The organism is Acidimicrobiales bacterium (assembly GCA_022452035.1).
Classification (GTDB): domain Bacteria; phylum Actinomycetota; class Acidimicrobiia; order Acidimicrobiales; family MedAcidi-G1; genus UBA9410.
On record JAKURV010000009.1, the window covers coordinates 14,496 to 71,086 of the forward strand.

At 65.9% G+C, this 56,591-nt stretch carries 57 protein-coding genes, 2 tRNA genes and 1 other RNA gene (1 of these 60 only partly in view); 38 read left to right on the forward strand and 22 right to left on the reverse strand.

Annotated elements, in window-relative coordinates:
- Positions 1-489, reverse strand: a 489-nt coding sequence (locus MK181_04625; GenBank protein ID MCH2419083.1) for an exodeoxyribonuclease VII large subunit, incomplete at its 3' end; no start/stop codon positions are given.
- 223 nt (positions 490-712) lie between these two features.
- Between MK181_04625 and MK181_04630 the strand changes: the two genes are divergently transcribed.
- The 7 genes from MK181_04630 to MK181_04660 all read left to right on the forward strand — a co-directional run bounded on the left by MK181_04630 (position 713) and on the right by MK181_04660 (position 9,447).
- Positions 713-2,593 carry an AMP-binding protein gene (locus MK181_04630; GenBank protein ID MCH2419084.1) on the forward strand — a complete coding sequence of 627 codons (1,881 nt, stop codon included), beginning with the start codon at positions 713-715 and terminating at the stop codon, positions 2,591-2,593.
- Positions 2,590-3,564, forward strand: coding sequence for a branched-chain amino acid ABC transporter permease (locus tag MK181_04635; protein MCH2419085.1), 975 nt, complete (start codon positions 2,590-2,592; stop codon positions 3,562-3,564). The genes MK181_04630 and MK181_04635 overlap by 4 nt, the downstream gene beginning before the upstream one ends.
- Entirely contained in the window at positions 3,561-4,814 is a 1,254-nt protein-coding gene (locus MK181_04640; protein MCH2419086.1) for a branched-chain amino acid ABC transporter permease, read from the forward strand. Before MK181_04635 ends, MK181_04640 begins: the two co-directional genes overlap by 4 nt.
- Positions 4,815-4,890: 76 nt before the next feature.
- Positions 4,891-7,248, forward strand: coding sequence for an ABC transporter substrate-binding protein (locus tag MK181_04645; GenBank protein ID MCH2419087.1), 2,358 nt, complete (start codon positions 4,891-4,893; stop codon positions 7,246-7,248).
- A 104-nt stretch (positions 7,249-7,352) separates the two neighbouring features.
- Positions 7,353-8,147, forward strand: coding sequence for an ABC transporter ATP-binding protein (locus tag MK181_04650; protein ID MCH2419088.1), 795 nt, complete (start codon positions 7,353-7,355; stop codon positions 8,145-8,147).
- Positions 8,144-8,950 carry an ABC transporter ATP-binding protein gene (locus MK181_04655; protein MCH2419089.1) on the forward strand — a complete coding sequence of 269 codons (807 nt, stop codon included), beginning with the start codon at positions 8,144-8,146 and terminating at the stop codon, positions 8,948-8,950. The genes MK181_04650 and MK181_04655 overlap by 4 nt, the downstream gene beginning before the upstream one ends.
- Entirely contained in the window at positions 8,947-9,447 is a 501-nt protein-coding gene (locus MK181_04660; GenBank protein MCH2419090.1) for a MarR family transcriptional regulator, read from the forward strand. Before MK181_04655 ends, MK181_04660 begins: the two co-directional genes overlap by 4 nt.
- Positions 9,448-9,487: 40 nt before the next feature.
- Here MK181_04660 and MK181_04665 read toward each other — a convergent pair whose 3' ends face one another.
- Entirely contained in the window at positions 9,488-11,935 is a 2,448-nt protein-coding gene (locus MK181_04665) for an FAD-dependent oxidoreductase (protein MCH2419091.1), read from the reverse strand.
- A 152-nt stretch (positions 11,936-12,087) separates the two neighbouring features.
- Between MK181_04665 and MK181_04670 the strand changes: the two genes are divergently transcribed.
- From MK181_04670 to MK181_04705, 8 genes are all read left to right on the forward strand, one after another.
- Positions 12,088-13,458 carry an aminotransferase class III-fold pyridoxal phosphate-dependent enzyme gene (locus MK181_04670; GenBank protein MCH2419092.1) on the forward strand — a complete coding sequence of 457 codons (1,371 nt, stop codon included), beginning with the start codon at positions 12,088-12,090 and terminating at the stop codon, positions 13,456-13,458.
- An 84-nt stretch (positions 13,459-13,542) separates the two neighbouring features.
- A complete protein-coding gene (locus tag MK181_04675) occupies positions 13,543-14,349 on the forward strand; it encodes an ABC transporter ATP-binding protein (GenBank protein MCH2419093.1) in 807 nt (268 codons plus the stop codon).
- Positions 14,346-15,203 (forward strand): ABC transporter permease subunit, encoded by an 858-nt coding sequence (locus tag MK181_04680; protein MCH2419094.1) that lies wholly within the window; start codon positions 14,346-14,348, stop codon positions 15,201-15,203. The genes MK181_04675 and MK181_04680 overlap by 4 nt, the downstream gene beginning before the upstream one ends.
- 11 nt (positions 15,204-15,214) lie before the next feature.
- Positions 15,215-16,114 (forward strand): phosphate acetyltransferase, encoded by a 900-nt coding sequence (gene eutD / locus MK181_04685; GenBank protein ID MCH2419095.1) that lies wholly within the window; start codon positions 15,215-15,217, stop codon positions 16,112-16,114.
- 13 nt (positions 16,115-16,127) lie between these two features.
- A complete protein-coding gene (locus MK181_04690; protein ID MCH2419096.1) occupies positions 16,128-16,925 on the forward strand; it encodes an EamA family transporter in 798 nt (265 codons plus the stop codon).
- An 88-nt stretch (positions 16,926-17,013) separates the two neighbouring features.
- Entirely contained in the window at positions 17,014-17,589 is a 576-nt protein-coding gene (locus MK181_04695; protein MCH2419097.1) for a WHG domain-containing protein, read from the forward strand.
- Between the two features lie 40 nt (positions 17,590-17,629).
- Positions 17,630-19,177 (forward strand): 4Fe-4S dicluster domain-containing protein, encoded by a 1,548-nt coding sequence (locus MK181_04700; protein ID MCH2419098.1) that lies wholly within the window; start codon positions 17,630-17,632, stop codon positions 19,175-19,177.
- 21 nt (positions 19,178-19,198) lie between these two features.
- Positions 19,199-22,027 (forward strand): molybdopterin-dependent oxidoreductase, encoded by a 2,829-nt coding sequence (locus MK181_04705; protein MCH2419099.1) that lies wholly within the window; start codon positions 19,199-19,201, stop codon positions 22,025-22,027.
- A 35-nt stretch (positions 22,028-22,062) separates the two neighbouring features.
- Here MK181_04705 and MK181_04710 read toward each other — a convergent pair whose 3' ends face one another.
- Positions 22,063-22,773, reverse strand: a complete 711-nt coding sequence (locus tag MK181_04710; protein MCH2419100.1) for a TetR family transcriptional regulator — start codon at positions 22,771-22,773, stop codon at positions 22,063-22,065.
- A gap of 88 nt (positions 22,774-22,861) precedes the next feature.
- Between MK181_04710 and MK181_04715 the strand changes: the two genes are divergently transcribed.
- The 3 genes from MK181_04715 to MK181_04725 are packed head-to-tail and all read left to right on the forward strand — an operon-like array spanning position 22,862 to position 26,359.
- The gene (locus MK181_04715; protein MCH2419101.1) at positions 22,862-24,142 is read left to right on the forward strand and encodes an amidohydrolase; all 1,281 of its coding nucleotides are present in this window, start codon (positions 22,862-22,864) and stop codon (positions 24,140-24,142) included.
- A 25-nt stretch (positions 24,143-24,167) separates the two neighbouring features.
- Positions 24,168-25,463, forward strand: a complete 1,296-nt coding sequence (locus MK181_04720; protein MCH2419102.1) for an amidohydrolase — start codon at positions 24,168-24,170, stop codon at positions 25,461-25,463.
- Positions 25,460-26,359, forward strand: a complete 900-nt coding sequence (locus tag MK181_04725) for an SDR family NAD(P)-dependent oxidoreductase (protein ID MCH2419103.1) — start codon at positions 25,460-25,462, stop codon at positions 26,357-26,359. Before MK181_04720 ends, MK181_04725 begins: the two co-directional genes overlap by 4 nt.
- 10 nt (positions 26,360-26,369) lie before the next feature.
- Here the strand turns inward: MK181_04725 and MK181_04730 are convergent, their stop codons facing one another.
- Genes MK181_04730 through MK181_04745 form a run of 4 tightly spaced genes read right to left on the reverse strand, consistent with a single transcriptional unit; the run spans position 26,370 to position 28,809 of the window.
- Positions 26,370-27,200, reverse strand: a complete 831-nt coding sequence (locus MK181_04730) for an SDR family oxidoreductase (GenBank protein ID MCH2419104.1) — start codon at positions 27,198-27,200, stop codon at positions 26,370-26,372.
- Positions 27,197-27,451, reverse strand: coding sequence for a hypothetical protein (locus MK181_04735; protein MCH2419105.1), 255 nt, complete (start codon positions 27,449-27,451; stop codon positions 27,197-27,199). Before MK181_04735 ends, MK181_04730 begins: the two co-directional genes overlap by 4 nt.
- A 33-nt stretch (positions 27,452-27,484) precedes the next feature.
- A complete protein-coding gene (locus tag MK181_04740) occupies positions 27,485-27,760 on the reverse strand; it encodes a hypothetical protein (GenBank protein MCH2419106.1) in 276 nt (91 codons plus the stop codon).
- 8 nt (positions 27,761-27,768) lie between these two features.
- Complete coding sequence (locus tag MK181_04745) at positions 27,769-28,809, reverse strand: hypothetical protein (protein ID MCH2419107.1); 1,041 nt, start codon at positions 28,807-28,809, stop codon at positions 27,769-27,771.
- Positions 28,810-28,869: 60 nt separating this feature from the next.
- Here MK181_04745 and MK181_04750 point away from each other — a divergent pair, with 60 nt between their 5' ends.
- A complete protein-coding gene (locus MK181_04750) occupies positions 28,870-29,466 on the forward strand; it encodes a WHG domain-containing protein (protein ID MCH2419108.1) in 597 nt (198 codons plus the stop codon).
- Between the two features lie 53 nt (positions 29,467-29,519).
- On the opposite strand, the gene MK181_04755 is transcribed toward MK181_04750, so the two are convergent.
- The 3 genes from MK181_04755 to ffs form a co-directional block, all read right to left on the reverse strand.
- Positions 29,520-29,609, reverse strand: a tRNA-Ser gene (locus MK181_04755).
- Between the two features lie 48 nt (positions 29,610-29,657).
- Positions 29,658-30,140 carry a nucleoside deaminase gene (locus MK181_04760; protein ID MCH2419109.1) on the reverse strand — a complete coding sequence of 161 codons (483 nt, stop codon included), beginning with the start codon at positions 30,138-30,140 and terminating at the stop codon, positions 29,658-29,660.
- 46 nt (positions 30,141-30,186) lie between these two features.
- Positions 30,187-30,285, reverse strand: an RNA gene (gene ffs, locus MK181_04765) — signal recognition particle sRNA small type.
- A 138-nt stretch (positions 30,286-30,423) separates the two neighbouring features.
- Here ffs and MK181_04770 point away from each other — a divergent pair.
- The 5 genes from MK181_04770 (at position 30,424) to MK181_04790 (ending at position 34,563) form a co-directional block, all read left to right on the forward strand.
- Positions 30,424-30,510: transfer RNA gene (locus tag MK181_04770), tRNA-Ser, on the forward strand.
- A 58-nt stretch (positions 30,511-30,568) separates the two neighbouring features.
- Positions 30,569-32,323 carry a DNA polymerase III subunit gamma/tau gene (gene dnaX, locus MK181_04775; protein ID MCH2419110.1) on the forward strand — a complete coding sequence of 585 codons (1,755 nt, stop codon included), beginning with the start codon at positions 30,569-30,571 and terminating at the stop codon, positions 32,321-32,323.
- Between the two features lie 20 nt (positions 32,324-32,343).
- Entirely contained in the window at positions 32,344-32,946 is a 603-nt protein-coding gene (gene recR / locus MK181_04780; protein MCH2419111.1) for a recombination mediator RecR, read from the forward strand.
- A gap of 305 nt (positions 32,947-33,251) precedes the next feature.
- Positions 33,252-33,653 (forward strand): methylmalonyl-CoA epimerase, encoded by a 402-nt coding sequence (mce, locus tag MK181_04785; protein ID MCH2419112.1) that lies wholly within the window; start codon positions 33,252-33,254, stop codon positions 33,651-33,653.
- A gap of 19 nt (positions 33,654-33,672) precedes the next feature.
- Positions 33,673-34,563 (forward strand): flap endonuclease, encoded by an 891-nt coding sequence (locus tag MK181_04790; GenBank protein ID MCH2419113.1) that lies wholly within the window; start codon positions 33,673-33,675, stop codon positions 34,561-34,563.
- Between the two features lie 26 nt (positions 34,564-34,589).
- On the opposite strand, the gene MK181_04795 is transcribed toward MK181_04790, so the two are convergent.
- The gene (locus MK181_04795; protein ID MCH2419114.1) at positions 34,590-35,156 is read right to left on the reverse strand and encodes a TIGR00730 family Rossman fold protein; all 567 of its coding nucleotides are present in this window, start codon (positions 35,154-35,156) and stop codon (positions 34,590-34,592) included.
- Positions 35,157-35,222: 66 nt separating this feature from the next.
- Here MK181_04795 and MK181_04800 point away from each other — a divergent pair, with 66 nt between their 5' ends.
- On the forward strand, positions 35,223-36,779 hold the full coding sequence (locus MK181_04800) for an acyl-CoA carboxylase subunit beta (GenBank protein ID MCH2419115.1): 1,557 nt from the start codon (positions 35,223-35,225) through the stop codon (positions 36,777-36,779).
- A 17-nt stretch (positions 36,780-36,796) separates the two neighbouring features.
- Positions 36,797-36,973: a hypothetical protein gene (locus MK181_04805; protein MCH2419116.1), complete on the forward strand. Its 177-nt coding sequence runs from the start codon at positions 36,797-36,799 to the stop codon at positions 36,971-36,973.
- A gap of 19 nt (positions 36,974-36,992) precedes the next feature.
- Here the strand turns inward: MK181_04805 and aat are convergent, their stop codons facing one another.
- Both aat and MK181_04815 read right to left on the reverse strand, forming a co-directional pair.
- Complete coding sequence (aat, locus tag MK181_04810; protein MCH2419117.1) at positions 36,993-37,667, reverse strand: leucyl/phenylalanyl-tRNA--protein transferase; 675 nt, start codon at positions 37,665-37,667, stop codon at positions 36,993-36,995.
- A 30-nt stretch (positions 37,668-37,697) separates the two neighbouring features.
- Positions 37,698-38,492: a peptidylprolyl isomerase gene (locus MK181_04815; GenBank protein ID MCH2419118.1), complete on the reverse strand. Its 795-nt coding sequence runs from the start codon at positions 38,490-38,492 to the stop codon at positions 37,698-37,700.
- 165 nt (positions 38,493-38,657) lie between these two features.
- Between MK181_04815 and MK181_04820 the strand changes: the two genes are divergently transcribed.
- The 4 genes from MK181_04820 to MK181_04835 all read left to right on the forward strand — a co-directional run bounded on the left by MK181_04820 (position 38,658) and on the right by MK181_04835 (position 42,756).
- Complete coding sequence (locus MK181_04820; GenBank protein MCH2419119.1) at positions 38,658-39,875, forward strand: aspartate kinase; 1,218 nt, start codon at positions 38,658-38,660, stop codon at positions 39,873-39,875.
- 40 nt (positions 39,876-39,915) lie between these two features.
- Positions 39,916-40,929, forward strand: coding sequence for a hypothetical protein (locus tag MK181_04825; GenBank protein ID MCH2419120.1), 1,014 nt, complete (start codon positions 39,916-39,918; stop codon positions 40,927-40,929).
- On the forward strand, positions 40,929-41,654 hold the full coding sequence (locus MK181_04830) for a hypothetical protein (GenBank protein ID MCH2419121.1): 726 nt from the start codon (positions 40,929-40,931) through the stop codon (positions 41,652-41,654). Before MK181_04825 ends, MK181_04830 begins: the two co-directional genes overlap by 1 nt.
- 76 nt (positions 41,655-41,730) lie before the next feature.
- Positions 41,731-42,756 (forward strand): aspartate-semialdehyde dehydrogenase, encoded by a 1,026-nt coding sequence (locus MK181_04835; GenBank protein MCH2419122.1) that lies wholly within the window; start codon positions 41,731-41,733, stop codon positions 42,754-42,756.
- A gap of 22 nt (positions 42,757-42,778) precedes the next feature.
- On the opposite strand, the gene MK181_04840 is transcribed toward MK181_04835, so the two are convergent.
- Positions 42,779-43,030, reverse strand: coding sequence for a pyrophosphohydrolase (locus MK181_04840; GenBank protein MCH2419123.1), 252 nt, complete (start codon positions 43,028-43,030; stop codon positions 42,779-42,781).
- Positions 43,031-43,121: 91 nt separating this feature from the next.
- On the opposite strand from MK181_04840, the gene MK181_04845 reads away from it, so the two are divergent.
- A complete protein-coding gene (locus MK181_04845; protein MCH2419124.1) occupies positions 43,122-43,427 on the forward strand; it encodes a hypothetical protein in 306 nt (101 codons plus the stop codon).
- 44 nt (positions 43,428-43,471) lie between these two features.
- On the opposite strand, the gene MK181_04850 is transcribed toward MK181_04845, so the two are convergent.
- Together MK181_04850 and MK181_04855 are read right to left on the reverse strand one after the other, a co-directional pair.
- Complete coding sequence (locus MK181_04850; GenBank protein MCH2419125.1) at positions 43,472-43,996, reverse strand: hypothetical protein; 525 nt, start codon at positions 43,994-43,996, stop codon at positions 43,472-43,474.
- Positions 43,993-44,910, reverse strand: coding sequence for a DMT family transporter (locus MK181_04855; GenBank protein MCH2419126.1), 918 nt, complete (start codon positions 44,908-44,910; stop codon positions 43,993-43,995). Before MK181_04855 ends, MK181_04850 begins: the two co-directional genes overlap by 4 nt.
- Positions 44,911-44,975: 65 nt before the next feature.
- Between MK181_04855 and MK181_04860 the strand changes: the two genes are divergently transcribed.
- A complete protein-coding gene (locus MK181_04860) occupies positions 44,976-46,442 on the forward strand; it encodes a sulfatase-like hydrolase/transferase (GenBank protein ID MCH2419127.1) in 1,467 nt (488 codons plus the stop codon).
- A gap of 50 nt (positions 46,443-46,492) precedes the next feature.
- Here MK181_04860 and MK181_04865 read toward each other — a convergent pair whose 3' ends face one another.
- Entirely contained in the window at positions 46,493-47,764 is a 1,272-nt protein-coding gene (locus tag MK181_04865) for an MFS transporter (GenBank protein ID MCH2419128.1), read from the reverse strand.
- 178 nt (positions 47,765-47,942) lie between these two features.
- Between MK181_04865 and MK181_04870 the strand changes: the two genes are divergently transcribed.
- Positions 47,943-48,488 (forward strand): DUF2061 domain-containing protein, encoded by a 546-nt coding sequence (locus tag MK181_04870; protein ID MCH2419129.1) that lies wholly within the window; start codon positions 47,943-47,945, stop codon positions 48,486-48,488.
- 51 nt (positions 48,489-48,539) lie between these two features.
- On the opposite strand, the gene MK181_04875 is transcribed toward MK181_04870, so the two are convergent.
- Complete coding sequence (locus MK181_04875) at positions 48,540-49,274, reverse strand: siderophore-interacting protein (protein ID MCH2419130.1); 735 nt, start codon at positions 49,272-49,274, stop codon at positions 48,540-48,542.
- A 652-nt stretch (positions 49,275-49,926) separates the two neighbouring features.
- Here MK181_04875 and MK181_04880 point away from each other — a divergent pair.
- The 3 genes from MK181_04880 to MK181_04890 are packed head-to-tail and all read left to right on the forward strand — an operon-like array spanning position 49,927 to position 52,646.
- Complete coding sequence (locus MK181_04880; GenBank protein ID MCH2419131.1) at positions 49,927-50,550, forward strand: hypothetical protein; 624 nt, start codon at positions 49,927-49,929, stop codon at positions 50,548-50,550.
- 18 nt (positions 50,551-50,568) lie between these two features.
- Complete coding sequence (locus tag MK181_04885) at positions 50,569-51,957, forward strand: FAD-dependent oxidoreductase (GenBank protein MCH2419132.1); 1,389 nt, start codon at positions 50,569-50,571, stop codon at positions 51,955-51,957.
- A 38-nt stretch (positions 51,958-51,995) separates the two neighbouring features.
- Positions 51,996-52,646 carry a class I SAM-dependent methyltransferase gene (locus MK181_04890; GenBank protein ID MCH2419133.1) on the forward strand — a complete coding sequence of 217 codons (651 nt, stop codon included), beginning with the start codon at positions 51,996-51,998 and terminating at the stop codon, positions 52,644-52,646.
- A gap of 18 nt (positions 52,647-52,664) precedes the next feature.
- Here MK181_04890 and MK181_04895 read toward each other — a convergent pair whose 3' ends face one another.
- Positions 52,665-52,859: a hypothetical protein gene (locus tag MK181_04895; protein MCH2419134.1), complete on the reverse strand. Its 195-nt coding sequence runs from the start codon at positions 52,857-52,859 to the stop codon at positions 52,665-52,667.
- A gap of 207 nt (positions 52,860-53,066) precedes the next feature.
- Here MK181_04895 and MK181_04900 point away from each other — a divergent pair, with 207 nt between their 5' ends.
- Positions 53,067-53,837: a class I SAM-dependent methyltransferase gene (locus MK181_04900; GenBank protein MCH2419135.1), complete on the forward strand. Its 771-nt coding sequence runs from the start codon at positions 53,067-53,069 to the stop codon at positions 53,835-53,837.
- A 9-nt stretch (positions 53,838-53,846) separates the two neighbouring features.
- Here the strand turns inward: MK181_04900 and MK181_04905 are convergent, their stop codons facing one another.
- The 3 genes from MK181_04905 to MK181_04915 all read right to left on the reverse strand — a co-directional run bounded on the left by MK181_04905 (position 53,847) and on the right by MK181_04915 (position 55,950).
- A complete protein-coding gene (locus tag MK181_04905) occupies positions 53,847-54,380 on the reverse strand; it encodes a nitroreductase family deazaflavin-dependent oxidoreductase (GenBank protein MCH2419136.1) in 534 nt (177 codons plus the stop codon).
- Positions 54,381-54,499: 119 nt separating this feature from the next.
- Positions 54,500-55,429: a nucleoside hydrolase gene (locus MK181_04910; GenBank protein ID MCH2419137.1), complete on the reverse strand. Its 930-nt coding sequence runs from the start codon at positions 55,427-55,429 to the stop codon at positions 54,500-54,502.
- Positions 55,426-55,950 (reverse strand): hypothetical protein, encoded by a 525-nt coding sequence (locus tag MK181_04915; protein ID MCH2419138.1) that lies wholly within the window; start codon positions 55,948-55,950, stop codon positions 55,426-55,428. Before MK181_04915 ends, MK181_04910 begins: the two co-directional genes overlap by 4 nt.
- A gap of 134 nt (positions 55,951-56,084) precedes the next feature.
- Here MK181_04915 and MK181_04920 point away from each other — a divergent pair, with 134 nt between their 5' ends.
- Positions 56,085-56,591, forward strand: the 5' portion of a protein-coding gene (locus MK181_04920; GenBank protein MCH2419139.1) for an LLM class F420-dependent oxidoreductase. Its footprint extends 462 nt past the window's final position; the window shows 507 of its 969 coding nt (coding positions 1-507); it begins with the start codon at positions 56,085-56,087; the stop codon falls past the right edge of the window.

Below are 56,591 nucleotides of genomic sequence, written 5' to 3' on the forward strand. Positions count from 1 at the left end.
GGGAATGGGGTTCGCCCGGTTAGCAGTGAGGAGGCCCTCTTTGGCCAGTTGGCGAAGGATCCGATCCCGCTCGGCGGCCAGACGTCCCAAAGTGAACGTCGGGTCGACCCCGTTCATGATCAGCTGGAGGCGGCCGTTGGGTGGGTAGAAGTCCAGCCGGGCCCGGATCCGGAGTTGGAGGTCGTCGACCAGGGAAAGGCCGCCGGCCTCGGCCAGGGTCCGGTCAACTGCGGCCCGGGAATTCTTGAACAGTGCCACGCTGAGCTTTGCCGATACGGCCTCCCCGGGTATCTCTGACGGCTCGACGAGGTCGAAGTAGGCGTGGCCCGACCGAGCCTCGTGGTAGTTGGAGACCTGTCCTTCCACCCAGAGGTCCTCGGGGAACAGTTCGTTCAGCCCGTCCTTCATCAGGGCACCAAGGGCGCCTACGGTCAGGATGGGCAGGTCTCCAGCCGGGGGGTCGACCAGGCGAGACGATGAGGGGTCCACGTCGGCGACCCTACTGAGGGACGGGGACGGCTTGCCGATCCCGGAGAGGCCCTACAGCATCACGGAGTTGTTACAGCGCTGGCTGGTTAAGAAGCTGCGGCTGGGGGTACCGTTCGACCCGCAAACCCAGCGCTTTCACGTTCCGATCACCCAACCACTGACTCTCTCAATTTGGACGTCCTAGGTTTGCACGGCTCGCAGTCGACGATGGAGTGGACAAGCCATGGTGCTGACCGATGGTGAACCCGTGGTCGTCGAAGAGTCACCAAGAGCTGTCACGATCGCCAACCAGATCCGGACAATGTCCCTGCTCCGCCCACAAAAGGTGGCGATGCGGGAGAAGGACTTTGGCATCTGGCAGGAGTACACGTGGGAGAAGACCTGGGATCTCGTCCACACGGCGGCCCATGGCCTGCTGGCCCTCGGTGTCGATGTCGGCGACCGGGTCTCGATCCAGTCAGAGAACCGGCCCGAGTGGCTGATCCTGGACTTCGCCACGGTGGCTGTGCGCGGCATCACCGTCGGCTTCTACCCCACCAATCCCACGGCTGAGGTCGAGTACCTGTTGACCGACTGCGGGTCGGTACTCCACCTGGCTGAGGACCAGGAACAGGTCGACCGGGTGCTCGAGATCGATAGTTCGAAGATCGCCGGTGTCCGAAAGATCCTCTACTGCGAACCCCGCGGTGTGCGGCAATACGACGACGAGCGGCTCCTGTCCTGGGACGACTTCCTGGCCATCGGACGGGAGCATCGGTTGGCCCATGAGCATGCCGTCGAGGACCTCATGGACCAGGCACATGTCGATGACGTGATGACGCTCGTCTACACGTCGGGAACGACAGGCCCGCCGAAGGGAGCGATGCTCACCCACGCCAACGTGGCCTACTGCATGTCGTACTTCGACGACGCTGGCCTTCGGGGCGGACGTGCGCCGGGTAACGACGACGTCCAGGTCTGCTACCTACCGCTGTGCCACGTGGCCGAGCGCATCTTCTCCACGTTCCACGCAGCCCACATCGGCCTGACCCTCAACTTCGCTGAGTCCATCGACACCGTCCAGGAAAACCTCCGAGAGGTCCAGCCCACCCTGTTCTTCGCCGTGCCCCGGATCTGGGAGAAACTCCACGCAGGGGTCACGATCAAGGGCGCAGACGCCAGCGCGTTCAAGCGCCTGTGGCTGAGGTTCGGGCTCTTCCTCGCCGGGGTGATCGGTCGGGCCAAGGTGGACAACGGCGGCCTGCACACCTTCTGGAGCCGGTTGTTGGCCGCTATCGGCTACCCGCTGGTGTTCCGGGCCCTGAAGGAAAGGCTCGGTCTACGACGCTGCTGGTACGCAGGATCCGGTGCGGCCCCCATCGCCCCGGAGATCCTGGAGTTCTTCATGGGGATCGGCGTGCCGGTCTACGAACTTTACGGAATGACTGAGAACTCGGCCATCGCCACAGCGAACTTCCCGGGACACCTGAAGTTGGGAACGGTCGGAGAGCCCGTTGGCAAGAACCGACCGGAGTTCGGCTTTCGTATCGACGAGGAAACAGGCGAGATCCAGGTCAAGCACCCGGGAGTGTTCGCCGGCTACTGGAACAAGCCCGAGCAGACGGCAGAGACCTTTACCGATGACGGCTGGCTCATGACTGGCGACGTTGGCGAGTGGGTGGACGGCACCCATGTTCGGCTCGTGGACCGGATCAAGCACATCATCATCACCTCGGGAGGCAAGAACATCTCGCCCTCGGAGATCGAAAACAGCCTCAAGACGTCGCCCTACGTCAAGGAGGCCATGGTCATTGGGGACCGACGCAAGTTCCTGTCAGCGCTTATCGGCATCGAACTGGACACCGTCGGCGATTGGGCCCTGCGGAAAAACATCCCCTACACCACGTATCGCGACCTATCCGAAAAGCCCGAGGTCCTAGAGCTCATCCAGGGTGTCGTCAAGGAAACCAACGAGAAGTTCGCCCGGGTCGAGGAGATCAAGCGGTTCCGGATGATTCCCAAGGAACTGGACCACGAGGACGGAGAGCTCACAGCCACCCAGAAGATCAAGAGGTCTTCTATGGAGGAAGCGTTCAACGAGCTCATCGAAGAGATTTACGCGTGAGCGGCCTCCCGCTGGTGCTGGCTGCCAACGCTTTGGACACCTTTGTCCAGACGCTCTTCAAGGCTCTCGCGCTTGGGTCGCTCTACGCGCTTCTGGCGCTCGGCTTCGTCCTCATCTACAAGGCCACCCAGACGGTCAACTTCGCTCAGGGTGCGCTAGCACTTGCTGGAACCTGGTTCCTGTCGATCATCTTCATGGACTGGGAAGTTCCCGGTCGCTGGATTGGCGGACCAGGCTGGGTCCACTGGTTCATCGCACTTTTGTTGGCTGCAACTGCCACGGCGGTACTTGGCCTGGTCATCGAGCGTCTGACTATTCGCCCGATGATTGGCGAACCCATCTTCTCGATGGCCGTCATCACCCTCGGGTTGGAAGTCGTGATTCGAGTTGTCGCCTTCGACGCTGTCAACACCACCCCGCGGGTACTTGGTATCCCATGGGGGACGGAGACGTTCAAAATCGGCGGCGCCATGGTCGCCTGGTCCTATATCGCAGCCATTGGAATGGCCGGTGTCGCCTTTCTCGGTACCTGGCGGTTCTTCAAGACCCGGACCGGTGTGGCCATGAGGGCCACCGCCTTCGATCAGGAAGCTGCGCTTGCCCAGGGCATCAACGTTGGTCGGATCTTCGCCATCGCCTGGGCGGTTGGAGCCGCCTTGGCTGCCATCTCTGGGATCTTCGCCTCGATGCCTCCCTGGGGCCCGGCTGGCTTGGCCAGTCGGGACGGTGCCTTCTTTGCTTTTCGTGCACTGCCAGCGGTGATTCTCGGCGGCCTTGACTCAGTTGTCGGGGCACTGGTCGGTGGCCTAATCATCGGATTTGCCGAAGTCTTTGCTGGCCAGTACCTCGCGAGTTATACGGGTGTCATCGGCACGGGCTACCAACAGGTGGTGCCCTACGTGGTCATGCTCGTTGGTCTTTTGGTGAGGCCCTACGGCATGTTCGGAACAGCAGAGGTTCGCCGGGTATGAGGGGTCGACCGAACCTTTACACGTCCTACGAGGCCGAGTCGCAACTCATGCCTACGCGCACCAAGAAAGTCATTCTCGGCCTGTTTCTGGTCGTGGCCGTGCTGATGCCGTTCGACTTGCCGGTAATTGACCAACTCCCGGTCGTTCGTTTCCTAGGTGACAACGTGTGGCTGCGCCTCGTCAATAGGGCACTCTGCTTCACGATCGCTGCACTCGGCTTGAACATTCTGATGGGTCTGGGTGGCCAGATTTCGTTGGGCCACACGTTCTTTGGCGGTGTTGGCGCCTACACGGCAGTGCTGATGGGGGGAAAGGCGTCTTCGAATCTGTGGGGTTGGGGCCTTCCCATGTGGCTGTGGCTTCCGGCTGCCGGAGTCGTTGCCGCGGTAGTCGGTATCGCGGTCGCTCCCGCAGCGGTTCGGGTCCGTGGCCTGTACCTCGGCATCGTCACCCTTGGCCTCGTTTTCATCGGGCTTCACCTCTCGCGGGTGTTTCCAGAGATCGCGGGTCCCGGCGCACTGGGCCGCAAGTGGCCTCGGATGGAACTCCGACTCTGGAAGGAGGATGAACCATTCCTCGACTTTTCTCGAGATGGGCATTGGCTGTGGTTCGATATCAACAAGAACCAGAAGACCTACCTGTTCCTTCTGGTCATCGTCATTGTCATGGCTTGGATGGCCGCCAACATTGCTCGCACTAGAACCGGTAGGGCGCTCCAGGCCATTCGCGATCGTGACGTCGCCGCTGAGATCATGGGTGTCCCCGAATACCGCTACAAGACCACCGCGTTCGCGATCTCGTCCTTCTACGCCGGGATCGGCGGGTCCCTGTTCGCCTCGCTCTCCGTGCAACTACCCCCGGAACAATGGAGTCTCATCGGTGCGGTCACGTTCATCGCAGCGCTGCTCATCGGAGGAATGGGACGCGTGTCAGGAGTCTTGATGGGCTCATTCTTCGTCGTGACATCTCACCGTTTCGTTGAGGAGATCGTGGACTGGATGAAGCACCAGGCCGAGGAGGGAGGCGTGTTCTCAGGTTTCTTCGATTTCCTGATCAGCACGGGGCAGGGCGACGGAGGCTTCGTATCCGTGATGGAGACCGCCCTGGGCTACCCGTTGCCAGTGAGCGCCCTTGATGAGATCATCTACGGCCTCCTAATCATCTTCTTTTTGCTGTTCGAGCCGCTAGGCCTGTACGGCATCTGGATCAAGATTCGCAACTACTGGAAGGGATGGCCGTTTAGCTACTGAACCGCCGTCCTCCTAAATAGATCTCGGGGCCCAACATGGGCTCAACGGGAACCAACAAGATGAGGGGAAACTCAACATGAAGCGTTTGACAAGGGTGTTGGCTTTGTTGCTGACCCTGACGATGATCGCCGCGGCCTGCGGCAGCGACGACGACGGGGATACTGCTCCGGCGACGACGGCTGCTCCGGCGACGACGGCTGCTCCGGCGACGACGGCTGCTCCGGCGACGACGGCTGCTCCAACGACAGAGGCTCCGGCGGAGTCCTTGTCGGAGTTGAACGTGGCCTATTTCCTGGAGTGGCCGACGGCCAACCAGGTGGCCCAGGTCGAAGAGACCTATGACGATGCCCTGGGCATGACGGTGAATTGGTTGCCGTTTGGTTCCGGGGGCGACATGGCGCTGGCCATGGAGTCCGGTGACATTGACATCGCCTATTCACAGGGCCTGACGCCGTTCGCGAACTTCGTGACATCGGGGTCCGAGCTGGAGATCGTCGGCGTGGCGGTGAGTTACGCGGATGCTGACAACTGTGTGGCCCACCCCGACTACGGGGTGACGGCGGACAACGCGGCTGAGACGTTGGCCGGCCAGAAGGTTTATGCCCCGGTCGGCAACGTGACGCACTACAAGCTCCTCAAGATGTTGGGGCATCTGGGTGTGGCGTTGGACAGCTTTGAGCATGTGCCGTCTGATGGTGGCGCTGCTGCAGTCGCCGCTTTTGAAAGCGGTGACGTGGCCATGGCTTGTGCATTCGGTGGCGGTGTGCTGACGATGCTGGCCGCCGGCGGGAACCTGGTTATGACCGGTTCGGAGCAGGAGGCCATCGGTATCCGGGTGTTCGACATCATCTCGATCCCGACCCAGTTCGGTGTCGACCACGGAGACGTTGTTGAGACGTTCCTACAGGTCACCGAGGAGGCCAACGCGGCCTACGCGAGTCACCGTGGGCCTCTTGAGGACACGATCGCTGAGGCGGCGGGTATGACGGTGGAGGGTTCGAACGCTCTGCTGGACATGTTCTCGTTCCCGGACCGGGCGACCCAGTTGTCTGATGCGTGGCTGGGTGGAACCGTCCAGGACGTGATGAAGCAGCAGATGGACTTCTTCGTCGAGCAGGGAGAGATCCCCAAGGCTCTGGACTCCTACGACGCCTTCGTCAACACCACGTTCCTCGAGGCAATCGACGACGTCGAGGTCGTAGTCGTTCCTACCGCCTACGACTATGGGGTCACAGATGACACCATCCGGATCGGCGCTATTGCCGACCTCACTGGCATCTTCGCCCCGCTGGTCATCCAGATCATCGATGCCCAGACCTCGTACTGGAACATGGTCAACGACCACGGCGGCATCGACGGCAAGCAGGTCGACTTCGTCGTAATGGACAACGCCTACGACGTGCCGACCCACCTCGAACGCTACGAGGCGATGAAGGATGAAGACTCTGGTGTCGTATTCCTCAGCCAGTCAACCGGTTCGCCGCACACCGCAGCGATCGCCGAGGATCTGGTTGCGGACGGCCTGGGAGCCATCCCGTTGTCTTGGTACTCCGGTTGGCCTGATCCGGCATTCGGCAAGAACGTTTTCGAGTCGTACACCAACTACTGCTACGAGTCGATGAACGGTGTGGACTGGCTGGCCAGCAACGTTGTTGAGGGCGACGCCAAACTCGCCGTCATCTCCTACCCGGGTGAGTACGGGCAGGACGGTGCGACCGGTGCCAAGATGGCCGCAGAGGCCCTGGGCATTGAAGTCGTCTATGACGGAGAGGGAGCAGCCATCCCCGGTGCCGATCAGACGCCGGTTATTGCTGGCCTGGTCGAGTCAGGCGCCAACCTGGTATGGGCAACCGTGGGTCCGAGCGTGTTCGCCGAGATCTTCGGTGGTGCCGCCGCTCAGGGCTTCATGCCGATCTGGTCGGGTAACTCGCCGACCTACAACTACATGCTGCTGGCCACGCCGCTGGCACCGGCGCTTGACGCGGTCTACTACCAGTCGAGCTATGTGCTGGCGTGGAACACCGGTGACGCACCAGGCATGAAGCACATGGTGGCGGAGCTCCAGGCCCGAATCCCGGACAAGCCTCTCTCGGATGTCTACGCGGTGGGCTGGACCGAGGCCATGGCTACGCACCAGATCCTCGAGACCGCAGCCAAGAACAAGGACATGACCCGTGCCGGTGTTATTGCGGCGGCCAACGAGACGGTCGTGGACTATCAGGGCCTTGCTCCCAACCAGGGCTACGGCGGCGCGGTGAACGACTTCATCGTGAGGGAGTCGTACATCTTCGACATCCAGGCTGACCTGTTCGATGTCGCAGCCACGGTTGCTGGTGGCGGAAGCACAGGTTCGGTATTGCTGGCCGACGGCCCGATCATGTCGGACCTGGCCCGCGATCACGTCTATGAGACTGCCTGCTTCTCTGCTGGCTGATCATCTGACGAAGAACCGAAATTGATGGAACGAGGGGGCGGCCGGCTCGCCGGTCGCCCCCTCCGCCCGTCGCGCCGGGGCCAATCGGTCATTAGGGGTCGTTGATGCTTGAAGTGGCCAACCTAGAAGTGGTCTACAACGAGGTCATCCTCGTCCTGCGCGGCCTGTCCATTGAGGTGCCTGATGGGCAGATTGTCGCTCTCCTAGGGGCGAACGGTGCTGGCAAGACAACGACAACACGTGCCATCACCGGGCTGTTGGACGTCCATGAGGGCAAGATCACCAAGGGGACCGTCACCCTTGCTGGTGAGCGCATCGACGACCTAGAGCCGTCGCAAATTGTGCGGTCGGGTATCACCCAGGTTATGGAGGGCCGTCGGGTATTCGCCGAACTCACCGTTGACGAGAACCTGGTCACAGGTGGGATCACCAACACCGATCGGACTTCGATCACCGAAGCCCACGATCGGGTCATGACGATGTTTCCGGTTTTGGCCGACCGACGGACTGCTATAGCCGGCTATTTGTCGGGCGGTGAGCAGCAGATGCTCGCTATCGGACGAGCGCTGATGTCGAACCCGAAATTGCTCATTCTTGACGAGCCGTCCCTGGGCTTGGCCCCCAAACTGGTGGCCCAAATCCGCGACACCATCGTCGAGATCAACCGGTCAGGGACCAGCGTCCTGCTCATTGAGCAGAACGCCAACATGGCCCTGTCCATCGCCGACTACGGCTACATCATGGAGACCGGCAAGATCGTCATGGACGGCGAGGCTGCCAAGCTCCTCAAGGACGAGGACGTCCAAGAGTTCTACCTAGGTCTCCATGGCGATGGGGGCGACCGAAAGTCATTCCGCGAGGTGAAGCACTACAAGCGGCGGAAGCGGTGGCTTTCATGAACGGTCCCCAGCAGAACGAACCACTGCTTGAGGTGGACGGCATCAGCCTGTGGTTCAAGGGCGTCAAGGCCGTCACCGACGTGTCCTTTCAGGTCGGGACCGAAGAGTTGTACGCCATCATCGGTCCCAACGGGGCCGGTAAGACTTCGATCTTCAACAGCATCAGCCAGGTGTACCACCCGCAGGAGGGCGACATCCGGTGGAAGGGCGAGTCCATCATGGGCAGTCGCCCAGACCGGGTAGCCGAACGGGGCATTGCCCGTACGTTCCAAAACATCGAACTCTTTCCGCATATGACGGTGCTGGAGAACCTGCTGCTGGGTCGCCACATCCGCATGAAGCGGTCCTGGTTGGCCGGTGCCCTGTGGTTCGGGCCAGCCAAGCGTGAGGAGATGGAGAACCGGCGGGTCGTAGAGGACATCATCGACTTCTTGGAGATCGAACAGTGGCGGAAGCACCCGGTGGCGCTGCTTCCCTACGGCTTCCAGAAGCGCGTGGAACTGGGCCGGGCCCTGGCCATGGAGCCGGAACTGCTCCTGCTGGACGAGCCAGTGGCCGGCATGAACCTGGAGGAGACCGAGGACATGGCCCGGTTCATCCTCGACATCCGGGAGGAACTCGGCATCTCGGTCGTCCTGGTGGAGCACGACATGGGCCTGGTCATGGATATCGCCGACCGGGTGCTGGTGCTGGACTTCGGACAAAAGATCGCCGAGGGCGTGCCGGCCGACGTGCAGCGAGACCCGGCGGTGATCGCCGCCTACCTGGGTGACGAGGCGGGCCTGGCCACTACCGACCCATGATCGACGGGCCGCGGTCCGACCCGTTCCTGAAGCAGGCCACCGACCGGGTGGCCGGGTCGGATCCGGGCGTCGACCTCGATCTCTTCCGCCTGTCGTTCGCCCTGACCCGGGCGGCCAACCGGTTTACCCGACACGTGGAGTCGGCGGTCCACCGGCCGCGCAACCTGTCCACGGCGGGGTTCCGAATCCTGTTCACCGTCTGGGCCTGTGGTCCGCTGGCCGCCCACCGGATCGCCGTGCTGGCCGGCCTGTCCCGAGCCTCGGTGTCCAGCGTGGTCAACACGTTGGAACGCGACGGCCACGTGGTGCGCTCCAGAGAGCATGACGACCGCCGGCTGGTGACCGTGTCGCTGACCCCGACCGGCGAGGACGCGGTGCGCGATGCCTACGGGGGCCAACACGAGGTAGAACGCGACCTCTACGCAACCCTCGGGGCAGGAGACCGAGAGGTCCTGGCTCGCCTTCTGGAGTCCCTGCTCGACACCCCACTGGACTGACCGGTCCGGGTGAACGGGACGGTTCCCGTGCCGGGATCGCCTAGAGACGGACCTGCAGGCTGTCCGGGTCATAGAACGGTCGGTAGGAGGCCGTCGCCGGAACCAGTACGCCGTTCACCGACACCTCGAAAGTCCCCTCGATGACGGCGGCCCTAGGGGTGTCCGGCTCGCAGCCCACATAGGCCATACCCAAGGCCCCGCCCACCGTGTGGCCGTACATGCCCGAGGTGATACGGCCCACCAGAGCGCCGTCCCGGAACACCGGCTCGTCGTGGTAGAGCAACGGTCCGGGGTCGTCGAGGCGGAACTGGACCAACCTCCGCGTTATCCCCGTCTCCTTCTGGGCTAACAGGGCTTCCCGACCGAGGAAACCACCGGGCTTGTCGAAGGCCACTCCCCATGAGAGGCCGGCCTCCAGTGGGGTGTCCTCCTCGGCGATGTCGTCGCCCCAGTGGCGGTAGGCCTTCTCCATCCGCAGGGAGTTCATGGCGTGGTAGCCGGCCGGGGTAAGGCCGGCCGAGGCGCCGGACTCCCAGAGGGCGTCGAAGGCGCCGACAGCGAACTCGGTAGGTACGTACAGCTCCCAGCCCAGTTCGCCCATGTAGGTCCGGCGTACGGCGATAGCCCGGGCGTAGGCCAGGTCGATCTCTTGCAGGGTGCCGAACGGGAAGGCCTTGTTAGACAGGTCAGCGTCGGTCAGCGGCGCCACTATGTCGCGGGCCCGGGGACCGAACACGCCCAGCACGGCGTAGCCGGAGGTTACGTCTGTGACCGTCATGCGGGCGTCGTCTGGGGTATTGCGGGCGATCCAGTCGGCGTCCTTGACCTGGGTGGTGTAGGCGGTGACCACCAGGAATCTTTCCTCGTCCAGGCGGTTGACGGTGAGGTCGGCTTCGATCCCGCCCCGATCGTTCAGCCACGTGGTGTACACCGACGTGCCCGGTTCGACGTCGATGTCGGCCGACGAGATCCGGTCCAGCACGGCGCGAGCGTCGGGACCCTGGACGAGCAACTTGGCCAGCGAGGTCTGGTCGAACAGGGCCGCACCCTCCCGGCAGGCCCGGTGCTCGGCCGCCGAGTGCTCGAACCAGTTCTGGCGCCCGTAGGTGTACTCGTAGACCGGCTCCACGCCCTCAGGGGCGTACCAGTTCGGCCGTTCCCAGCCGCCGTTCTCACCGTGGCAGGCCCCAAGGTCCACAAGGCGGTCATGGACCGGGGAGCGGCGAACGCCACGGGCCGTCTCGACCTGGCGGAACGGCCAGTGCATGGCGTACAGCAGACCGAGGGCCTCAACCGACCGGTCGTGGAGGTACCGGCGGTTGGTTTGGAAGGGCTGCATGCGGCGGATGTCGACGTCCCACAGGTCCATGGGGGGCCGTCCGTTGACGATCCACTCGGCGAGCACCTTGCCGGCTCCTCCGGCCGACTGCATGCCGATGGAGTTGAAGCCGGTGGCTACCCAGTGGTTCCGCAGCTCCGGGGTCTCGCCCAGTAGGTACCGGTCGTCGGGGGTGAATGACTCGGGACCGTTGAAAAACAGGCGGATGCCCACGTCGACCAGGGCCGGGATGCGCTTGCACGCCGCCTCCCACACCGGGGCCAGGTGCTCCCAGTCCTCGTCGAGCTGCATAAACGGCCGGTCGGTGGGGATGCCATCCATACCGAACGGCTTGGCCACCGGCTCGAAGGCGCCGACCATCAAGCGGCCAGCCTCCTCCTTGACATAAATACAGTTGTCGGTGTCGCGCAACACCGGCAGGCCTGACGGCAGGTTCGGGATCGGTTCAGTGACCAGGTAGAAGTGCTCGCAGGCGTGCAGCGGGATGTTGACACCGATGTCGCGGCCCAGCTGGTGTGACCACATGCCGGCCGCCGTGACGACGTGTTCGGCGTCGATCGGGCCCTGGTCGGTGTCCACGCCGATAGCTCGGCCGTCGGCGGTGCGGATGCGCCCCACCGATACGCCCTCAAGGATCCGGACGCCCTTCTCCTTGGCCACGGCGGCCAAGGCCATGGTGGTGTCGACCGGCGAGGCTTGGCCATCGCCGGGCAGCCACACGCCACCGACGATCCCCTCGGGGTTGAGCAGCGGGTAGCGCCCGCAGAGGTCCTCGGCGGTTATCACGTCCACGTCCACGTCGAAGGCGTTAGCCATGCCGGCGCCCCGGACGAGTTCCTCCATTCGTTCCGGGTTGTCGGCCACGCTGAGCGATCCGACCTTCCGGAAACCGGTGGGGTGACCCATCTCATGCTCAAGGGCGTCGTAAAGCTCAGCCGAGTAGGCGGCCAAACGGGTCATGTTGTGAGTGGCCCGGAGGCAGCCAACGAGGCCAGCCGCGTGCCAGGTGGTGCCGCTGGTCAGCGTGTTGCGCTCCAGCAGGACCACGTCGTCCCAGCCCAGTTCGGCAAGGTGGTAGGCCACGCTGGCGCCGACTATGCCACCACCGATGATGACGACCTGGGCCCGATCGGGGACTTGCTTGGCCATAGACGGCGACTCTTTCGTATTGTCGACGGTGGTTCCGACGGGACCTTGCCGTTAGATCGAATCGCTAATAGGTTACGAACTCTAACTCCGGCGAGGCCGACGGTCGACATCAAGTTCGCAGGAGTGTACGACCCGAAACCCCGGGAGATCCCATGAGCACCCATCGGGAACTGGCCAGGAAGCACCTCGTACCCCACTTCACCCCGAAGGCGGCATGGCACAGCGACAGCCTGCCCGTCATCGAACGCGGTGAGGGCTGCTACCTCTACGACGTCGACGGCAACGAGTACCTGGACGGCTTAGCCGGCCTGTTCTGCGTCAACATCGGCCACGGGCGCCCAGACCTATCGGCTGCCGCAGCCAAGCAGATGGACAAGCTGGCCTACTCCACCAACTGGGGCTTCGCGCACCCGCCATCCATCGAAGCGGCGACCATGATCGCCGGCTTCGCTCCCGGGGATCTGAGCGAGACCTTTTTCGTGAGCTCAGGGTCCGAGGCCGTGGAGTCAGCCATCAAATTCGCCCGTAATTACCATCTGGCCCGGGGAGACGAGGACCGGTACAAGGTCATCTCCCGCAACTGGGCCTATCACGGCACCACCCTGGGGGCGCTCTCGGTGACCGGCATTCCCAAGTTTCGGGATCCCTACCTGCCGATGCTGTCGGACGGCACCCGCCACGTGCCCAATACCCGGCAGTGCACCTCACCGGCCGGCACCCCGGTCGCCGAGTTGTCCTGTGTGCAGGCCATCGAAGAGACCATCCTGGCCGAGGGCCCAGAGACGGTTTCGATGGTTATCGCCGAGCCGATCCAGAACGGTGGTGGCGCCCTGGTCCCGCCCGACGGGTACTGGCAGGAACTCCGCCGCATCTGCGACCGTTACGGCGTGCTGCTGGTGGCCGACGAGGTCATCTGCTCGTTCGGCCGGTTCGGTCACTGGTTCGCCAGCGAGCGCAACGGTGTGGTGCCCGACATGATTACCTTCGCCAAAGGCGTCACGTCGGCCTACCAGCCCTTGGGTGGCGTGGTCATCCGGGGCCCGCTGGTCGACGAGGTCTTCGACTCCTCCATTGGCTCGTATGTGCACGGTTCCACCTTCGGGGGCCATCCGGTGGCCACCGCAGTGGCTGTTGCCAACATGACCGCTATGCGCGACGAGGGAGTGATGCAGCACGTTCTGGACACCGAGGGCTACTTCACAGACCAGCTCCAGGCCATGGGCGAAGCCCATGCCTGCGTCCGGGAGGTCCGGGGTACCGGCTTCTTCTACGCCGTCGACCTGTGCGCCGACTCGGGCTCCGACCGGGACCTCAGCACGACCCAGGAGGCCGGTCTACGGGGTGGCACCCTGGGTGGCATGGTCCGCGAGGAGCGCATGACGGTGCGTCCCGACGACCGTGGTTATACCGGCCTGACCATCTCACCGCCCCTGGTCGCCGACCGGACGGTGATCGACGACCTGGTGGCCCGGGTCGACCGGGTGGCCGACCGGATCGACGCCTGGCTGGCCGGGAACGACTGACCGGACTTCGGGCAACCGGCCGACCGGCCTGCCCTACGATCTGCGAGGCTCCGCCCAGCGCGGTGGGGCAAGGGGAGTGACCAGATGAAGGATCTCTCGGTCGATGGGCTGGGCATGGTCTACGAGCTGCCGAAGGGCGGTTCGGTCGAGGCCCTGCACAACGTCTCTTTCGACCTCAAGGCAGGACGGCTCCTGACGCTGCTCGGGCCCTCGGGGTGCGGGAAGACCACGCTGCTCAACATCATCGCCGGCTTTCTGGCGCCGACCTCCGGCTTGGTCACCCTAGGAGGGGACCCCATCACCGGTCCCGGACAGGAACGGGGCATGGTGTTCCAGCAGGGCGCCCTGTTCGAGTGGCAGACGGTCTCCCAGAACGTGGCCTTCGGACCCCGGATGAACCGGAAGAAGCGCTCGGAGACCGAGACCCTGGTCCGTGACCTGCTTTCCACCGTCGGGCTCCAGGGCTTTGGCGACAAGGCGGTTTATGAGCTGTCGGGCGGGATGCAGCAGCGCGTCGCCCTAGCCCGCTGCCTTGCCAACGACCCTGAGGTCATCCTCATGGACGAGCCACTCGGTGCCCTTGACGCCCTCACTCGGGAGAAGATGCAGGGGCTCATCCTCAAACTCTGGCAGGAGACCGGCAAGACGATCATTCTGGTCACTCACAGTGTGGAAGAGGCCCTCTACCTGGGGGACCGCCTGTTCGTGATGGCCCCCCGGCCGGGTCGGATCGAGCGGGAGTACGAACTGCCCTTCGCCAAGGAGGGCCTGGACGTAGACCCACGCGAGATGAAGGCCTCTCCCGAGTTCATCGCCAAGCGGGAGGAACTGCTGTCCCTCATCTGGGAGATGGAGGAGCAGATCATGGGCCACGAGGGGGCGGTGTCATGACCGCCTTGGCCCGCTTCCGACCTGCTGGCCGCAACAGGAGTGCCGGTGCCCGCAAGACGGTGACCTTCGGGGACGCCTCGGAGGTCAAAGGCTCGCCATCGTGGAGCATCGCATCGTTGATCTTCCTGTTCCTGGTCTGGTGGTGGATCAAGCGGGGACCGGACCCCATGGTCAACGACCGCACCTTCCCGTCGCTCCGACAGAGTTGGGATGCCTTCTTCGAGCTCGTGGACATCGGCTACCGGCGGGTCGGGTTGTGGGACCACACCTGGGCCAGCCTGTGGCGGGTGCTCAAGGGCCTCATCTACGGAGTGGTGGTGGGTGTGCCCGTGGGCTTCGCCATGGGACTTTCCAACCGGCTCCGGGGCATCTTCGACCCCATCGTGGAACTCCTCCGCCCCGTGCCCCCCCTGGCTCTTCTACCGCTGTTCATCGTGTGGTTCGGCATCGGCGAGGGCTCGAAGGTCAACCTCCTGTTCTTCGCCGCGGTGTGGATCATGATCATCGCGGCGAGGGCCGGCGTGCTGGGCGTACAGGGCTCCAAGGTCCACGCTGCCTACTCGTTGGGGGCCAACAGGTGGCAGATCCTGCGCTACGTGATCCTCCCCAACGCCCTACCCGACATCTTCACTGGGATGCGGGTGGCCCTCGGCGTGTGCTGGGGGACCCTGGTGGCCGCAGAACTCACCGGAACTACCACCGGCCTGGGAGCCATGATCTTTGCCGCCTCGAAGTTCTTCCGGATGGACATCGTTGTGGTGTCGATCATCATCATCGGGGTCATCGGCGTGACCATGGACCTCATCATGCGGCTTCTGGAACGACGTCTCATCCCCTGGCGAGGCAAGGGCTGACGCCCTCCCGGATGATCCGTCCCACCCCGATCGTTGCCGGCTGGTACGCCCAGGCGGTCGCCGATCCGGCTCGGGTGGTCCTGGCCGATGCCGGAGATCCGCGGGCCGACGAGGCGACGGCCCGCCTGGTCAACGAGGGCCTAGCCGTGCCAGTTCCCCCGACAGTGGACCCCGCCGACGCCCGTCAGGACGAGGCCATAGCCCGGGCTATCGAGGCGGGCCTGGATCCCGACGACCCGGTGGTGGCGGCCGCCGTGCTGGTCCGGTCCGGGGTAGCCGACGCCGCGGTGGCCGGGGCGACTCGGCCCACGGCCGACGTGGTCCGTGCCGGCCTGCGGGTGATCGGGATGGCAACGGACGCCGACGTGGTGTCCAGTTGCTTCCTCCTGGTCCTGCCCGACGGCCGTCCGTTGGCCTACGGAGACTGCGGCGTAGTGCCCGACCCGGATGCAGCCCAACTGGCCTCTATCGCATCGGCCACTGCCGCAACGTTCACCGCGCTGGTTAACGAAGAACCACGGGTGGCCCTGTTGTCGTTTTCAACCCGGGGGAGTGCCGAACACCCGAGGATCGACAAGGTCCGGGAGGCTACGGCACTGGTCGCCGACCGGTGGCCCGGCCTGGCCGTAGACGGTGAGCTCCAGTTCGACGCAGCATGGGTGCCTGAGGTGGCAGCGGCCAAGGCTCCGGGGTCGCCGGTAGCCGGATCGGCCAACGTGTTCGTGTTCCCCGACCTGGACAGCGGCAACATTGCCTACAAGGTCACTGAGAGGTTGGGCGGAGCCCGGGCCTTCGGGCCACTGCTCCAGGGCCTCGACGGGGTCATTCACGACCTGTCACGAGGCTGTTCGGCCGACGACGTCGTAGACGTAGCGGTGATCGCCGGGTTGCAGGCCCGCGCCACGGCCTGACCGACGCCACCCCATGCCGGCTACCGCCGTCCTCCTGGTCCTCGTCTCGACCGTCCTCCACGCGGGCTGGAACACCCGCCTCCACCGGTCGGCCGACCCGGAGACGACCGTGGCCCTGTCCTATCTCCTGGTGGGCATCGTCCTGCTTCCGGCAGTCTGGTTCGATCCACCATCCGAGGTTCCGGGCTGGGTGGTGGCCTCCGCGGCGGCCCAAGGGGGGTACATGGCCCTGCTGGGGACCGCCTACCGAACGGGCAGCCTGAGTGTCGCCTACCCAATTTCCCGGGGTACCGCCCCCCTGCTGGTCGGCCTCGGCGGGTGGCTGCTGCTGGACGAGACGCCAACAGCGGCCACGGCCGCCGGGCTGGTGGTATTGGTGGGAGGGCTCCTGGTCCTGGCCGGGTTGGGCAACCAGCTCCAGGAGAGACGTGCCGTGGTGCTGGCCGCGATCACCGGCCTGTGCACGGTGGCCTACTCGCTCATTGACGCCCGGTCAGTGGACCTGACGGGATCACTGGGCTACCTGTCGATGGTCATGATCCTCAGTTCAGGAGCCGTGCTCCTGGGGCGACGGCCGGGGTGGGCCCGGATGCGGTCCATGCTGGGCGATTCGGCGGTCGTAGGCGCCGGCCAGGGAGGGGCGTATGCCCTCGTCCTGTTGGCCTTTCAGCAGGCCCAGGCCGGGCAGGTGACCGGGCTACGCCAGGTCTCCGTGGTGCTCGGAGTGTTGCTGGCCCGGGAGGCCCTCGGCCCCCGGGCGCTCTGGGGTTCTTTGCTGGTGACCGCCGGAGCCGTCCTAGTCATCTGGTAGGCGACTTAATGGTCGAGTCAGGGTTGGCTCACGAAAACAGAACCGCTCCTAACTGGAAGGTAAGAGCATCTAACAGTAGGATCAGGGGGTGAGCCGAGGGACCCTGGACACGCAGCAGGTGGTGGAGAGCGCGGCGGCTCTGGCCGACGCCGAGGGGCTGGACGCCGTGACCCTCACCCGGGTGGCCGAGCACCTGGGCGTGCGCCAGCCGGCCCTGTACCGCCACGTCGACAACTTCGACGCTCTGATCCGAGCTCTCGGCCTCCGGGGTCGCGGAATCCTTGCCGACCGCCTGGGGGCGGCTGCCGTGGGAATGGCCGGGGACGATGCCGTGCGGGCCATGGGCGCGGCGTGGCGGTCCATGGTGGCCGACCATCCAGGCCTCTACGCGGCGACCGACCGCTATCCGTGCGCCACAGACCCGGAACTGGAGGAAGCGGTGGAGCGGGTGGTCGAGGTGCTGGGTCAGGCCCTAACCGCCTACGGGTTGAGCGACGTCGACCGCGTCCACGCCGCCCGTTCCATGCGGAGCGTGTTCCACGGCTTCGCCCACCTCGAGTCGGGTGACGGGCACCCCTACGCCCTCGACCTGGACGACAGCTTCAACCACCTGGTCGACCTGCTGTGTGCCGGCATCCGGCAGATGGCGACCGTGCCCGTCTGATCCGACCGCACGTTCCGACGACTCGACGAGTGCTTTTGCCATGACCCGCCTCGGCTTCGTCCTGGACTCCGGGAGTTGCATCGGCTGCCACGCCTGCACGGTGGCCTGCAAGAGCGAGCACGATATTCCGCTGGGTGTCAACCGCACGTGGCTCAAGTACGTGGAGACCGGAACCCATCCGAAGACCGAACGCCACTTTTCGGTTATGCGGTGCAACCACTGTGACGACGCCCCGTGCATGACCATCTGCCCGACCTCGGCACTCTTTCGCTCCGACAACGGCGTTGTCGACTTCGACGACGACAACTGCATCGGCTGCAAGGCGTGCATGAACGCCTGCCCCTACGACGCCATCTACCTCAACCCACAGACGAACACCGCCCACAAGTGCAATTTCTGCAACCACCGACTGGAGGACGGCCTGGAGCCGTCGTGCGTCGTGGTGTGCCCCACCCAGGCCATCAGAGTCGGCGACCTAGACGATCCGTCGTCGGAGATCTCCCGCCTCCACGCTGCCGGCGGGATGGTCCGCTCACCGGAGCAGAACACTCGGCCCAAGGTTGTCTACACGGGTTCCACGTCGGCTTCGCTGGACCCTCTGGCCTCAGCCATCGCCGGTGACGGAATGATCTGGGCCGACACAACGCCCGCCCACTCCACACCCACGCCGGTCGCGTTGACCGCCGCCCCCGTACGGGACGACGGACAGGACATGGCCCGCACCACCTACACCACCCAGCATCCGCCGGTCTGGGGATCAATGGTGTCGGGGTACCTGGTCACCAAAGCCATCGCCGCCGGCGTGATGCTGGTGGCCGCCCTTCTGGTCCTCCTCGGGCACGGGGACGACCGAACGGCCGTCGGCGTGGTTCCTCCCGTGGTGGCCGGTGCGTTCCTGGCCCTCACCGGGGTGCTGCTGGTCGGTGACCTCAAGCAACCGAAGCGATTCGTCTACCTCCTTACCCGAGGCAACCGAACATCCTGGCTGGTCAAGGGGGCCTGGGTCCTTGCTGCCTTCGCGGCCTGCCTGGCTGCCTGGTGGATCGCCGGCCTGGCCGGCGCCGGGAGCGCGCTCGCGGCGCTAGTGGTTCCGACCGTCCTACTGGCCCTGGGAACGGCCGGGTACACGGCGTTCCTGTTCGGCCAGTGCGAGGGCCGGGACCTGTGGCAGGAACCGCTTCTACTGCCGGTGCTGGTGAGCCAGGCCGTCATGGCCGGTGGGGCCGTCTATTCGCTGCTCGACCTGTTCCTGGACGTTCCGTCCCACGGGGCTGTCAAGTGGGCCTTCCTGGCCGGCCTGGTGGCCAACGCCGGACTCGTGGCCGCCGAACTGACCGGCGGGCACTCCCGCCACGTGACCATGGCCCTAGCCGAGTTACGGCGGGGCGGCCAGCGGAAGCGTTACCGCGAGTTCGCTTTCTGCACGGTTTTTTCGCTGGTGTTCCTTGGCTTGGACGTCATATTCGGCGAGATCGTCTTCGACTGGTCCGGTCCGGTCCAGCCGCTCGTCCCCCTGGCCGCCCTATACGGCCTGTTCGCCTACGAAGACGCCTACGTGCGGGCCGGCCAGTCGGTCCCGCTCTCCTAGGCCACGATCCGGAGCACGACGATGACCACTGACGGAACCACCGCCGGGCTCTCCAGCTATCCGCCCGAGGAGACCTGGGACCACGTGGAGTCCCTGGACGCCGCCGCTTGGCCCACGAAGGTCCGGCGGGCCCATCGCCTCGTTCCCACCACCTGCTTCAACTGCGAGGCCAACTGCGGCCTGCTGGCCTGGGTGGACAAGGAGACGGGCCGGATCACCAAGTTCGAGGGAAACCCGGTTCACCCGGCCAGTCGGGGCCGGAACTGCGCCAAAGGCCCGGCCACCATCAACCAGGTCGAGGACCCCGAGCGGATCTTGTACCCGATGAAGCGGGTCGGCGAGCGAGGAGAGGGCCTCTGGGAGCGCATCAGTTGGGACCAGGCACTCGACGACATCGGTAGTCGGATCGGCCGGGCGTTCCGCGAGAACCGCCACCACGAGGTCATGTACCACGTCGGTCGGATGGGCGACGACAGCTACATGGAACGGGTGCTTCACTCGTGGGGAATCGACGGCCACAACAGCCACACCAACATCTGCTCTAGCGGTGCCCGGGTGGGCTACGCCTCCTGGATGGGCTTCGACCGACCGTCGGCCGACTTTGCCAACGCCAAGGTGATCTTCCTCATTTCATCGCACCTAGAGGCCGGCCACTACTTCAACCCCCACGCCCAGCGGATCATCGAGGGGCAGCAGAACGGAGCGACCGTCATCTGCGTCGACCCGCGCCTGTCCAACACGGCCTCCAAGGCCGACCACTGGTTTTCAGCGTGGCCGGGCACCGAGGCCTTCCTGCTGCTGGCCATCGCCCGCCTACTGGTCGAGAACGACACCTGGGACCAGGCCTTCTTCGAGCGTTGGGTCAACTGGGAGACCTTCCTTCGGGAGGCCCGACCCGACCTGGACCCGGTGTTTAACAACGTGGGCCCAGCCCTGCTGGACCACTACGCCGACTACACGCCGGCCGCCGCGGCCCGGATGTGCGGTATCGACGAGGACCGCATCCGGACCGTGGCCGACATCATCGGCGACGGCCTAGGGGCCTTCGCATCACACACCTGGCGGGCTTCGTCGGCGGGCAACGAGGGTGGCTGGATGGTGGCCCGGTGCCTCCAATTCCTGAATGTGCTGACCGGCTCGGTGGGCACCGAGGGTGGGACCAACGCCAACGGCTGGAACAAGTTCATACCCGTTACCCCGGCCCACCCCGAACCCCAGGGTCGGTGGAACGAGCTCCAGTGGCCCATCGAGTACCCGCTCTCCCACCATGAGCTGTCGATCCTGCTGCCCCACTTCCTGAAAGCCGGGCGGGCCACGCTGGACACCTACTTCACCCGCGTCTACAACCCGCTGTGGACCAACCCCGACGGTTTCACCTGGATGGAGGTGCTTCGGGACCCGGAGAAGATCGGCTGCCATGTGGCGCTGACGCCGACCTGGAACGAATCGGCGTGGTTCGCCGACTACGTGCTCCCCATGGGGCATGCCTCGGAGCGCCACGACGTATCCAGTTTTGAGACCCACAACGGTCGGTGGATCGGGTTCCGCCAGCCGGTCGCCCGGCGCCACCGCGAGTTGGACGGCGAGGTGTTCGAGCGCACCTACGAGGCCAACCCGGGCGAGGTGTGGGAGGAACAGGAGTTCTGGATCGACCTGTCGTGGCGCATCGATCCGGACGGCTCGCTGGGCATCCGGTCCCAGTTCGAGAGCTGGGAGAACCCGGGAACCCCGCTGACCCTCGACGAGTACTACACGATGCTCTTCGAGAGGTCGGTTCCCGGCCTTCCTGAGGCAGCCGAGGCCGAGGGCCTCGCGCCTTTGGAGTACATGCGGCGCAAGGGGTCATTCGCCCTTCCCGGAGACCAGGTAAAGGTGTACGAACGGGACGTACCGGAGGTCGACCTGGTCGGCGCCGACCGCGACGAAGACGGGGTGTGGCGTCGGCCGGGCACGGCCGGCTCCTACGAGTCGCTGGACGACATCGCCGGCCACATGCCGTTCATCGGCGACGGCTCGCCGGCCGTGGACATTAACGGTCAGGCCAAGCTCGGCTTCCCGACGCCGTCCAAGAAGCTGGAGCTCTTCTCGGAGACAATTCGCGACTGGGGGTGGCCCGAGTACGCGCTCCCGGCCTTCATCCGGAGTCAGGTCCACTGGGAGGACCTGGACCTGACGGCCGGTGAGCGGATCCTCGTGCCGACGTTCCGGATCCCAACCCTGATCCACACCCGATCGTCCAACAGCCAGTGGCTGAACGAGATCAGCCACCGCCATCCGCTGTGGTTGCATCCGTCAGACGCCGAACAGCTGAACATTGAAGAGAACGGCCTAGTCCGCATCACGACCCGGATCGGCCACTTCGTCATCTCGGCGTGGCGTACGGAGGGGATCCGTCCCGGCGTGGTTGCGGCCAGCCACCACATGGGCCGTTGGCGGTTAGAAGAGGAGGCGGCCCGCTCCTGGGGGACGGGTAAGGCCTCCATCGATCGGGACGACGACGGCCGGTGGCGGCTCCGCCGGGAGCACGGTCAGGCGTCCTATGGGAGCGACGACCCGGACACCGGGCTGATCTGGTGGACCGACACCGGCGTGCACCAGAACCTGACCTTCCCCGTACAGCCCGATCCGATCAGCGGTATGCACTGCTGGCTTCAGCGGGTCACGGTGGCCCCGGCAGAGGCCGGCGATGCCTACGGCGACGTCGTGGTCGACACCGAGGCCTCGCACCGCGTCTTCGAGGAATGGCTTGCTAAGACCCGGTCCGGTCCTGGACCCGGTGGGCTGCGTCGACCCCTGTGGATGGCCCGGCCGGTCAAGCCGAAAGCCACCGCCTTCGGCTACGACAGCTGACCGTCGGCGCCGACCAGGTTCCCGTGTCGGCCGGATTACAGGTAGGCGTTGGCCGTCAGGTCGGCAGGAACGATTGAGTCGACCACGGCTCGCAGCGTGGCTTCGAAGAGCGACGGTAGGTCGCTACTAGTGGCCAGGGCCTCACGGGTTGCCGGGTCTAGGTCCGGGTCGTCGAGGTCGGCCAGCACCGAGGTGCGGCGGTGGTCGGCTGGGACGAGGTCGTCCAGCATGGTGGTCACGATGAAGCCGCCCACGCACGCCGTGATGGCCCGCAGGGCGTCGCGGGCCGCCTCGCCCACAACCCCGGACTCTTGCAACTCGCGTGCCATTGCCAACTCCAGATGCTGGGCGTGGAGCGACGCAGCCCCGTGGGCGCTGGCTAACCGGGTGATCTCCCGGTGGGTGATGGCGCTCTCCCAGATGAGGCGGGCCACAGCCAGGACACGGTCGCGCGCCGTGTCGCCCTCCACAGGGGCCTCGGCCAGCCGGGCACCGTGGCGGCGGACCAGAGCGGTGATCAGCTCGGCGCGGTTCCCGACGTGCCAGTAGATGGTGGTTGTGGCCACGTCCAGCTCGTTGGCCAGGCTCCGCATGGTCAGGGCGTCGGCCCCGTCAGCCTCGACCATGGTGATGGCCCGGTCCAGGATCTCTGGGGCTCCGATGCCAGTCCGGCGTCCGGAGTGCCGGGGACCCTCGCCGGTCGGTTCGGGTAGCGACATTTCCAGTGCCTCGGGGTTGTGTTCCATGCGCGATCTCTGCGACAGTGTACAAGATCGAGTAGAACACTGTCCAAGAGGCAATCGCTGCCCGAGGACCGAGAAACCGGAGGAAACCATGGACCGCCAGGTCAGCACCGGCGACGAGCCGTACATCGTTGTCTCGTCCGACACCCACGCCGGGCTGCAGTGTGAGGAATACCGGCCGTACCTGGACTCCGCCCTCCACGAGGAGTTCGACGGCTACGTGGCCGAGCGCCACAAGCACCGCCAAATCGCCGAGGAAGTAAACGCCGAGTTTCTTGCCGAGTGGGAGGGCGAGAACGAATGGGGCCTGCAGGGCGCCTACGACCCGGAGGTCCGCGACCCGGTACTGGACGCCGACGGCGTGGCCGGTGAGATCATCTTCGCCGACGGCGACGCTGTCACCGGCCAGGAGTCCCCACCCTTCGGCGCAGGCCTGGCCGCCGGCATGATCACCGACCCCCGGCTGGCCTTCGGGGGGGCCCGAGCACACAATCGCTGGTTGGAGGAGTTCTGCGCCACCGAACCGGTGCGCCGTGCCGGGGTGGCGCTGGTGCCGGCTACCCATGACGTGGATCTGGCTGTGGCCGAAGTCGAGTCCTTGGCCGGCCGGCCGGGCATCAAGGGCGTAATGGTCCCGACCATGTGGCACGGCTTCCCGGCCTACGGGTCCGACCACTACGACCGCTTCTGGGCGGCGTGCGCCGACGCCGGACTGGTCGTGCACACCCACTCGGGCGAAGCCGACTTCCGAAGCTATGGCGAGAACGTGGCCATGTACATCAGCGAGGTGCCGTTCTGGACCCACCGGATCCTCTGGCAGCTCCTCTTCTCCGGGAAGTTCGACAAGTACCCGAACCTCCGCTACGCGGTGGTCGAGTGCGGTTCCTACTGGGTGGGGGACCTCCTCTGGAAGGCCGACGTCAACTTCGGGGCCAGTTGGAAGGTCAAGAAGATGGGCTCCCGGATGAAGGGGCTCATCACTCGCCTCCCGTCGGAGTACTTCGGGACGAACGTGTTCATCGGTGCCTCCACCATGTCGGTCGAGGAGATCCGGCGCAGGCACACAAACGGCATCGACGCCCTGATGTGGGGTACGGACTACCCGCACCCCGAGGGATCGTGGCCCCACACTCGGGAACGTCTGGAGAACGACTTCCGGGACGTCTCCATCGAGGACGCCCGGCTACTGCTGGGCCTCAACGCAATCGACTGCTACGGGCTGGACGAGGCGGGCCTGCGCCAGGTTGCCGACCGGGTCGGACCGACCCCGGAGCAGCTAGGCCAGGACCCCGGCCTGCGTACCGCCGAAGGAGCCACCCGCACCGCTCGGTGGTGGCTCGACGAGTACGGCTGCGAGATGCAGTACGCCTGACCGGACCGACCAGGGAGACCACGCCATGAGCGAACGACACGTCGTCATCTCGGCCGACAGCCACTGCGGAGCCGACCTCTGGGACTACAAGGGGTACCTGGAGTCCAGGTACCACGAGGAGTTCGACGACTGGGCCCGGTCCGTCGAGGCAGCCCAGGCCCGCATCGCTGAACAGTTCAAAGACTCTCCCCGGTCCACGTTGAACGTGGGTGTGGACGGGGACCCTGCCGAGGACGGCGACCGGAACTGGTCAAGCGAACGGAGGTTGCGGGAGCAGGAGGCCGACGGGGTGGTGGCCACCGTGCTATTCCCCAACACACAGCCGCCATTTGCCCCGGCGGCGGCCAGCCAGTTCGAGGCTCCGCCTTACAACGACGACATGGAGCACAGGTGGGCCGGCCTGCGGGCCCACAACCGCTGGCTGCTGGACCTCGTCTCTGAGGCCCCGGAACGGAGGGCCGGCATCGTCCAGATCTTCCTAGGCGACGTGGAGGGCTCGGTGGCCGAGATTGAGTGGGCGGCCGAGAACGGACTCCGAGGTGGGATCCTTGTTCCCGGCGCCCCGCCCGACTCGCCGTTCGACCCGCTCTACTCCAAGGCCTATCGGCCGATTTGGGAAGCAGCGGCGGCCAACGACATGCCGCTGAACCACCATTCGGGTGGGGCGACGCCGAGCTTCGGCAGCCACTTCCCGGCCTCGCTGGCCATCTTCCTGCTGGAAGTCTCCTGGTGGAGCCACCGGGGGCTCTGGCACCTGATGTTCTCCGGGGTTTTCGAACGCCACCCAAACCTGCAGTGGGTCAACACCGAGACAGGGACGGCTTGGGTGCCCGACACGCTTGAGAAGTTGGACTCCTTCTACGACCGGATGAAGTACTCCACCTACGGGTCGGAGTCCATCTTTGGGGGCATGGCGGTGGCGGAGATGTCGCTGCGACCGTCGGAGTACTGGCAGCGGCAGTGTCATGTGGGAGCCAGCTTCCTACGTCCCACCGAGACCGAGATCGTGCGTCAGATCGGCATTGACAACGTGATGTGGGGCTCGGACTACCCGCACATCGAAGGCTCCCACCCCCACACCGACAAGCATCTGCGCTTGACGTTCGGGCAGATGACCGAGGACGAGGCCACCAAGTTGCTGACCACTAACGTGGCGAAGCTCTACAAGTTCGACGTCGAGAAGCTGCGGCCCCTGGCCGAGTTGCACTGCCCGACCAAGGCCCACGTGGCCAGCGGCATCTCCTACTCGGAGATCCCCGAGAAGGCCAAGGGCTGTCCGGGCATGGCCCCGCAGAACCAGACCCAGGAAGTGGTCGCTTGAGCGGGCCCCCACCGCTGGAGGTCGCCGGCTCGGTCGCCGTCGTCACCGGTGGGGCCAACGGCATTGGGCGGGGGGTCGTCCGGGCCCTGCTGGAAGCCGACGCCACGGTGGTCGTGGCCGACGTCGAGCAGGACGTGATGGACACCACGGTGGCCGCCCTGTCGGCGTCCCACCCGGGGCGGGTGTCGGGGATCCTGACCGACGTGTCCGATGACGCCTCGGTCGAGGCGTTGGCCGACCAGGTATTCGCCGTGCACGGCCAGTGCAACCTGTTGTTCAACAACGCTGGCGTCGGGTCGGGTGGCGGCGGCCGTGTCTGGATGCACGAGCCCAACGACTGGCGCTGGTGCTACGGCGTCAACGTGTTCGGGGTGGCCCACGGCATCATGGCCTTTGTGCCCCGGATGCTGGAGTCGGGCGAGCCGGGGCACATCGTGAACACCTCGTCGGGTGACGGGGGCTTCGCTCCGGTACCGACGGCGGCCCTCTACGCCTCTAGCAAAGCCGCAGTGAGTTGCATGACCGAGTCGCTGGACCACCACCTCCGTCAGGATTCCGGGGTCATGGGGGCATCGGTCTTCTACCCGTCGGGCGGGCTCATGGACACCGGCCTGTTCACCTCTCAGAGGAACCGGCCGCTGGAGTTGGAGCGGGTCCGGGGGAGCACCGGTCGGGCAAGCATGACGTTCACCGAGATGAAGGACCGCCTGGAGAAGGCCGGTCGGACCGTGAAGGTTGCCGACCTAGACGAGCTCGGCCGCTTTGTCGTGGAGTGCGTGGCCCGGCGCCAGTACGTGATCGGCCGAGAGCTAGAACGGACGGTCGAGCTGCTCCACACCCGAGCCGACGCCATCGGCCGCTTCGAGATGCCCCCACCCCACGACATGGGCCTCTGACCGCTATCGGTTAGCGGGCGTGCGCGCCCTCCAACGAGACAGCCAGCCCCTCGTTGTTGGCCGGCCGGCTTCGAGACAGGAACGCCCCAGCATCGGCCAGGAGAAACTGGCCGGTAATGCACCGGGCCAGGTCGCTGCACAAGAACACGGCCAGGCGGGCCAGCTCGTCGTGCTCGACCATGCGCCGCAGCGGGGTGGCAGCCACCAGGGCGGCCATGCGTTCCTCGGTGAAGGCGGCGGCCACCGTTTCGGTGAGGGTGGTCCCTGGGGCGATGGCGTTCACCCGGATCTCTTCGGGGCCCAACTCGACGGCCATGGTGGTCACCAGGTGGTTCACCGCTGCCTTGGCCGCTGCATAGGCCGCGTTGTAGGGCGCCGGACGGGTGGTCTCTCCGGACGTCACGAACAGGATGGATCCCCCGCCCGTCCCGGCCATCACCGCCGCTTCGGCCCGCCCGCACAGTGCAGCCTGGATCAGGTTCTGGCCGACGATGTCCCGCCAGTCGTCGCCTCCGTATTCCACGAACGGCCGGGGTCGTCGTCCCGGGGGGAGCATCCCGACGTTGTTGACGGCCAGGTCCAGGCCGCCTAGCCGGTCGACGGTCGCATCGACCAGGGCGTCGACCGCTTCGTCGTCCCGGCAGTCGGCGGGCAGCGCCACGGCCCGCCCGCCCTCGGCGGTGATCTCCGCCACCACGGCCTCGGCCCGGTCGCCGACCAGGTCGTTGACGGCCACCGCGGCTCCGGCCCGAGCCAGCCAGCGGGCGACCTCCCGTCCGATACCGGCCCCGGCTCCGGTCACCAGGGCGTTGCGTCCGGTGTGGTCGATGGCGATGGTCATGTCGGGGTTGTCCCTTCTCGGGTGTCGGAGTCCGGGCGGTGAGCTGAGCCGGTAAGCAGGGCCAGGACCTCGTCCACCGCCCCGTCGGCCCGTGCTTCAATGGTCGCCTGGTCCACCCCGCCGATCGGGTGCTGGACGTAGACCACCCGAAGGTCGGGCAGCCCCAGGTCGACCGCCGTCCGGTCGGCCAGCGGACGTAGTTCCCCGGTGGCCACCAGGACAGTGGGCAGCCCGGCGGTTTCCAGTCTCACGGTGTCGTGGACACTCCACGACGTACAGCTGCCTCAATCGGCAGTGCCGGTGAGGACCAGCTCCACCTCCTCGGCGAGTCGTCCCAGGACCTGGTCCTCGCACGGGACAGCGGCGTTCTTGACCTCCACAAGGGTCACCTCGGCGCCGGTGCGCTGGGCCAGGCGGTCAGCCAGGCGGTGCAGCAGGACGTCGGCATTGGGCTTCCGGTTGTCCAGGATCCCGATGCGTCGACCGGCCAGCACCGGGGGCGAGGGGGCCAGGACGGCCGGCGGGGCGCATGTCGGGCCGTCGGGTCGGTGCACGTACATGGGGTCTCCTAGGGCTCGACGGGGAGGGTCACGCTGCGGGTCATGCCCCAACTAGGGATAACCGAGCTGTGCTTGCCGGCCCCCCCTACGACCAGGATCCGGATATTGCCCGGATGTGCGGTCATCGGCGTGGGGGCGTCGTCGTCCAGGTGCTCCATCCACGGTGCCCAGGCTCGGAGGTCGAAGGCCCGGGTCAGCTCGCCGGCCGGCAGCCGGGCCTGCTGGAACAGGTAGGACGACACGTCGTTCCGGGACCAGCCCGCCCGGGCGCAGGTGGCGGCGTGCTCCGGGCACAGGGCGACCAGGTACTCCCCCTGGCTGATGCAGGCGTTGTTCTGGGCCGTGGTGGTCATAGCTGAGGCCACCTTGTCCAGGATCCGGGCCGGGTGGTCGGACTCCATGTCGTGGACGTTGTGGGGGGCCTCTCCGCAGTGGACGGTCACCGCTGACGGTGAATCCACCCCGATACTGGGGGCATAGCCTGCCCAGGGCGAGGCGTCGAGGTTCTCGGCCACGCAGTACCCGTATTTGGCCGGCCCACCCTGGGTGGAAGCGTCGCCGTCGCCCGGTGTGGCGCCGGCGACGTGGAGGAGAACCAGCCGCACGGCCCGGCCGGTGGCGGCGTTGGCCCGGTTCCCGGGTCCGAAGGCCCCGAGCCCGCCGTTGTAGCCGGCGGTCCGGGCCACCTCGCCATGGACTACCAGCAGAGGGGCCACGCAGTGGGTGGTGGCGTTGACGCCCCTCAGGTTGAGCTCGGGTCGGGCCAGGGCCCTCACAGCCGACACCACGACCGGGAGGTGTTCGGGTCGGCATCCAGCCATCACGGCGCTGACGGCGATGGTCTGTCGAGAGGCCTCGCCGAACCTGGGGGGCAGGACGGCCACCACCTCGTCGGGGTCGGCACCGCCGCATCCGGACAGCATTTCGGCGACCCGTTCCGGGGTGGGGGCGACCACCGGGAGGCCGTCGCCCCAGCCGTGGCCGGCCAGCGAGGCTGTCACGTCCCCGTCGTCGGGGATTTCCAGCAGGTTAGTAGTGTCTACAGACATCAGACATAAGTCTGTCTGATGTCGACTAGGTTGGCAAGTACGCCGGGAGGGGCGCGTGACATGGCCGCACGACGAGGGGTGACCGCCGACCAGGTCGTCGCGGCGGCGCTGGCTGTTCTGGACGAGGCCGGACGGGTGACCGACGTGCGACCGGCCGCGGTGGCCAAACGCCTGGGGATCCGGAGCCAGTCCCTCTACGCCCACGTAGACGGAGCGGCAGGGCTCCGACGCCTACTGGCCCTGCGGTCGCTCGATGACCTGGCCGAGGCGGTGACCACAGCCGCCGTGGGGCGATCCGGTCGCGACGCCGCCGAAGCCGTGGTTCGGGCCCACCTGTCGTTCGCTCTGGCGTACCCGGGCCGGTTCAGCGCGGCCATCCACCCACCCGGAGGGGATCCCGACCTGGAGGCCGCCGTTAACCGGGTCAGTCGCCCGTTGCAGACCGTCCTGCAGTTCCTGGGCCTGGACGACGGGCCCCGAGTGCACTGGACGCGCCTGCAACTGGCCGTCACCGCTGGGTTCGCCTCCCTGGTCCACGGTGAGCAGCTCACCCTGGCTCCCGGAGCCGACGACACGGTGGAGCACCTGGTGGCCATGCTGCTCGGCCATCTGGACGACATGGTCGGTGCTGGCCCACTGGTGACTAGCGGGCCCTAGGTCAGGCGGGTCCGGACACGACGGTGACCGGGTCGGGGACCCGGTCACCGGGATGGCGGAAGGTGTGGGATTCGAACCCACGGTGACCCGGAGGCCACAACGGCTTTCGAGGCCGCCCCATTCGTCCGCTCTGGCAACCTTCCGTCGCCGAGACTACTGAGGTGCCGCTGGGCGGCCAACCGAGCGTTGCTTCAGCGACGGTCGGCGAAGAACCGGGTGAGGAGGGCCGCGCCCTCGTCAGCCCGGACCCCGGGCACGACGGCGAACTCGTGGTTGAGGCGTGGGTCCGCCCCAAGGTGGTAGAGGGAGCCGGCCGCCCCGGCCTCCTCGTTGGCCGCCCCCCAGACCACACGACCGACCCGGGCCGCCCAGGCGGCGCCGGCACACATGGGGCAGGGCTCCAGCGTCACGACCAGCGTGGCGCCGTCGAGACGCCACGAGCCGACGGCCGTTGCGGCATCCCGGAGGGCTAGGACCTCAGCGTGGGCCGTGGGGTCACCGGTCCCCTCACGTTCATTGTGGCGCCGGGCTACCACCCGGCCGTTCACCGCCACCACGGCGCCGATCGGCGCCTCACCGGCCTCCGCTGCAGCCGCCGCTTCAGCTAGGGCCAGGCCCATGAGGTCGTGGTCGGTCGGCTCGGGTTCGATCAGGGGGGCGGGGTGCTGGTCCACCCGGTCGACGATAGGCCCAGGCGCCGAGGCACCCGTCCTCGAGCGTGGCGGCCAGGTGATCTGCGGCACCCCGGGGGTTCCGCTGAGAGCTGCTGCCTTCCGGCCCTGACTCGGTTCACGGGCTCCGGTCGCACAGGACCCGACCGCCACACTCCAGAACGGGTGCCCGACAACGATACCCCTGTTGCCCGGATCGCACCCCGGGGGACGTTCCGGCCTTCCGTATCCCGTCGTCGGGCTGGATACCCTTGGCGCCCGGATCCCGGCTCCCGGGTCGGGTCCCGGAGGGATGCGAGAGCGGACGATTCGGCACGCCTGGAACGCGTGTGTGGCTTCACGGTCACCGTGGGTTCGAATCCCACTCCCTCCGCCGAACTGACGCCTTGACGCCACCGGTCGGGGTCTCGGGGCCGCTGTAGGGTCGGCTCATGGAGTACACGTCGCTCTACCGGCGCTTCAGGCCCCGACGGTTCTCGGAGGTCCGAGGCCAGGAGCACGTGGTGGCCGCCCTGCAGAACGCGGTGCGTGAAGGCCGCGTCCTGCACGCCTACCTGCTTAGTGGTCCCCGGGGAACAGGCAAGACCACGGCGGCCCGAATCCTGGCCAAGGCCCTGAACTGCACGGGTGAGGCCACCGACGGTGAACCGTGCTGCTCCTGTGATTCGTGTGAGGCCATCGACGCCGGCACTTCGTTCGACCTTCACGAACTGGACGCCGCCTCGAACAACAAGGTCGATGACATTCGGGACCTACTGTCCAAGGTGGCCCTGGGGACCCCTGGTCGGACCAAGGTGTACCTCCTGGACGAAGTCCACATGTTGACCGCCGGAGCAGAGAACGCCCTGCTCAAGACGCTGGAGGAGCCCCCCGACCACGTCGTCTTCGTACTGGCCACCACCGAGCCCCACAAGGTCGTGGAGACCATCCGCAGCCGCTCCCAGCACCTGGAGTTGAACCTCCTGGGCGCCGAGGATCTGGAGTCACTGGTCCGCGACGTGGTGGTCGAGGCAGGTCTCGACGTCGATGATGCGGGCGTCGATCACGCCGTTCGGGCCGGTCGGGGTTCGGCCCGCGACGCCCTGTCGGCCCTGGACCGCGTGGTGGCCGGAGGTATCACCGACGACGACACCTCAGTCGATGAGCTCCTACGAGCACTTTCCGAGCGGGATCCTGGGCGGGCCCTGGGGGCCTTGGCCGCGGGGATCGCCAGGGGCCGCGAGCCGCGGGTGACCGGGGAAGCCCTCCTGGGAGCGCTGAGGGAGGCTTTCCTGGTGTCCATGGGGGTTCCGCCATCGCAGCTGGCTGCTGCCGACCGGGAACGCGCTGAACGATTTACCGAGGAGGCACCTCCGGCCGTGATCACCCACGCCCTAGAGGTACTGGGGACCGCCTTGGTGGATATGCGCCGATCTCCTGATCCGCGGGTTGATCTGGAAGTGGCCTTGGTCAGGTTGACCGGACCGGAGGTGTCCGGGTCTGGCGGTCCGGGCTCCTTGGACGAGCTGACCAGACGAGTGGAGGCGCTCGAGGTCGCCTTGGCGTCGGCATCGGACAGGTCGGTTGGGCGGGGTCCGGTCGCTCCACCGCCTCCACCGCCTCCACCGCCGTCCCGGCGTTCCGGCCCGGCAGCTGAGGGACGTTCGGGGTTGACTCCCGTCACCCCGTCACCCCCGGTGGCCACCGAGGCAGCGTCCACTGAGCCGCCTGCGCCCCCGACAGAGCCCGACGCATTGCCGGCAGCCGCCGCTCCTCCCACCGCAATACCCAGCCGGGACGAGCTGGTCATGGCCTGGGGTGACGACCTCATGGACCGACTGAGCCGCAAGGCCCGGGCGCGCTTCTCGGCCGCCCGGTTCATCGACGTGCAGGACGGCACTGCCGTCATGGCCTTACCCAACGAACCTCACCTCCGGCGCTGCGAGGACCTTCGCGGTGAGTTGGAGAATGTGCTGGCGGCGCGGTTCGGTGGAAGCCTGCCCGTGCGCCTGGTGGTGGACGACGGGTCCTCAGCTCCAACCGTGACCCCGACGACTAAACCACGCCCCGTTGCTGTCGACGAGTCGACGGTTGCCGACGAGTCGATCGACATGGACGAGCTGGTCGACGCCGACGTGGCCGAGGGCTCGGCGGTGGACCGCCTGACCCAGGCCTTCCCCGGCGCCGCGCTGGTCGAACCGGACTGAGCGGGCGGAGGGCGGTTGCGGTGTACGCCGAAGCGGTGCAGCAGGTCATCGACGAATTGGGACGCCTCCCGGGGATCGGGCCGAAGTCGGCCCAGCGACTGGCCTTCCACCTCATGAAGTTGCCGACGGAGGACACAGCCCGGCTCACGGCAGCCATCGACGAGATGAAGGCCCGGGTTCGGTTCTGCGACCGGTGCTTCAACGTGTCGGAATCCGAGTTGTGCACGATGTGCGCCGACGATCGCCGGGACGCCACGTTGCTGTGTGTGGTTGAAGAACCCCGGGACATCGTGGCCGTGGAGCGCACCGGCGGCTTCCGTGGCCGGTACCACGTGCTGGGAGGGGCTATCAGCCCGATTGAGGGGATCGGCCCTGACCAGCTCCGGGTCCGTGAGCTGATGGCCCGCCTGGAGCCCGAAGGTGTGGCCGAGGTCATCCTGGCCACTAACCCCAACATCGAGGGTGAAGCCACGGCCATGTACCTGGCTCGCCTACTGGAGCCCCTGGGGGTGGAGGTCACCAGGATCGCCAGCGGTCTGCCCGTAGGCGGTGACCTGGAGTACGCAGACGAGTTGACGCTAGGCCGTGCGCTGGAAGGCCGGCGGCCGCTCGACAGGGGGTGATGGCCTGTGGAAGAAGAACTTCGAAGATGGGAACGCCCCCCGGTGGCTCCCGCCGGCCCGAGGGGTCGTTCCCGAGTTGGGTGGAGGGGTGGTTCCCAACTATTGCGACTACGTTACGACAGTGACGAGATTATTACAAGTCAGGCCCAATCTGTTGTGTCAGTGTCACAAAGGGGCTGGTGGGAGGCCTCCGATGGGTGGGGCCCTGAAATACGAGTTATCCACAGGTTGATCCACAGGGTCGGGTTTTCAGGGGGTCCCGGGGACCTCCGGACCGGCCCCGACCGCTCCCCGGGAGGCTCACCTTGCTGCTGACCCAGATCGACCATGTGGCCATCGCCGTCCACGACCTGGAGGCGGCCATCGCCTACTACCGGGCAGCGTTCGGTGCTGAGGTCCACCACCGCGAAGTGGTGGAACGTGACGGGGTGGACGAGGCCCTCCTGAAGGTGGGTGAGTCCTATATCCAACTCACCACGGGGACCCGGCCCGACTCGGCTATCACGACCTTCCTGGAGAAGCGGGGTGAAGGCATCCACCACGTCGGCTACAGGGTCGACGACTGCGCTGAGGCGCTGGCTGCTCTTGTGGCCGCTGGAGGGCGGGCCATCGACGAGGCCCCCCGCCCTGGCTCGCGGGGGACCACCGTTGCCTTTGTTCACCCGAAGGGCTCGTTCGGCACTCTGATCGAGCTGGTGCAGGAGTAACGGGACGGCGGAAGGCACCGTGGCCCCCTTCGACGTCCATCTGGTGGACGGCACCTACGAGCTCTTCCGGTACCACTTCGCCGTGCCGTCTCACGTCACCGCTGAGGGGGTGGAGGTGGCCGCCGCCCGGGGCGTGCTCGGCTCCATGCTCGGGCTGGTGGCCGACGGCGCCACCCACGTAGGGGTGGCCACCGACCGGGTCATCGAGTCTTTCCGGAACGACCTCTTCGCTGGTTACAAGACCGGCGAGAGCACTCCGTCGGAACTGTTCGCCCAGTTCCCCCTTGTGGAGGCCGCCTTGGAGGCCGCCGGGTTCGTGGTTTTCGGGATGGTGGAGCACGAAGCTGACGACGCCCTTGGGGCGGCTGCTGTGCGGGCCGCCGCTGACCCCCGGGTAGGGAAGGTCCTGGTGTGCACCCCGGACAAGGACCTGGCCCAGGTGGTCGACGACGGGGCGGGCATTGTCCAGGTGGATCGGCGCCGGGAGACCGTTTACGACCGGGCCGCCGTGGTTGCCAAGTTCGGTGTCGAGCCGGCGTCTATTCCCGACTGGCTAGCTCTCGTCGGGGACACGGCCGACGGTATTCCCGGTCTGCCCGGTTGGGGGGCTAAGTCCTCGGCCGTCGTGCTGGCTCGGTACGGCCACCTGGAGGACATCCCCGACGATCCGGACGACTGGGATGTGGCGGTACGGGGGGCCACCAAGTTGGGCGCTGTGCTGGCCGGGGCACGCGACGACGCCCTGCTTTACCGGCACCTAGCCACCCTGGATCTCACCGCACCGGTCATGGCCGACGTGGAGGACCTGCGGTGGACCGGGCCGGCCAATCACCTGGAGGCGCTGTGTGCCCACCTGGACGCCCCGCGGGCCGCCGAACGGGCCCGCCGCCTGGCCGCCGATCGGGCCTGACCTAACCCAACGACCGACCAGCGGGGTCAGCGGTCCAGCACCGTCAGGACGTCGGCCACCGTGGTCACCCGCGAGACGATGGATGGGTTGGCCGGCTTGACGAACCCATCGTTGACGGCTCGATCCAGGAACGCTTCCAGCTCCAACCAGAAGCCGTTGTGGTCGAGCAGCACAACCGGCTTGGGACCGTCGTGTAGCCCGAGTTGGGTCCAGGTCGCCGCCTCGAACACCTCGTCGAGGGTTCCGTAGCCCCCAGGCAGGGCGCAGAAGGCGTCGGCGAGGGCGTACATGGTTCGCTTGCGGGTGTGCATGTCTTCTACTTCGATCAACTTGGTTAGCCCTGGGTGGGCGATCTCCCGTTTGATCAGGCCTACCGGGATTACCCCCACCACCCTGCCGCCCTGGGCCAACACGGCGTCGGCGAGGGTCCCCATGATGCCGACCTCCGTGCCCCCGTAGACGAGATCCACTCCGGCGTCGGCCAGGGCCGTCCCGAGCTGACGGGCCAGGGTGTGCACGCCGTCGTCAGTTCCGGGCCGGGAGCCGCAGAACACGGCCAGGGCCGGAGACCGGGTAGCGGTGGAGTCAGACACCGTCGGAACGTACCGTCTGGCGCCACCCTGTGTCCGGTGATTCCCGTTCGGTACCCTGTGCCCACCATGGCCGACCACCCGATGACCGAGCGCCTCGACGAGTTGCAGAAGCGCAAGGAGGCGGCGCTACATGCCGGGCCCGAGCGGGCCGTCCAGCGCCAGCACGACAAAGGCAAGATGCTGGCCCGGGAGCGGATCGACTACTTCCTGGACCCCGGCTCGTTCCACGAGCTGGACATGCTGGCCCGCCACCGGGCCCACGAGAGCGGGATCGAGGAACGCCCCTACACCGACGGCGTCATCACCGGGTGGGGCACTGTGGATGGCCGGAAGGTTTTTCTGTTCGCCCAGGACTTCACCGTGTTCGGTGGTGCTTTGGGTGAGGTGTTTGCCGAGAAGATCCACAAGGTCATGGACCTGGCCCTGAGCGTGGGTGCGCCCATGATTGGTCTCAACGACGGTGCCGGGGCTCGTATCCAGGAGGGCGTGGTCAGCCTCGACGGTTACGGAGGGATCTTCTGGCGCAACGTGCAGTCGTCCGGTGTCATTCCCCAGGTCAGCGTGATCCTCGGACCGTGCGCGGGCGGGGCCGTTTATAGCCCAGCCATGACCGACTTCATCTTTATGGTCCGGGAGAAGTCGCACATGTTCATCACCGGACCCGACGTGGTTAGGACGGTTACCGGCGAGGAGGTCAGCCTCGAGGAGTTGGGCGGAGCGGGCAGCCACTCCACCAAGTCGGGCGTGGCCACCTTCGTCGGCGAGGACGAGCACGAGGTCCTCGACGAGGTAAAGGCGCTGCTGGCCCAGTTGCCGTCCAACAACCTTGAGCAGGCTCCGGTGGTTCCCACCGACGACCCCCCTGATCGGGCCTGCCCGGAACTTAACGACCTCATGCCAGACAGCGCGAACCTCCCGTACGACATGCGTACCGTCATCGAGACGGTGCTCGACGACGGCGGCTTCCTCGAGTACCACGCTGCGTGGGCCGGAAACATCGTCTGCGGATTCGGGCACCTGAACGGCCGCAGCGTCGGCGTGGTGGGCAACCAGCCCATGCACTTCGCCGGGGTGCTGGACATCGAAGCTTCTGAGAAGGCGGCCCGGTTCGTCCGCACCTGCGACGCCTTCAACGTGCCCCTGATCACCTTTGTTGACGTGCCAGGGTTTCTGCCCGGCGTTGGCCAGGAGTACGGCGGCATCATTCGCCACGGGGCCAAGCTGCTCTACGCCTACTGCGAGGCCACGGTGCCCCGGATCCAGGTCATCACCCGCAAGGCCTACGGCGGGGCGTACGTGGTCATGGACTCCAAGTCGGTGGGCTCCGACCTGTCGTTGGCCTGGCCATCGGCCGAGTTGGCCGTGATGGGACCCCAGGGGGCGGTGGAGATCGTGTACCGCCGCGAGCTTCAGGACGCCGACGACCCGGCGACTCGCCGGGCCGAGCTGGTTGACGAGTACACGGAGAGGTTCGCCAACCCGTACGTGGCTGCTGAACGGGGCTATGTGGACGACGTAATCGACCCGGCCGACACGCGGGCCAAACTGGTGGCCGGCCTCGAGATGCTGGTCTCTAAACAGGACGAGACCCCCCGTCGCAAGCACGGGAACGTCCCGCTCTAGAGGCGGCGGAGGTTCCGATGGTCCGCATCGTCGCCGAGGGCGCCACCGAACAGGAGTTGGCTGCTATCGCCGCCGCCTACGAGGAACTGTGGCCGAACCCGTCCGAAGCCCGGAAGGTTCCGGAGCCGCCCACGGAATGGCGGTTCTCCGGGCGCTGGTGGCACGGCAGCGATCCCGGCCCCGACGCTCGCTGAGGCGAGCTGAGAATCTCCCTCAGGCCGGCCAGTCGGGACCGTCGGCTAGGACCAGGTCGGGCAGGCCATCCAGGTAGGCCTCCCGGTCGATCTCCACGGCACCCAGCCGGGCCAGGTGTGGGGTGCACCACTGCACATCAACTAGCCGGTCGGAACCGTTGCCCATCAGGTCGACCAGGCCAGCCAGGGCCACCTTGGAGGCATCGGACCGCCGGTGGAACATCGATTCGCCGGCGAACAGCCCGCCGATGGCTACCCCGTAGAGCCCACCGGCCAAGCCATCACCGTCCCAGCACTCCACCGAGTGGGCCCACCCCAGCCGGTGAAGCGTGGCGTAGGCGTCGGTGATCCGCTCGTCGATCCACCCGTGGTCCCGTGCCGGATCGGCGCAGGCCACCATCACCTCGGCGAACGCGGTGTCGATCCGGACCTCGTAGCGGTTCTTCGACCGGCGCAACGACCGTGAAATCCGCAGGTCCGCAGGCCGTAGTACCCCCCGGGGGTCCGGAGACCACCAGGCCATCGGCCCCCCGGCCTCTACCGGCATCGGGAACAAGCCCCTCCGGTAGGCGGCCAGGAGGGTGCCCGGGTCGACATCGGCGCCGACACCCACCACACCGTGATCGTCGGCCGTATCGGCCGGGGGAAAGGCCCAGGTGCTGGCCGGCGGCTCAACCGGTCCCGACGCGTCCACGTTTCTCGGGTTCGGTCCGCTGACCGGGGCTCAGCCAACCTCGATGGTGACCGACCGGACCACGACGTCCCGGCTGGGCCCGCCACCGTACGGCGAGGTTTCGTCCACCCGGTAGAGGCCCATCAGGGCCTCCAGGACGGCCTGCCCCGCCAGGTCGGCGTGTCCGAAGACGATGTAGGTGCCCTGGGCGTCAAGGAGGCCCACCTCGGGGCCGGTGGCGAAGAAGAACTGGGCACCCGAACTGTTGGGGCCTGCCGAACGGGCCATCACCAGGTCGCCCGGCTGGTAGGTGAAGGGGCCTATCAGCCCACCGTTGGAGAGGGGAAGAAACTGGCCGCCCTCGTCGGGAATGGTGTAGCCCGGTCCCGGATCAGACCAGTCATTGGTCTTCGGGGCTCCACCCTGGATGATTGCGATGGACGGGTCGAACCGGAACAGGAGGGTGTCGTCGTAGTAGCCGTACCGGGTGAGCACGACGAAGTTGTTCACCGTCTCCGGCGTCCGCTCGCGGTCCAGGACTACCCGGATCTCGCCTTCCGTCGTGTCGAAAACAGCCGTGTAGGTGGTCCCGTCGTCAAGGCACCAGGTCGGGCGACTGGAGAAGGACAAGCGTGGTCCGTCAGACTTGTCGACGGCCGGGCAGTCCTTGGGCGCCGGAACGGTCACAGGTGCTGGCGTGTTGTCGCCGCCCCGGCCGCCGGCCACCACGACAAAGATCAGGCTTCCCACCATCATCAGGGCCGTCAGCCCCGACACCAGGCGGACGGCCGGCGAGAATCGGGCCGCGGGAGGCGGGGGAGCTGGTCGGCGGGACTTCTTGGCCATGGGGCGGCACCCTAGCGACGACCGGTGGGCATGGACCGTGCCGCGTCGGGCAGTTGCGGACGTCAGTTGAGATGGCGGCGTGGTTGGCAGGGGGTGCTGAAACCGGAGGTCGGGCACCGAAACCTGCGACAGAGCCCCTGACCGGCGCCGGTAGCGTGGTGCCCCGTGGCCCTCCTCGTAAAGAAGTTCGGTGGTACCTCGGTCTCGGATGCTGGGCGTATGCGCGAGGTGGCTGACCACGTGGCCCGCGCTGTGCGGAGTGGCGACCAGGTGGTGCTCGTGGTCTCAGCCATGGGCAAGGAGACCGACGACTTGTTGCGCCTGGCCGGTGAGGTATCGGCCGTTCACCCGGGCCGCGAGATGGACATGCTCGTCACTGCCGGTGAGCGCAAGGCCATGGCCCTGGTGTGCATGGCCCTCCACGACAGTGGGATCGACTCCGAGTCGTTCACCGGCAGCCAGGCAGGGTTCCTGACCGATACCAGCCATCAGAACGCCCGGATCGTGGAGGTCCGTCCCGACCGCGTCCAGGCCTCGCTAGGCGCCGGACGGGTTCCGGTGATCGGCGGGTCACAGGGCGTGTCGACCGACAACGACGTGACCTTCCTGGGACGAGGGGGCTCAGACACCACGGCGGTGGCCCTGGCCCATGCCCTGGGAGCCGACGCCTGTGAGCTCTACACCGATGTAACCGGGGTCTTCACCACTGACCCCCGGGTGGTTCCAACCGCCCGCCGGATGGCGACTGTCTCTTTCGAGGAACTGCTCGAGATGACGGCCACCGGGTGCCCGAAGCCGGCTATGCGGTCGGTGGAATACGCCCGTACCCACGGGGTGCGGCTGCACGTCCGTTCTGCCTTCACTTGGCAGGAAGGGACGTGGGTCGATGAGGAGGAAACCGATATGGAACAGGCCATCGTCTCGGCGGTCACCCACGACACGACCGAGGCCAAGATGACGATCGCCGGCGTGCCCGACCAGCCGGGGGTGGCGGCCACCGTGTTTCGCGCCATGGCCGACCTGGACGTCAACGTGGACATGATCGTGCAGAACGTGTCCGACCACGGGGTAACCGACATCTCGTTCACCGTGCCCCACAAAGACCTAGCCCGGTCCGTGGAGCTGAGCGAGCGGCTGGCGGCCGAGATCGGCGCCACCGGGGTGTCGTCCGACGACTCGATCGCCCGAGTAAGCGTGATCGGTGCCGGCATGCGTACCAACCCGGGCGTGGCGGCCACCATGTTCGAAACGCTCTCGGCGTGCGGTGTGAACATCCAGATGATCTCCACATCGGCCATCCGGGTGAGCTGCATGGTTGACGGGGGCCAGGTGGAGGAAGCGGTTCGTGCTCTCCACGACGTCTTCGGGCTGGCCGAGGCCTGAACCACCCGTGCCGCCCTCCCGCCCGGCTTCGGCCGGCCTAGTGGTCCTGTCTGTCCTGCTTGCCGCCTCCTCGCTGGTGGCCTGTGGTTCCATCGGGGAGTCTGCGGCGCCGCCCACCACCATCTTGGCGGTGGCGACTACGACGGTGAGCCCCGCCGACGCCCGCTCGGACTTCGTTTCCGAGGTTGCCGGCTCGGCACCCATCCTCGAGGGTCTCAGTGACCAGGACCTGGGCTGCGTGGCCGACAGGCTCCTCGAAGACCTGGATCCCGCGGAGGTTGTAACCCTGACCCGCAACGGACCGCGTCCCGACCAGGCGACCCTGACCGTCGATGCCCTGCGGTCCTGTGGTCTGATCCTCGACGTGGTGACCCTGGGATTGCAGCAGGCCATCGACGCCGATCCGGGCGCGCCGCCCGTCGAAGCGACCTGCATCCTTGAAGGCATCGCCGACGAGGACCTCGTGCCCTACCTCGAGGCTCGCTTTGAACACGGCTTCGTGGAACTGGACGACGACGAAGCGGACATCCTGCTGGAGGACACACCGATCATGGCCAACACCATGCGGTGCAGCACGCTGGCCCTCTTCGGCCAGGTCGATGTCGAGGCCCCGCCGGTATGTACTGGCCTGGCCTACCGGATGGGCGACATGATGGCTGAACTCCTGGCGATGGGTGAGACGCCGGCCGATGGTCCAGACCTCTCGATCCTCACCGGGGTATTCGCGGCCACCGACGCCATCTTCGCCTGGCTGGCCGACGAGGTCCCGCCCGAGCTACGTGACGACGCCGTTCTGGTGCGAGACACCACGTCGCGGATCGGTGCCCTAATGGCTGAGGGCTTTGCGAAGGTGGCGGCGGCGGATCCCGGCGACGAGGAGGCGGCGATGACCGCATTCTTGAGCGTCATGGCCCGGGTCTCGGCCGAAATGGAGTCGTCGGCATCCGCGGTGGAAGCGTCGACAGAGCGCCTGCGCGACTACCTGGTGGCTACCTGCGGGGAATCCGTCCTGACCCTCTTCGAGCTGTTGTCCGGGGTGGGGGCCACCACCTAATGAGGGCGTCCCGACGGGGCGCCGTCCTGGCCCCGGTGGCCCTGACGGCCGTCTTGGCCCTGTTGTCCGGGTGCGGACGGGCCGATACGGACGGCCTCGAGGCGGCCACGGTGCCTACCACCACCCCGGTCCCGGCGACGACTGGTTCACCCCCGGCGACGACCAGCCCGGCTACGACAACAACCTCGTCCCCGACAACGTCCACAGTAGGGACCACTTCATGGGTCCCCGAACCGACGTCGACTACGACGGAGGCTCCGGCCCCGACCACCAGCCTGGCTGGGGGCCCTATCCCACAGGCCGGAGTGGGGTTCTGTGCCGAGCTGGCCGGGGCCTCGGCCGAACTGGTGCTTGAGGTGGAGTCGGTGATGGCCGACGGCGAGCTGAACGCCCGTCGCTACCGGGCCCTCCTGTTGGCCACCCGGAACCTGCTGGCCTGGACGAGTAACCGGGTACCAGAAGCCATGGCGTTCGACCTAGCGCTACTTACCCGGGTGTACGCGGAACTGGGCATCGAGTTGGACCGCCTGGACCCCGACGCGGTGACCATGCCGCGCCTCCAGGCCCTCGTCTTTTCCTACGTCTTCGAGTCGCCCGGGGTGGAAGGTCCGGCCCTGGACCTGGCGGCCCGGCGTCTTTCCGCCTTCGTCGAACGGTCCTGCGGGTCTGGCTACCCGCTAATGGAGTCGCTTTCCGACCTCTTCGCAGGGGTGCGGGCGGACTGAGCCCCGGCGGCTGAGATGGTGTGCCCGGCCGGAAACAACGGCTGGCCGGTGGCGGTGCGTCGGTAGCCTTTACCCCATGAATGTCGCGGTCGTCGGCGCCACCGGCCAGGTCGGAGGGGTCATGCGGAGCCTCCTGCTGGAGCGGGACTTCCCGGTTGGAGATATCCGGTTCCTCGCCTCGGCACGCTCCGCGGGTACGACCCTGCAGTGGGGTGATCGAGAGGTGGAGGTAGAGGACACGTCCACCGCGGACTGGTCGGGCATCGACGTCGCTCTGGTGAGTGCCGGGAAGACGGCCTCGCTGGAGCACTCCCCGAAGATGGTGGCCGCTGGGGCCACGGTGATCGACAACTCCTCGGGCTGGCGTATGGACCCCGATGTCCCGCTGGTCGTACCCGAAGTCAACGCGCAGGCCCTAAACGACATCCCGAAGGGCATCGTGGCCAACCCAAACTGCACCACGATGGCCGCCATGCCGGTGCTGGCCCCCCTCCACGCCGAGGCGGGCCTTCGGTCACTGACCGTGGCCACCTACCAGGCCGTATCGGGAGCCGGCCTCGCCGGGGTCGAGGAACTGGCCTCCCAGGTGGCTGCCGTGCTGGACGGGGCCCCGGGCCTGACCCACGACGGTCGGGCGGTCGAGTTCCCGGAACCGTCTTCGTTCGCCCGCAACATCGCCTTCAACGTGCTGGCCCATGCCGGGTCCTTCGTAGACGACGGTCGGGGAGAGACCGACGAGGAGCAGAAGCTCCGCAACGAGAGCCGCAAAATCCTCGGTATCCCCGACCTGGCGGTCTCCGGAACCTGTGTTCGAGTCCCAGTGTTCACCGGCCACTCGCTGTCCGTCCACGCCGAGTTCGACAACCCAATCAGCCCCGATCGGGCCACCGAGTTACTGGCCGCCGCCCCCGGCGTGGCGCTGGCCGACGTCCCGACGCCGCTCGACGCGGCCGGTGTGGACCCGACCATCGTGGGACGGATCCGATCCGACGAGACACGGCCCAACGGCCTAGCCCTCTTCCTGTCCGGGGACAACCTGCGCAAGGGCGCGGCACTCAACACCATCCAGATCGCCGAAGAACTGCTGCGTCGACGGGCCTGAGGCCCGCCAGGCCACCCGGTCCCTACGGCGGATCGGTGACGTACCGGGCCATTGCCTCGTCCAGCGACAGCTCCAGTTGGTTAGCCAAGCTGGCCAGCCAGGCCAGCACATCGCCCAACTCGTGGAGCTGCTCGTCGGCTGTTCCCTTTCGGGCGGCCTGGGCTAACTCCCCGAGTTCCTCGCACAGCCAGGCCACGGTGGCCGGAACCCCGCGGTCACGGTCGACGGGACCGTAGAGCTCCTCCATGAGGGCCTGAACCTCAGCAAGTTCCACGTCGCGGACCGTATCGGCTGGAGAGACGGCGGTTGCCGATCAACCCCTGAGGATCCACGCGTCGCGCGTGTGTTCGGTCCACACTCGATGGGTGCTCACCGACCACGAAGCCACCCATGTCCTGAGAGCCCTGGACGCCCTGGACCAGTTGGAGGAAGCAGCGATGAAGTTGGTCCGGGCTGAGTTGGCCTGCGGCCCAGCGCTAGACGGCCTGATTGCCGATCCGCTGACCGAGGGCACCCGGCTGGACCAGTTGAGCTTGGTCGACACACTGGCTGTCGACCTACTGGCCGCCCTGGGCCGGCACGACACGGTACGGCGCCTAGTCGACGAGGCTCCGGCGGGGTGTGCCCGCGACGCTCTGGTCGACCACCTAGCGGGACGAGGTAGCGCCTGACCGACGGGTCGCCGGCCCCTCTCGGTAGCCCGACGAAGAGCCCTTCAGCCCCCCGGGGGAGGAGCCGGTCGGGCCAGGTCCTCAACGGCCTCGCTTCCGGGGAGCCGTAGCAGCCCTCCGGGGGGGAGCAGGATCTTGCGGTCCCGGGAGCCCCCGCCGACCACCACCCGATCGCGGGCCAGGACCGCTCCATCGACCCAGATGGGCACGGAGGTGGGCAGGCCAAACGGGGTCACCCCACCGATCTGCATGCCAGTCAACTCGGCTGTCTCCTCGGCGCTAGCGAACGAAGCCTTGCGGGATCCCAGGCGTTGGCGGACCATGCCGTTCACGTCGAGGCGGTAGGTGGCCAGCACCAGGCATAGGGCGAACGGCTGCCTCTCATCGGGCCGGGCCTTACCGGCCACCAGGATGGCGTTAGCCGAGTCCTCAAGGGCGATCCCGTAGGCCTCGCAGAAGGCCGCCGTGTCAGCCAGGGCGGGATCGCAGGCCATGACCTCGTGATCCACCCCAAGGGAGGCCAGTTGTTCCAGAACCGGGTCGCCGGTCGGTTCGGACGGCCGGTTCATGACTGCCGCGGAGGGACCAGGCCCGTTTCACGAGCCGGCCCGGTCAGGCCGTAAAAGACGGCCACCACCACGATGGCTCCTCCGATGAAGGTGGGCGTCGGGGGAACCTCCTCGAACCACAACCAGACCCAAAGCGAGGCGGCCACCGTCTCGACGGGGGTGAACAGGCTGACCTCGGCGGCCGGAGCGTGCCGGGTGGCCGTAGACATACACAGGCGGGCCACCGGTCCAAAAAAGCCACCCATGAGCATCGTGGCCAGAAAAGCCCGACGATCCAACAGCGAGACGTCGGCCGGGACCGCGGTGACCAGAGCGATGAATGTGGCGGTCACGGCCACCACGAGGGTTCGAGGCAGCTCGGGGTGGCGGCGCCAGATCACGAGGTTGATCGAGAATCCCCCGATGGCTACGAGGGCCAGCAGATCGCCACCCACCCCGCCCCCGCTCATCGATCCGCCCACGATGACAGCGATGCCGGTCGCCGTCGCCCCGATAGCCCGCCAGGTCCGTCCCGAGGTGCGCTCGCGAAGAGCGAACCGAGCCAGGACGGCGGCGAAGATGGGACAGGCGGCGATGATGGCCACCACGTTGGAAGCCGCGGTGAGGGTCACGGCGGTCAGAAAAGACGTAGTCGAGACAGCACCCAGCAGGCCGGTCATGGCCAACGTGCCCCGCCACCGGGCCACGGTGGCCACCGTGCCCCGACCGAGGGAGCGAAAGGCGAGCGACCATGCCACCGGCGTAGAGAAGAGTCCGACCATGAAGGCGATGGTCCAGCCGTTCACCTCGGAATCGCGCTCAGCGACCCGGACCAACAGCGCATCGCTGGATACCAGGAACATCCCGGTGAAGGCCAACAACAGGCCGAAAGACCGCCCGGACCGCGGAATCCGGTCAACGAGCGCGAGGTTCATCGCCGGACACTAGCTACGGGGGCTGGCAGGATGGCCTGCCGAGGCTCCGACGACCGGAGGGACACGTGCCCCGACCGAACATCTTGCTGGTCACCTTGGACCAGTGGAGAGGCGACTGCCTGGGAGCGGCCGGCCATCCGGTGGTCCGTACACCCCATCTGGACCGGTTGGCCGCCGAGGGGATTCGGTTTACTTCCCACTACGCCCAGGCGGCGCCGTGCGGTCCTAGCCGGGCCAGCCTGCTGACCGGCACCTACCAACATGTGCACCGGTCGGTTCAGAACGGCACTCCGCTGGACGCCCGCTTTACCAATGTGGCCCTCGAGGCCCGAGTTGCTGGATACGACCCGGTGCTGTTCGGCCACACCGATACCACGGTGGACCCGCGCACCGTGCCTGACGACGATCCCCGTCTCGAGGACTACGAGGGCCCGCTGCCCGGATTCCGCGTAGCCCTGGAACTCCCCGAGCATCGGGAAGCTTGGTACCGGTGGCTGGAGGATCGGGGCCATGACATCTCGGACCGCGGGCGGTTCCTGCGACCCCGCGCCGACGTGTCCATCCCCGACGGACGGGGAGCCAGTTGGCCTCCTTCCCCGTTCGCTACAGACGAGACGGAAACGGCGTTTGTGGTGGGCGAGGTGCTCGACGAGCTGGAGCGGTTGTCGGCCGATGGCGAACCCTGGTTTGTCCACGCCTCGATCTACCGTCCCCACCCCCCGTTCGTGGTACCCGAGCCATACAACGACCTGGTGGACCCGGCCGAAGTCCCGGAACCGATCGTCGACGAACCGGGCGACAACCACCCGTTCCTGGCGGCCGCGCGAGCCTGGGTCGCGCCGCCCGCGGATCCGTTGGACCTCCGCCAGGTGCGCGCCACCTACTACGGGATGATGGCCGAGGTGGATGCCCAGATGGGGCGTCTACTCACGGGTCTTGACGACCTAGGGGTGGCCGACCAGACGGTGGTCGTGGTCACGTCAGACCACGGCGAGATGCTGGGAGATCACGGCCTCATGTCCAAGCTGGGGTTCTTTGACCAGTCGTTCCACATCCCGCTGATCATCCGGTATCCGGCTCTTGACGGGCCGGCAGGCGGGGTGGTGGACCGGTTTACGGAGAACGTGGACCTAATGCCCACCCTGCTGGATCTGGCCGGTGCCGAGGTTCCGAGGCAGTGCCAGGGGCGGTCGCTACGTCCCTTTCTGGCCGGCGAGGAGCCCGACCAGTGGCGGTCGGCCGTTCACTGGGAGTACGACTTTCGCCTCTTTGCCGGGGTGGCGGACCTGCCCGGGAACCAGTGCAACCTGGCTGTGCACCGCGACCGGACGGGTAAGTACGTCCACTTCGCCGGCTGGCCGGCGCTGTTCTACGACCTCGTCGACGACCCAGGCGAGCGTCGACCGTTGGCGGCTCACCCCTCGATGGCTGACCATGCGGCGGCCCTCCTGGGTTGGAGAATGGCCACCGACGAACAGGAGTTGTCCGACCACCTCGCCCTGCCGGGTGGGATGGTCGTCTTGGACGCCTGACAGCTGCCTCGGGAGTGGGGGCGACACCGGAGTCCCGAGGTGTCTCTCAGTTAGACCTCTCGTCTGCCGTTGAGAAGGAAATGACGGCGGTACATCACCGCCATGACTGCCACTGCTAGTGGGGCAGCTGTGAATGCGAGGCTGGCGCTCCGGTAGTCGCCGAACACGTCACTACCGAGCGAGAAGGCGAGTGCTCCCATTGAGGAGCCCAGAACACTCAGAAAGCCCAGGAAGCCGGTAATTGACCCAAGGTGTCCGACTCCGAAAAGTGCAGGGAGCAGAGCAGCATTCATGGAGGCCATAGCCCCCATGCTCAGTCCGAGCATCAGGACATAGCCGAGAACCGCCCCGAACGAGATCGCAGAACCCCCGAGGAAGGTCGTCAGGGCTACCAGGACGGCAGAAGTAGCGGGCAGCCAAGGGCGGATCGCGCGGTCTGCAAGCCAGCCGACGCTCAGGCCCCCCACTATCGATCCCACGGCCGTAGGTAGGAACATGGCGGCGGCCTCGGAGTTCGAGTAACCGATCTCGCCTAGGAGATTGCTCTGGTGGAATATCAGGCCGGTCCCAAGAAGCGAACCACTAACCGTCACCGCTGCCAGTGTCCAAAACGACCCCGTTCGCACCGCCACAGCCCGGACCACCGATGTAACACCACGATCCAAGAGGATTGGAGTGTCGGAGTTACCGCCGTCAGGCACCTGACCGAGATTGGCGGGTCGGTCCACAAAGCCGAATAGACCGATCGGGACCACTGTTAGGAAGATCGCCGCCGCGGCTACCAACCAGGCTTGCCGCCAACCCCAAGTTTCGATGGTGAGGGCCAGAAGAACTGGAACGACGCTCATTCCGCTAAAGGTCACCGTTGTCTTCACACCCATGGCGAATCCGCGACGTTGGTTGAACCAGTGCGCCACAGCCACGTTTGAAGTCAGGCTAAGAGCGCCCTGACCTAGGAAGCGGATCCCTAGGAAACCGACTGTCAGCCAGACAACGCCGTGGATCATCGACATGTGGGCGAGGGCGCCAGCGAAGATCACACCGAGTATCACTGTGGCCCGCCGAACACCGACGCTATCGACCCAAGTCCCGAGTCTCGGCTGGAGGCCAGAAGCCACCAATGTGCCGACTAGGTATGCGCTGGCGATGGCCGAATCGGAAAGATCAAGGCCCGACGAAAGGTGTTCACGAAAAACCGAGACGCCCATCGACTGACCGGGTCCTGTGAGGATGCCGACAAGGGAAGCCAGCCCGACCATGTGCCAGCCATAGAAGCCAGCAGGCGAGCGGGCGCCCCTACGGGCTGGACCTTCTCGAAGCATCAGGGAACGCTAGTGCTCAAGGAATTATCTAACTGGTCCAAGGAGAGCAAGTCGTAAGTGCGCTACGGGGCACGCAACATCTGCCACACGCGGCCCAGTGGCCTAGGTGTCTCTGCACCAAGGGGATCGTTCCTCGCCTACCACGCTCCTCATGAAGACATGACAGACTCCAACCGCGATGAGGGAGCATCCCGAAAACCCGATCTTCGGACCTGAGGACCCGCGCCTGGATCCTCCTAATCCTCCAGAGATCCAGCCGGCGCGCTCGATCGCCAAGGCGATCTCCTGGCGGGTGGTGGGGACACTCGACACCCTGATCCTGTCCTTCGTCATCCTGAGCTTTCTCGGTCCATTCTTCGGTCTTGAGGAAGCAAGCAGCGCCGACAAGATAAGAACTGCGGCCTTCATTGCGTTAACCGAAGTCGCAACCAAGATGGCGCTCTACTACCTGCATGAGCGGCTCTGGTCCCGGCTGCAATGGAACCGCACCCTGGACGAGGAAGGCCACTACCGGGACGGTCGGTGGCGTTCGGCCACCAAGACAGCGACGTGGCGGGTGTTAGCAAGTGCGGACACCATGTTGCTGGGGTTCATCTTCACCGGCAATCTGGCGACAGCCATCTCGATCGGCGGGTTCGAGATCATCACAAAGTTGGTGCTCTATTTCTTCCACGAGCGGTACTGGGCTCGGATCCGCTGGGGGATCATCCCGGGGACTGTGTGAGGTTCGAGCCGGATCACAAGTTGTCCAAATACAGGCCCAAAACCGACGGCCTCAGTCGGTTTCAGAAACGCCGCCGCGGCCGTGCTTCCAGTAGCCCCGGACAACAGCGTGGGAGCGGGAAAGACCCCGCTCGTCGAAGAGATGACGGCGAATGCGCTGGACGGCGGCCGCCTCGCCGGCAGCCCATACCCGTGCGTCAGGAGCTATCTGTGCGCTGGTGACAGCGGCGAAGAGAGAATCGCCAGGGGTTGAGCCAGCCTTAAGTTGACACCACTGAATGGTCGCACCTGGGTGAGCGGGCAACTCGAGGCGTCCGTCAGGATGCCGGACCTCGATGAGTACCTCCACCTCGGCCTCCGGAGGCAGCGCTCGAAGAAGCATGGAGATGGCAGGAAGTGCCGACTCGTCACCTGCGAGCAGGAACGAGCGAACTGCCGGATCAATCTCGTATCCGCGCCCTGTGCCAGAGACGGCAACACGATCCCCTGCCTTGGCCGTATCTACCCACGCGGAAAGAATCCCGTTTCCGTGTCGGACAACCTCGATATCGAGTTCGAGCGGACCGGGCCTGAACGAGAGCGGGGTGAGTGTTCGGATAGTCGGCCGGCTGCCGTCCGCGAACAGGAACTCATTCCCGGCCCATGTGGGCAGGACGACCTCGGTTGGATCTCCCGGAAGCAGGACACGCACGCTGGCGGCCGGTAGCCCGGGGTCGAGCCCTTGGAGCATCGGCCCGGCGAGAGTGATCCGAACCATGTGGGGGTTACGTGGCTCAATCCGAGCCACCTCGACTATGCGAAACGGTGGGGGTTCCCGACGGGCGCGAATCGCTTTCACGACCACGCAGCAGTGCCGTATTCGGTGCAGAACCCGCCCTGGTCGGCCACGCGGCGAGTCTTACACCCAGCCGCCTCAACTGGTTTGGTCGAACCAGTTCGGGACGTCCTCCTAGTCGTTGCTCCAGTCACTCATCTCCCGCAACAATTCGAAGGTGTAGATGCCCGTGCTGTGATCGTCGTTCCAGATGATGTTCAATCCCCATGCGCCATGGAGTGCGGCATCCTTGATCTGTAGTCGGGCTGGGCTGCCATGACGGGGCCAGGCTGCCTCTCCACGTTCCCGTAGTGAACGACAGGCCGCGCATGGGCAAAACAGGCGAAGTCGCATTAAATCGAGTTCCGCAACGTGCCCGTCAGCGAACGTGACAGTCAGCCCACGACTTCGTTTGACGACAACATCAACGACGTCGTGACGGTCCTCCACTTAGACATCATGCCTCGGCATCGAACCCGACTTGTTAGGCCACCACCTGGCAGTAGGCGAGGCCCTCCACAGGACATGCGCACAACGGTGTCGAAATAGAGTCAAAACTGGAGTTCAACGTGTGGCATGCAGAACCGAACGAGGAATACGTGCCCAACACTCGAAAAGTTCAATGATGACCAACGTGTCCGGCGGCAGCGACGGGCGTTCCGTTGTTAAGGGGACCATCTCGTCAGCGGCATTTGCCAGCGGAGACCAGTTCGTCATCGGTTACTGGCCACAGTCACCGCTCGGGCCCTTTCACGACATCATGTGGCTCGACGCGAACGACACCAGAACCCTGATTGCCTCCTCACGAGACGCAGCCAACTTCATCACGAGTACCTATCACTTCGATCACGTCCTGGTCGCGTCGCTTCATGTTGAGAGCGAGGGAGCAACCACGACGGCTTGGACCGACAAACTTGAGATACAGATGGCCGGAGGCCGGCTACGCCCCCTTCCGCTCCGGCGCCCACTCGCCGCGACCCGCTACATCGAAGCGCCCATCGCAAGATGGCTAATGGGTGTCGAAACCTACGGGTTGAGCCCGACCGGCGCCCGCGAGTGGTATCAGACCCGCGGTTGGCGGTGGGTAAGGACCGCCACCGCCCGGAACAAAAACGAGGACCTTGGGGAACTGGTCGAGGTCACCCGACCCATGAACGTCGGATTCTCCAACCCACCGAGGCGAGCTTCGATCGTCGCGGTCACCGTCACGATCGAACGACCCGCCGCCGGCAGCGAGTCTGGGACCTGAGCACGGAGGCCCACCGGAATGTCGAACACCCACATCCCCTACTCGCCGCTACGCAGTCGTCGCGAGGTACTAGCCGGGCTGTCGTCTTTGGTCCTGGCAACCACGCTGGGCTGTGGACGCAGCGACCGCACCACGACCCCACCACTAACCACGACCTCAAAGCTCCCAGCGTTATTCGACCATCGAATCACCCGCTGGGGTCAGGACCCCTGGTCCCGAGGTTCGTATTCGTACCTGGGTCCGGGAGCGTCGTCAGCTACCCGTCGGATGCTCGCCCGACCAATCGACGATCGTCTGTTCTTCGCCGGCGAGGCAACCGACACCGAGCACCCGGCAACCGTCCACGGTGCTCTCGCCTCAGGACAGCGGGCGGCTATCGAAATCCAGGAAGCCAGTAAGCCTGGTCCCATCGTGGTGATCGGTGCGGGCGTCGCCGGATTGGGAGCAGCACGTGATTTGACCGCCGCTGGACGCGAGGTGGTAGTGCTCGAGTCACGCCAACGCATCGGGGGTCGTGTCTGGTCGGACACCGTGGGCGGTGCCCCAGTTGACCTTGGCGGCTCCTGGCTACACGGGCTGCGGGACAACCCGCTGACCGATCTAGCGGCCTCGCTGGACATCGACCTGATCCGCACCGACTACGAAGACGCGGTGCTGTTCGATGCCGACGGCAGGCTGGTGGACTGGTCCAACCTGGACCACCTGTACGACCTGGTTGAAGACATGCTGTCGTCTAGTCGGTCCACCAAATCGATGGCGACAGCCGTGGATGAGTTACGCCGTCAGGTCGAGGTCGAGGACCGAAGACATCTGGAGTACGTGCTGGCCTCAGAGATTGACCACTGGTTCGCGGCGGGACCCGAGGACCTCGCCTTCTCCGGAGTCCACGAAGGTGGATGGTCACGAGGCGGTGACGCCATTCCCGCTACCTCCTACCGGCCGATCATCGAGCACCTGGCGACCGGCCTCGACATCCGTCTAGGTCATCCGGTTTCTGAAGTCATTCGCACCGAAAGCGGAATCCGGGTTACTACGGAGGAGACCGAGTTCCGCGGAGGGGCCGTCGTCATAACGGTCCCATTGGGAGTTCTCCAAGCCGGGACCATCCGGTTTGACCCCGCGCTCCCAACGGTTAAGTCGACAGCCATCCAAACCCTCGGCATGGGAACCATGGACAAGGTGGTGCTCCACTTCGAGGAGCCGTTCTGGGATCCCGACGTGGACCTGATCGCCTACGCCTCATCCGAACCCGGTCGGTTCATCGAGTGGTACAACGCAATTCCGTGGACCGGCCACCCGATCCTGGTCGGGTTCAACGCCGGCAGACCGGCAGTAGAGGTCGGATCCTGGAGTGACGAACGGATATTGACCGCCTCCCTGGACGTTCTAGGCCGCCTCCGCTGGTGAACAAGCATGCCAATGTGGTCCGACGAGGACGGTGAGAGATGGCTGACGGTGACTTTGACCTGGCTGACGCCTACGCCGTAGAGACCCCGGACGACAACCGTGACCTCTACGCCCGCTGGGCGGCGACCTACGAGTCGGCGTTCATTGCCGACAACGGGTACGTGTACCACCTCGGGGTGGTCGGGTCGTTCGTCGACACGGCATCAGATGAGGACGACCCCGTCCTGGACGTGGGCTGCGGTACCGGCCTGGTGGGAGTCGCCCTTCGGGCCACCGGCCCTTGGACTGTCGACGGGCTGGACCTGTCAACTGAGATGCTCGGAGAAGCCCGGGTCAAGGTCGCTGGTGAAGGGGATCCCGTCTACCGGCACCTCCATGAGGGCGACCTGACGGCCACTCTGGATATTCCGTCCGGGACCTACGGCGCCGTGGTCAGCTGCGGAACCTTTACCCACGGACATGTTGGTCCAACGGCCTTCGACGAGCTGTACCGCATTACCCGACCCGGGGGGCTGTTCGCTATTGGGATCAACCCGGACCACTTCACGAACCTGGGTTTCGCCGATCGATTCGTCGACGACGTGGCGGCCGGTCGCATCACCGAACCGGTGATCCGACGGGTGAATACCTACGAGGCGGGTGACCACGCCGGCCAACTCTCGCCAGTGGCCGTCTTCCGGACGCTCTAGACGCCCTCGCGGGCTGGTTCAGGCGACAGCGCAGGACATATCGGCGCCACAGCACAAAGGCGATTTGATCTTGCCGTGGCCGTTAGGGCATTCGGAAACCTGGACGGTCGAGCCGTCATCCTTGGTCAGGATGGCGTCAACCAACGGTGTGTCACAGGCTCCACAGGAGGCGTTGACGGACATGCCGCAGGACGAACATTCATAGGTGGCCATTGGAGTTCCCCTCTCGCTAACGGTCGCCGTAAATCCTTCCATACAGCCACTTCCTGCCCCAGGGATGCGAATGCCGGCCCAGTGTTCGGAGAGGCCCGACTCGAATACCCACCGTCTTGAACCCAGCGTCAGCTACCGCTCGGTGCCTCTGGCCCATCGAGTTCATGAGGAAACAGTTTCGCGGGCTCCTGTGATCTACTCATAGGGGTGGATCGTTCTGAGTTCTCCGACCATGTGGCATCGAACCGGATCGTTTGGGACAGCTGGGCTGACGAGTACGTGGCGGCGGGCCGGCGGGCCTGGGGTGACGATCAGCCCCAGTGGGGGATTTACGGCATCCCAGAGTCTGCGGTTGGGTTGATCGACCCCTTCGATGGTGGCGATGTGATCGAGTTGGGGTGTGGAACGGCTTACGTTTCGGCGTGGTTAGCGCGACGGGGTGGCCGACCGGTCGGGATCGACAACTCGGCGGCACAACTGGCGACTGCGGCGAGTTTCCAGAAAGAGTTCGACCTGCGGTTTCCGCTCATCCACGGCGACGCGGAGAGGTTGCCGTTCGCCGACGAGAGCTTCGACTTTGCGATCTCCGAGTACGGATCGGCCATCTGGTGTGATCCGTACCGGTGGCTTCCCGAAGCGGCGAGAGTGCTGCGCCCCGGAGGCCGCCTGGCGTTCCTAGGAAACTCCGTGTTGATGACACTTTGCGTGTTCGACGACAACGAGCCAGCCAGTGACCGGTTACAGCGTCCGCAATTCGGGATGCATCGCTATGAGTGGCCCGACGATCCGGGGGTCGAGTTCCACATCTCCCATGGTGACCGCATCCGACTCTTGCGCGCCTGCGGGTTCGAAGTCGAAAACCTCATCGAACTTCAACCACCTGTCGACGCCGAAGAAACCCGCTATCCGTTCGTGAACCTCGACTGGGCGAGGCAATGGCCGATCGAAGAAGCGTGGATTGTCCGCAAGACGGGTTAACCAGGGCGACTAGGGAGACACCCCGTGGGTGTCGGTCTCGAGGACGAAGACCCGAATGACACGGTGGTCGGCCCTCCCCCGGTATTTGGTGTAGCCGGGGTAGACGGCACTGGCCAGATCAAAGATCCGATCCGTTTCGGCTTCGTCGGCCCGGCGGGCCACCACTTCCACGGAACGGTCCTGGTATCCGACGGTTGCCGACGGATCGGCTTCGAGGTTGTACACCCAGCCAGGTGTGTTCTTCTGGCCGTAGTTGGATCCGATCACCGCAAGGTCTTCTCCCACCGGGATGCCGAGAAGCGGCATAGTCCGGCGCTTCCCGGTCTTCGCTCCAGTAGTGGTGAACATCACCACTGGCAACCCTGCCAGGAGGGCCGGGACGGTCAGCCGACCTCCAGAGACCTTGAACAGTGCCTTGTCCTGTTGGTAGAGGGTCTTGGAAAACAGCCACGCCATGGGCGGTGTCGAGGTCACCGTCTGGATCATCCGTTGTAGAGCGTTGGCTGGTTTCACTTCAAAGCCCAACTCGCGCAGTGCACCCATAACTCACCTCCCAGCAAGAAGTTAACCACTGGCCGGCCGCACGGTCCCGGTGGGGAACCCCGAGGCTGACGCGACCTGTTGAATACATCACCCGAGTTGAAAGCGGCGTTGCGGTTCTCTCAGTTGTCGGAACACGCGGTGTAGAGCCGGTCCTTGAAGGCGGCTTCGTCGACATGCCACACCACGCGAATGTTCGGGGGCTCGGAGTTGATCCGACGATCAGGGAGCGTGGCGCCGCGGGTAGGTCCGTCGAGACCGACCACTAGACGTTCTTCGGTCGCCTCGGTGACGATCGAGTCATCGAGGGCGACGGCCATGGCTACGGGATCGGGGAAGTCCATCCCCTCCAGACCATTGGCACGACAGAACTTTTCGACCTCCGCGTTGATGTCAACCGCGAACCGGCCCAGCCGACCGCACGATTGCAGTCGTTCCGTCTCCGGAGGAGTCATCACCGCGTAAGTGCGGCTGATGTTCCACCCGATCATGGTTTTTGCCCCGGCAGCATCGAACACGGCTGTAGCTGCCTCGGGATCGGCCCAGACGTTGTACTCCCCGACGGGATTGACGTTGCCCACCCCATCAGGCGAGCCGGCCATCAGGAAGGTGTGCACGAATCGGGAAAGGAAGTCAGGATCCTCGGCAAGGGCCGAGGCGATGTTGGTAAGCGGGCCCAGGGTGACCAGCGTGTGCCGGTTTGGTTCTTCGGTGGCCACTCGAAGCAAAGCATCCACAGCATTCTCAGGTTCCGGCTCACGTGACGGTGCTGGCAGATCGGCGCCCCCCATCCCGTCCTCACCGTGGACCATCTGTGCGGTCTCAAGAGGTCGAAGAAGTGGCTGGTCGGCCCCTACGTGAACGGGCACGGTGGCGTGATCAACAAGATCCAGGGTGACGATGGCGTTACGCACAGCCAGGTTCTGTGGGACGTTGCCGGCGACAACGGTGACCATGCGGATGTCGACCGAAGGATCCCGTGCCGCCAACACGAGAGCGACCGCATCGTCAGAAGCAGTGTCGGTGTCGACAATGAAGCTCCGCCTCGTCATATCGAATACCCGAGTGACTCAGAGGCGCCGGCCTCCGCCGAGACCCCAGAAGTGTTCGGCCGGGCGTTGCGTATGGCGAGGTACTCCCTGTGGTCCTGATAGTTCCCGTCGATGACGAAGCCCCAGCCGCGGCCGTGTGGCTTGCCGGCAGCGAAGATCGTCCACACCGGACGGTCGCCCCGGGTGCTGACAATGCGGTGGACAGTGTCGGCGTCGATCCGGTTGACCTGCCCCGGGCGGTACTTACGCACCTCGTCGCCATACGGACCGCGTTCTTCGACGTAGCTGCCCTTCACAATCAGGCTGCGGGACCACGAGAACGGATGGGTATGGGGATAAGGGTCACGGTCAGGAAGATTGATGGAATGCAGGAAAATCGAAACGAACGGTGTGTCGAATCGCCACCGCTCCAGATAAACCCGCTCCGGTTCGACAACGTCGTAGATGAGCTGTCGCCGGGCAAACGACCAACGCCATTCGCCATCAACCAGGTTCTCCCTGTGACGCCAACCCCATTTCACTACGACTCAGGGTAACGAACGACTCCCTAGATTTCAGATTCGTACCTCGGCGGCAGCCCGGATGGCTACTGATGTCTCGAAGGTTGGTTGAATGATCGGCCAACAACGATCGAAGCGACCCACAGGAACCATCCATGACCCGGCTCGGCTACCAGATTCCCAACTTCACCTACCCCAATACCCCGGAAGCGGGCATTTTCGATTCCGTAATTGCGCAGGCCAAGGCGGCAGAAGCTGCCGGTTTCGACAGGGTTTTCGTAATGGACCACTTCTACCAACTCCCGGGACTTGGCGCCCCCGAAGAGCCAATGCTTGAGTGCTATTCGGTCCTGTCCGCACTCGCTCAACACACCGAGACAGTCCGACTTTCTGCACTGGTGACCGGCAACACCTACCGGCATCCGACCCTTCTGGCCAAGACGGTGACCGCTCTGGATCACCTCTCGTCGGGACGGGCGACGTTGGGGATCGGTGCCGGGTGGTTCCAACTCGAACACGACTCCCTCGGTTTTGAGTTCGGCACGTTCACCGACCGGTTCGAGAAGCTCGAAGAGGCACTGCAGATCGTGATTCCGATGCTTCGCGGAGAGAAGGTGAGTTTCGCGGGGAAGCACTATCAGGTCTCCGACGCGGTCAACTCC

Coding starts and splice junctions, on each gene's coding strand:
- MK181_04835 (MCH2419122.1), top strand. CDS start 41,731: ATGAATGTCGCGGTCGTCGGCGCCACCGGCCAGGTCGGAGGGGTCATG.
- MK181_04675 (MCH2419093.1), top strand. CDS start 13,543: ATGAAGGATCTCTCGGTCGATGGGCTGGGCATGGTCTACGAGCTGCCG.
- MK181_04700 (MCH2419098.1), top strand. CDS start 17,630: ATGACCCGCCTCGGCTTCGTCCTGGACTCCGGGAGTTGCATCGGCTGC.
- MK181_04660 (MCH2419090.1), top strand. CDS start 8,947: ATGATCGACGGGCCGCGGTCCGACCCGTTCCTGAAGCAGGCCACCGAC.
- MK181_04670 (MCH2419092.1), top strand. CDS start 12,088: ATGAGCACCCATCGGGAACTGGCCAGGAAGCACCTCGTACCCCACTTC.
- MK181_04870 (MCH2419129.1), top strand. CDS start 47,943: ATGAGGGAGCATCCCGAAAACCCGATCTTCGGACCTGAGGACCCGCGC.
- MK181_04865 (MCH2419128.1), bottom strand. CDS start 47,764: ATGCTTCGAGAAGGTCCAGCCCGTAGGGGCGCCCGCTCGCCTGCTGGC.
- MK181_04880 (MCH2419131.1), top strand. CDS start 49,927: ATGACCAACGTGTCCGGCGGCAGCGACGGGCGTTCCGTTGTTAAGGGG.
- MK181_04720 (MCH2419102.1), top strand. CDS start 24,168: ATGAGCGAACGACACGTCGTCATCTCGGCCGACAGCCACTGCGGAGCC.
- eutD (MCH2419095.1), top strand. CDS start 15,215: ATGATCCGTCCCACCCCGATCGTTGCCGGCTGGTACGCCCAGGCGGTC.
- MK181_04750 (MCH2419108.1), top strand. CDS start 28,870: ATGGCCGCACGACGAGGGGTGACCGCCGACCAGGTCGTCGCGGCGGCG.
- MK181_04655 (MCH2419089.1), top strand. CDS start 8,144: ATGAACGGTCCCCAGCAGAACGAACCACTGCTTGAGGTGGACGGCATC.
- MK181_04910 (MCH2419137.1), bottom strand. CDS start 55,429: ATGACGAGGCGGAGCTTCATTGTCGACACCGACACTGCTTCTGACGAT.
- MK181_04645 (MCH2419087.1), top strand. CDS start 4,891: ATGAAGCGTTTGACAAGGGTGTTGGCTTTGTTGCTGACCCTGACGATG.
- MK181_04705 (MCH2419099.1), top strand. CDS start 19,199: ATGACCACTGACGGAACCACCGCCGGGCTCTCCAGCTATCCGCCCGAG.
- MK181_04855 (MCH2419126.1), bottom strand. CDS start 44,910: ATGAACCTCGCGCTCGTTGACCGGATTCCGCGGTCCGGGCGGTCTTTC.
- MK181_04890 (MCH2419133.1), top strand. CDS start 51,996: ATGGCTGACGGTGACTTTGACCTGGCTGACGCCTACGCCGTAGAGACC.
- MK181_04905 (MCH2419136.1), bottom strand. CDS start 54,380: ATGGGTGCACTGCGCGAGTTGGGCTTTGAAGTGAAACCAGCCAACGCT.
- MK181_04850 (MCH2419125.1), bottom strand. CDS start 43,996: ATGAACCGGCCGTCCGAACCGACCGGCGACCCGGTTCTGGAACAACTG.
- MK181_04800 (MCH2419115.1), top strand. CDS start 35,223: ATGGCCGACCACCCGATGACCGAGCGCCTCGACGAGTTGCAGAAGCGC.
- MK181_04640 (MCH2419086.1), top strand. CDS start 3,561: ATGAGGGGTCGACCGAACCTTTACACGTCCTACGAGGCCGAGTCGCAA.
- MK181_04650 (MCH2419088.1), top strand. CDS start 7,353: ATGCTTGAAGTGGCCAACCTAGAAGTGGTCTACAACGAGGTCATCCTC.
- MK181_04680 (MCH2419094.1), top strand. CDS start 14,346: ATGACCGCCTTGGCCCGCTTCCGACCTGCTGGCCGCAACAGGAGTGCC.
- MK181_04805 (MCH2419116.1), top strand. CDS start 36,797: ATGGTCCGCATCGTCGCCGAGGGCGCCACCGAACAGGAGTTGGCTGCT.
- MK181_04830 (MCH2419121.1), top strand. CDS start 40,929: ATGAGGGCGTCCCGACGGGGCGCCGTCCTGGCCCCGGTGGCCCTGACG.
- MK181_04730 (MCH2419104.1), bottom strand. CDS start 27,200: ATGACCATCGCCATCGACCACACCGGACGCAACGCCCTGGTGACCGGA.
- MK181_04715 (MCH2419101.1), top strand. CDS start 22,862: ATGGACCGCCAGGTCAGCACCGGCGACGAGCCGTACATCGTTGTCTCG.
- MK181_04740 (MCH2419106.1), bottom strand. CDS start 27,760: ATGTACGTGCACCGACCCGACGGCCCGACATGCGCCCCGCCGGCCGTC.
- MK181_04745 (MCH2419107.1), bottom strand. CDS start 28,809: ATGTCTGTAGACACTACTAACCTGCTGGAAATCCCCGACGACGGGGAC.
- MK181_04710 (MCH2419100.1), bottom strand. CDS start 22,773: ATGGAACACAACCCCGAGGCACTGGAAATGTCGCTACCCGAACCGACC.
- MK181_04665 (MCH2419091.1), bottom strand. CDS start 11,935: ATGGCCAAGCAAGTCCCCGATCGGGCCCAGGTCGTCATCATCGGTGGT.
- MK181_04690 (MCH2419096.1), top strand. CDS start 16,128: ATGCCGGCTACCGCCGTCCTCCTGGTCCTCGTCTCGACCGTCCTCCAC.
- MK181_04630 (MCH2419084.1), top strand. CDS start 713: ATGGTGCTGACCGATGGTGAACCCGTGGTCGTCGAAGAGTCACCAAGA.
- MK181_04895 (MCH2419134.1), bottom strand. CDS start 52,859: ATGGCCACCTATGAATGTTCGTCCTGCGGCATGTCCGTCAACGCCTCC.
- MK181_04885 (MCH2419132.1), top strand. CDS start 50,569: ATGTCGAACACCCACATCCCCTACTCGCCGCTACGCAGTCGTCGCGAG.
- MK181_04815 (MCH2419118.1), bottom strand. CDS start 38,492: ATGGCCAAGAAGTCCCGCCGACCAGCTCCCCCGCCTCCCGCGGCCCGA.
- dnaX (MCH2419110.1), top strand. CDS start 30,569: ATGGAGTACACGTCGCTCTACCGGCGCTTCAGGCCCCGACGGTTCTCG.